Origin of the sequence: Mesorhizobium marinum, from assembly GCF_040813675.1 — a bacterium.
GTDB classification, from domain to species: Bacteria; Pseudomonadota; Alphaproteobacteria; order Rhizobiales; family Rhizobiaceae; genus Mesorhizobium_K; species Mesorhizobium_K marinum.
On sequence record NZ_JBFOCI010000002.1, the window covers coordinates 524507 to 581883 of the forward strand.

The window sequence follows — 57377 nt, forward strand, 5'->3', positions numbered from 1 at the left end:
CGTGCGAACAGGACCGCAAGATGGCCGCGCTGCTCGGCGTCGACGTCGACCGCACCATCTCCATCACCTTCATCATGGGCGCCTCGCTCGCCGCCGTCGCCGGCACGCTTTACCTCATGTACTACGGCGTCGTCGTGTTCTCGGACGGTTTCGTGCCGGGGGTGAAGGCCTTCACGGCGGCGGTCCTCGGCGGCATCGGCTCCATCCCGGGCGCGGTGCTTGGCGGGCTGCTCATCGGGCTCATCGAGGGCATGTGGTCAGCCTATTTCTCGATCGACTACAAGGACGTCGCCGCCTTCTCGATCCTCGCGATCGTGCTGATCTTCCTGCCCTCCGGCATCCTTGGCCGGCCTGAAGTCGAAAAGGTCTGACGTTCATGGCCGCTGTCACCGACACCAACCGCGCTTCCGCCAATCCCTATGCCGCCGCGCTACGCGAAGCGCTCTATGCCGGCGTAATCGCCCTCGGCCTCTTCGTGCTGTTCGTTGGCATCAAAACCGACCAGAACATCCGCAACGAGCTGATCCTCGTTCCGCGCTGGGGCCTGCTCGCCATCGTCGTCGCGCTGGTGATGGCCGGCCGCTTCGTATACGTCGCCTTCGTCCATCCGGCGCTTTCGCGAGGCGACACGAAGAAGGTACGCAACGGCGCGATTGCCGGCGCGCTCGCCGTGCTGCTCGCCTTCATCGCCTACGCCCGGCCGGACATGAGCGGCCTGGTCGACCTGCTCCTCAACTGGAAGACCTGGCTGATCGTCGCCCTCATCGCCGCGGCGCTCGTGATCGACCGTCGCCGGCCTTATCTTCGCAAGAACTTCCCGACGGTCGCCATCATCCTGCTGATGCTGTTCCCCGTCATCTCGCTGTTCACGGCGGGCCTGCAGGGTTCGCTCAAGTGGGTCGACAATTTCGGCATCCAGATCCTGATCTACGTGATGCTGGCCTGGGGCCTCAACATCGTCGTCGGCCTGGCCGGCCTGCTCGACCTCGGCTACGTCGCCTTCTACGCGGTGGGGGCCTACTCCTATGCGCTGCTGGCCACCGAATACGGCTGGTCGTTCTGGCTGCTGCTGCCGGCCGCCGGCATCATGGCCGCCTTCTGGGGCGTCATCCTCGGCTTCCCGGTGCTGCGTTTGCGCGGCGACTACCTGGCGATCGTGACGCTGGCGTTCGGCGAGATCATCCGCCTGGTGCTCATCAACTGGCGCGAGGTGACCAACGGCACGACCGGCATTTCCGGCATCCCCAAGGTGACCTTCTTCGGGTTCGCCACCTTCAACGTGTCGGACGACAACTATTTCGGCAAGGTCTTCGACCTCGGCATGTCGGGCGTCTACTACAAGATCTTCCTGTACTACCTGATCCTGGCGCTCGCCCTGCTCACCGCCTTCGTCACCATCCGGCTGCGCCGCATGCCGGTCGGGCGCGCCTGGGAAGCGCTTCGCGAGGACGAGATCGCCTGCCGCTCGCTCGGCATCAACACCACCAACACCAAGCTGACTGCCTTCGCCATCGGCGCCATGTTCGGCGGCTTCGCCGGCGCCTTCTTCGCGGCGCGGCAGGGCTTCGTCAGCCCGGAATCCTTCATCTTCCTGGAATCGGCGATCATCCTCGCTATCGTCGTCCTCGGCGGAATGGGCTCGCTGGTCGGCATCGCCGTGGCGGCCGCGGTGATGATCGGCGGCACGGAAATCCTGCGCGAACTGCAATTCCTCAAACAGGTGTTCGGCGACGGCTTCACCCCGGAGCTCTACCGAATGCTGCTGTTCGGCCTCGCCATGGTGGTGGTCATGCTGTGGAAGCCGCGCGGCTTCGTCGGCAGCCGGGAGCCGACAGCCTTCCTGCATGAGCGAAAAGCCGTCTCGAGTGCCTTCACCAAGGAGGGGCACGGCTGATGAACGCGCATTCCGCCACCACCGGCCCGATCCTGAGGGTCGAGCACCTTTCGATGAAGTTCGGCGGACTTGTCGCGATCGGCGACCTGTCCTTCGAGGCCCAGCGCGGCGAGATCACCGCGCTGATCGGACCCAACGGCGCCGGCAAGACCACGGTGTTCAACTGCATCACCGGTTTCTACAAGCCGTCCGAGGGCATGATCACGCTGACCACGCGCGCCGGCAGCCAGTTCCTGCTGGAGCGCCTGCCGGATTTCCAGATCCCGGCCAAGGCCAAGGTGGCGCGCACCTTCCAGAACATCCGGCTGTTTTCGGGCATGACGCTGCTCGAGAACCTGCTGGTGGCCCAGCACAACAGGCTGATGGAAGCGTCGGGCTATACAATCCTCGGCCTGCTCGGGCTTGGCGGCTACGGCAAGGCGTCGGCCCAATCCATCGAGTTGGCGAAGCACTGGCTGGACAAGGCCAACCTCACCGACCGCGCCGACGATCCGGCCGGCGACCTACCGTACGGCGCGCAACGGCGCCTGGAGATCGCGCGCGCCATGTGCACCGAGCCGGAACTGCTCTGCCTGGATGAGCCGGCCGCGGGCCTCAACCCGCGCGAGTCGCATGCGCTGAACCTGATGCTCAACGACATCAAGTCGACGGGCACGTCGATCCTGCTGATCGAGCACGACATGTCGGTGGTCATGGAGATATCCGACCACGTGGTGGTGCTGGAGTACGGCCGCAAGATCTCGGACGGCGACCCGACCTCGGTGAAGACCGATCCCCGCGTCATCGCCGCCTATCTCGGCGTCGACGACACCGAAGTGACCGATGCGCTGACCGAAGTCGGCGACGAGCAGGTGATCGAGAAACTGGACGCCGAGCCCGACCGCGCCCACGGCCCGTCGGATTCCGCCTCGATGATGGCCGGGCCGGTGTCGGACACCGTCAACCACAGCGACACCGAAGGCGAGATGATCAAGGTGTCGCGGGGGGCGTCCAAGGCCGAGCAGTATGAGCGGCGCGCCGCAGCGCTGTCGAACTCGCTGGACACGCCGAGGGGCGGCCAGCCGGACAAGCTCACCCTCATCAAGGGCATCGGCCCGGTCAACGAACGCAAGCTGCACGAGCACGGCATCTTCCACTTCGAGCAGATCGCGGCATGGACCGAGGCCGACGTCAGGGAAGTCGAGACCTATCTGGACTTCGACGGACGCATCGCCCGCGAGGATTGGATCGGCCAGGCCAGGTCGCTCGCGCAGAAGACCGGAGGGGCCGAGTGATGGCGCAGAAATCCCTGCTCCAGGTCGAGGGCGTCGAGACCTACTACGGCAACATCCGCGCGCTGAACGGCGTGACGATCGACGTGAACGAGGGCGAGATCGTTGCGCTGATCGGCGCCAACGGCGCCGGCAAGTCGACCCTGATGATGACGATCTTCGGTACGCCGCGCGCGCGCAGCGGCAAGATCATCTTCGCCGGAACCGACATCACCAACCTGCCGACGCATGAGATCGCCAGGCTTCGCATCGCCCAGTCGCCCGAGGGACGGCGCATCTTCCCGCGCATGACCGTGCTGGAAAACCTGCAGATGGGCGCCAGTCTCGACAAGCTGAAGTACTACGACGAGGACGTCGAGAAGGTGTTCCACCTCTTCCCGCGGCTCAAGGAACGCATCAGCCAGCGCGGCGGCACGCTCTCAGGCGGCGAGCAGCAGATGCTCTCGATCGGCCGTGCGCTGATGGCCCGCCCAAGGCTGCTGCTGCTCGACGAGCCTTCGCTCGGTCTCGCGCCGCTGATCGTCAAGCAGATCTTCGATGCGGTGCGCGAACTCAACAAGAGCCAGGGGCTGACGGTCTTCCTGGTCGAGCAGAACGCATTCGGCGCGCTGAAGCTGGCGAACCGCGGCTATGTCATGGTCAACGGCAACGTGACGATGAGCGGCACCGGTCAGCAACTGCTCGCGGATCCGGAAGTGCGCGCCGCCTATCTCGAAGGCGGCCGCCATTGAGCGTGAAGGATTAGGGGCATGCACGGCATTCTCTACGAAGAAGAATCCATCTGGCAGTTTTTCTTCATTACCTGCCTGCTCGGCGGGTGGGCCGCGTGGATGACAGGCCGCGCCTGCGCGCAGACGTGGCGGCCGCTGTCGAGCCTTGTCGTGTTCCTGCTGCTCCTGGGCATCGCAGTGCGCTTCATCCACCATGCCCTGTTCGACGGCACCATGTTCACGGCGCAGTTCTACATCGTCGACACGATCATCCTGCTGGTCATCGGCATCGTCGGGTACCGGTACACCCGGGCCGGCCAGATGGTCACCCAATACCACTGGCTCTACGAGCGAACCTCGCTGCTGAGCTGGAAGCCGAAGGCCTCCGCCTAGGGCCGAAGCTGATGCGAAACGGCGTGACAAGCGCCGGAAAATGGGCAAAGTTGCCTTTCTGCGATAGGGTGGGCATCGCATGAAAGTATCATTCACGCCCACTCGGTTTAATGGGAGTCATCAATGAAGAAAACACTGTTGTCCGCGGTTGCCCTGACCGCCGTACTCGGGTTCAGCGGCAGCGCGTGGGCGGAGATCCTGATCGGAGTGGCCGGTCCGATCACCGGCCCGAACGCCGCCTTCGGTGCGCAGCTCCAGAAGGGCGCCGAGCAGGCCGCCGCCGACATCAATGCGGCCGGCGGCATCAACGGCGAGCAGATCCGCATCGTCATCGGCGACGACGTCTCCGATCCGAAGCAGGGCATCTCGGTCGCCAACAAGTTCGTCGGCGACGGCGTCAAGTTCGTGGTCGGCCACTTCAACTCGGGCGTGTCGATCCCGGCTTCGGAAGTCTACGCCGAAAACGGCATCTTCCAGATCACGCCGGCCTCGACCAACCCGCAGTTCACCGAGCGCGGACTGTGGAACACGTTCCGTACCTGCGGTCGCGACGACCAGCAGGGCGGCGTCGCCGGCGGTTACATCGCCGAGAAGTTCAAGGACGCCAAGATCGCCGTCCTGCATGACAAGACGCCGTACGGACAGGGTCTCGCCGATGAAACCAAGAAGGCGATGAACAATGCCGGCGTGACCGAGGTCCTCTACGAAGGCGTGAACGTCGGCGACAAGGACTTCTCGGCACTGATCGCCAAGATGAAGGACGCTGGCGTCTCGGTCGTCTACTGGGGCGGCCTGCACACCGAAGCCGGCCTGATCATGCGCCAGCTGGCCGACCAGGGCATGGACGCAACGTTCATGTCGGGCGACGGCATCGTGTCGAACGAACTCGCCTCGATCGCGGGCGACGCCGTGGCCGGCACGCTGATGACGTTCTCGCCGGATCCGCGCAACGACCCGAACAACAAGGAACTCATCGAGAAGTTCCGCGCCGCCGGGTTCGAGCCTGAAGCCTATACGCTCTACTCCTACGCCGCCGTGCAGGTCATCGCCGGCGCCGCCGCCAAGGCTGGCGAGAACGACCCGCAGAAGGTCGCCGAAGCCGCCAAGGCGCAGGGTCCGTTCGCGACCGTGCTCGGCGAGATCGGCTTCGACGAGAAAGGCGATCCCAAGCTGCCCGGCTACGTGATCTACGAATGGAAGAAGGGCGACGACGGCAAGTACACCTACTTCCAGATGTAAGCCATCGTACCATTTCGTCTGAGGAGCCCGGCGGGAAACCGCCGGGCTCTTTTTTGTGCCAAGATGCGCATTTCAATCGTTTTAAATCTCGGCGATGAAACTGTTTGCACTGCAGCAATTATTCACGCTAATCATGCGGTGCGTCAGTTTGCCTTTTCGTCCGGAGCGTATACGTGCCCATCACAAAGATCCTCGTCGCCAACCGTTCAGAAATCGCCATCCGCGTGTTCCGCGCGGCCAACGAACTGGGGTTGAAAACGGTGGCGATCTGGGCAGAGGAAGACAAATACTCGCTGCACCGGTTCAAGGCTGACGAGAGCTACCAGGTCGGCCGCGGACCGCATCTCGACAAGGAGATGGGACCGATCGAGAGCTATCTTTCGATCGAGGAGGTCATCCGCGTCGCGAAGCTATCGGGCGCCGACGCCATCCACCCCGGCTATGGCCTGCTGTCGGAGAGCCCGGAATTTGCCGAGGCCTGTGCGGGGGCCGGCATTACCTTCATCGGCCCCAAGCCGGAGACGATGCGCAGGCTCGGCAACAAGGTTGCGGCGCGCAACCTCGCGATCGAGGTCGGCGTGCCGGTGATCCCGGCTACCGATCCGCTGCCCGACGACATGGAGGCGGTGAAGAGGCTTGCCGCCGAAATCGGCTATCCTGTGATGCTGAAGGCCTCCTGGGGCGGCGGCGGACGCGGCATGCGCGCGATCCGCAGCGAGGCCGACCTGATCCGCGAAGTCACCGAGGGCAAGCGCGAGGCAAAGGCGGCCTTCGGCAAGGACGAGGTCTACCTCGAGAAACTGATCGAGCGCGCCCGCCATGTGGAGGTCCAGGTGCTCGGCGACACCCACGGCAATGCCGTGCATCTCTTCGAGCGCGACTGTTCGATCCAGCGCCGCAACCAGAAGGTCGTCGAGCGGGCGCCTGCGCCCTATCTCGGCGAGGCGCTTCGCGCCGAACTGTGCGGCTACGCGCTGAAACTGGCGCGCGACACCGCCTATATCGGCGCCGGCACCGTCGAGTTCCTGCAGGACGCCGACACCGGAAAGTTCTATTTCATCGAGGTCAATCCTCGCATCCAGGTCGAGCACACGGTGACCGAGCAGGTCACCGGGATCGACATCGTCAAGGCGCAGATCCACATCCTCGACGGTTTCGCGATCGGCACGCCGGAATCGGGCGTCCCGGCGCAGGCCGATATCCGCCTCAACGGCCATGCCCTGCAGTGTCGCATCACCACGGAGGATCCCGAGCAGAACTTCATCCCGGACTACGGCCGCATCACCGCCTATCGCGGCGCCACCGGCTTCGGCATCCGGCTTGACGGTGGCACTGCCTATTCGGGCGCGGTCATCACGCGCTTCTACGATCCGCTGCTCGAGAAGGTGACCGCATGGGCGCCGACGCCCGTCGAGGCGATCGCGCGCATGAACCGCGCACTGCGCGAGTTCCGCATCCGCGGCGTGGCGACCAACCTGACCTTCCTTGAAGCGATCATCAATCACCAGGCGTTCCGCGACAGTTCCTACACGACGCGCTTCATCGACTCGACGCCGGAACTGTTTGCGCAGGTCAAGCGCCAGGACCGCGCCACCAAGCTGCTGAACTATCTGGCCGACGTCACGGTCAACGGCCATCCCGAGACCCGCGGCCGACAGACCCCCGATCCCGAAGCCGCCGAGCCGTTCGTGCCCTACCTCAACGGCGCGGTGCCGGCGGGATCCAAGCAGCGGCTCGACGAACTCGGCCCGGAAAAGTTCGCGGCCTGGATGCGCGCGCAAAAGCAGGTCCTGGTCACCGACACAACCATGCGCGACGGGCACCAGTCGCTGCTGGCCACCCGCATGCGGACCTACGACATCGCCAGGATCGCAGGCGTCTACGCGCGCTCGCTGCCGCAACTCCTGTCGCTTGAATGCTGGGGCGGCGCGACCTTCGACGTCGCCATGCGGTTCCTGACCGAAGATCCGTGGGAGCGCCTGGGCAGGGTGCGCGAAGCCGCACCGAACCTGCTGCTGCAGATGCTGCTGCGCGGCGCGAACGGCGTCGGCTACACCAACTATCCCGACAACGTGGTGCAACATTTCGTCAGGCAGGCGGCGGCTGGCGGCGTCGACCTGTTCCGTGTCTTCGACTGCCTGAACTGGGTCGAGAACATGCGCGTCGCGATGGACGCGGTGGTCGCCGAGGGCAAGCTGTGCGAAGCGGCGATGTGCTATACGGGCGACCTGCTCGATCCGGCGCGCGCCAAGTACGACCTCAAATATTATGTCGGACTGGCAAAGGACCTCGAGAAGGCCGGTGCGCATATCATCGCGGTGAAGGACATGGCCGGGCTGCTGAAGCCGGCCGCGGCGCGCATCCTCTTCAAGACGCTGCGCGAAGAAACCGACCTGCCGATCCACTTCCACACGCACGACACGTCGGGACTGTCCGCGGCGACGGTGCTGGCGGCGGTGGAGAGCGGGGTCGACGCGATCGACGCCGCGATGGACAGCTTCTCGGGCAACACCTCGCAGCCCTGCCTCGGCTCGCTGGTCGAGGCCTTGAAGGGCGGCGAGCGCGACCCCGGCCTGGATCCCGAGTGGATCCGCAAGATATCGTTCTACTGGGAGGCGGTCCGCAACCAGTACGCGGCCTTCGAAAGCGACCTCAAGGGGCCGGCGTCGGAGGTCTACCTGCACGAAATGCCGGGCGGCCAGTTCACCAACCTGAAGGAGCAGGCGCGCAGCCTGGGGCTGGAAACACGCTGGCACGAGGTGGCGCAGGCCTATCACGACGTCAACCTGATGTTCGGCGATATCGTCAAGGTGACGCCGTCCTCGAAGGTGGTCGGCGACATGGCGCTGATGATGGTCAGCCAGGACCTGGACGTCGCCGATGTCGAGAATCCGGCCAAGGACATCGCCTTCCCGGATTCCGTGGTGTCGATGCTGCGCGGCGACCTCGGCCAGTCGCCGGGCGGCTGGCCTGAGGCGTTGCAGCAGAAGGCCTTGAAGGGCGAAAAGCCGATCACGGTGCGGCCAGGCTCGCTGCTCAAGGCGGCCGACCTTTCGGCGAGCCGACGCGAGATCGAGGAAAAGCTCGGCCGCAAGCTGACGGAGTACGAGTTCGCCTCCTGGCTGATGTACCCGAAGGTGTTCACCGATTTCGCCGCGGCGCAGGAGACCTACGGTCCCGTCAGCGTTCTGCCGACCCCGACCTATTTCTACGGCATGCGGACGGAAGACGAGATCTTCGTCGACATCGAGAAGGGCAAGACCCTGGTCGTGCGCTGCCTGGCGATCGGCGACACCGACGAGAAGGGCATGGTGACCGTCTTCTTCGAGATCAACGGCCAGCCGCGCCGCGTCAAGGTGCCTGACCGCGCGCATGGAGGCGCTGCCGGTGTCGCCCGCCGCAAGGCGGACGTCGGCAATGAACTGCATGTCGGCGCGCCGATGCCGGGCGTGGTCTCCACGCTTGCCGTCGCAGCCGGCCAGCCGGTCAAGGCCGGCGACGTGCTGCTATCCATCGAGGCCATGAAGATGGAAACGGCGCTTCATGCCGAGCGCGACGGGACGGTGACGGAAGTGCTGGTGAAGGCGGGCGACCAGATCGACGCCAAGGACCTGCTGGTGGTACTGGGCTAAGCACCACCAGCTGATCGCCGCGACGATATGGGGGGACGTTGGTCCAACGCTTCCAGCACGCGCGACCCTTGACCCGAAATTGAACCGATTTAGAAGCCGCATGTATGAGCACTGACACATTGGCGGCAGCGGCAGTCCGCGGCCGTTGGGCCATCGCCGCGATCTTCTTCGTCAACGGCTTCGTCACCGGAAGCTGGGCTCCCCAGATTCCCGTGTTCCTGCACCGTCTGGAGATAACCGAAACCACGCTCGGCCTCCTGATCCTTCTCTTCGGGGCCGGCGCCGTCAGTGCGATGGTCTGGGCCGGGCATCTTATCCCGAGATACGGCTCCAGGGCCGTGACCTCGCTGTTTGCAATTTCATGCTGCTTTGGCCTGCTGCTTGTTGCGCTGGCACCCAATGTCTGGACCGCGGCGATCGCCATGTATGTGTTTGGTGGAACGATCGGCGCGACGGACGTTTCGATGAACGCCAACGCGGTGACTGTCGAGAAGAAGCTCGGACGCGCCATCATGTCGTCGTCGCACGGGTTCTGGAGCCTCGGCGGATTTGTCGGTGGGGGCCTCGGCGGCATTGCCATCCAGGCATGGGGCCATCTTGCCCATGCGGCGATCGTTTCCGTCGTCGCGACGGTGATCGTCGCCGCAGCAATCGGCAAGATCGTGACTGACCTTCCGGTGGCCGACGAGCACCGGAAGTTCGTGCTGCCGCGCACGCCGGGGGTGTACATCATCGGACTTATGGCGCTTCTGTGCATGAACTCGGAAGGCGCTGTGCTCGATTGGGGCGCGCTCTACCTTCGGCAGGAGCTCGGTACCGACATTGCCACCGCCGGCTTTGCCTTCGGCGCCTTCGCCGGCGCGATGGCGCTGATGCGGTTCCTCGGAGACGGCGTGCGCAATCGGTTCGGCGCGGTCGCCGCCTTCCGCACTTCAGCGCTTGTGGCGGCGGCCGGGATGCTGGTTGCCGGCCTGGCGCCGTGGCCGTGGCTGGTGATCGCGGCCTTCGCGGTCAGCGGTCTGGGCATCGCCAACATGGTTCCGATCCTGTTTTCGGCAGCCGGGAACCAGGCTGGCACGAGTCCGGGCGCCGGCATGAGCGTGGTCACCACGATGGGCTATTCGGGTATCCTGCTTGCCCCCTCGGTGATCGGCTTCGTCGGTGAGCGCACCGGCTTTGCGCCCATCTTTGTCGCCATTTCAGGCTTGATGCTGGCTGTGATGCTCGCCTCCGGAATGACCGGTACCGCCGACCAGCCGGCGCGCGGCGCCGCGCCGCTCCAGCCGAGCTGATCAGGCATAGCGGAGCCGAGGGTTGCAGGCCGATTGGCGGCCGGCGGCTTGGCCTAGAGCCGCCCCATCAGGGCCAGGATCAGCAGAACGATCAGGATGACGCCGACGATGCCGGATGGGCCGTAGCCCCATGACCGCGAGTAGGGCCACGCGGGAATGGCGCCCAGAAGGATCAGGATAAGAATGATGATCAGAACGGTCGTCAAGGTCATGGTGCGCCCTCGCTGGCTTTGCAATGGCACAACAATGCGCGAGTGCGCCGAGGGGTTCCCTCGGCGACTTGCTCCGGCAGGCTGACGATCTACTCGGCGGCCTTGGGGAAGGCGACGGCGGCCTCGTTCGCGGGCTTCGGCGGCGTGGTCTCCTTGGCCGCCTTGCGTCGGAACAGCCGGGTAAACCAGCGTCGGCGTTCACCGGCCTTCACCGCGTCGCGCGTGAACACCATCAGCATCGACGGCGTCACGATCAGCGTCAGGATGGTCGCGAAGGTCAGGCCGAACACGATCGCCGACGAGAGCGCGATCCACCACTGCGTCGACGGCGCATTGATCGTCGTTTCGTGGTGGAAGAGTTCCAGACCGAGGCCGAAGGCGATCGGCAGCACGCCGAGGATCGCCGACATCGCCGTCAGGACGACGGGTCGTGCGCGCTCACGGCAGGTCTGCAGCACCGCGTCGACCTTGTTCCAGCCCTCGTCGCGCAGCCGATCGTAGGTGTCGATCAGCACGATGTTGTTGTTCACCACGACGCCGGCAAGCGCGATCACCCCGATACCGGACATGACGATGACGAAAGCCTGTCCGGTCAGCATCATGCCGAGCAAGGCCCCTATCGTCGCCATGACGACGCAGGACAGCACGAGCCACACGCTGGTGAACTTGTTGAACTGCGCCAGCAGCACCAGGAAGATCAGGAAGATGGCCGCGCCGAATGCATTGGTCAGGAAGGCGCCCGCCTCCTCGCTGTCCTCGTTGGATCCCGCGAGCTTCCAGTCTACGCCCTGCTGGTCGAGGCCAAGGCCGCCGACAAGCCTGCTCACTTCGGCCTGGACGGCCGCCACCTGGTAGCCGGAAGCCACGTTGCCCTGGATGGTGATGGTGCGCTTTCCGTCAATGCGGTTGAGCGTGCCGACCGTTTTCTCCGGTTTGCGCGAGACGAAGTTCGAGATCGGCACAGAACCCTGGCTGGTCTCGATCCGCAGCTGGTCGAGGGACGCAAGCGTGCGCCTGTCCTCGGGCAGCCGAAGGCGGATGTCGACCGCGTCGTCGGCGCCGGCCGGGCGGTAGTCGGTGAGCTTCAGGCCCGTGGTAACAAGCTGCACGACCGTGCCGACCGACGCCGGGCTGATGCCGAACTGCGCCGCCATCGAACGATTGACTTCAAGAGACCAGTCGATGCCGGGCGGCGGCAGGCCGTCGGAGATGTCGATGACGCCGGGCACCTTTGCGACAGCGGCCGCCACCTCCCGTGCCTTCTCGTTCAGCCCGGCCGGATCAACGGCGGAGAGCTGGACCTGGATCGCCTTGCCGGTCGGCGGTCCGGCATCGGGCACGCGAACCTCGACATCGACGCCCGGGATGCCGGCCATGTTGACGCGCAGTTCGTCGAGGATCGTGTGCGCCGACTTGCGCTCGCGCCAGTCGACGAACTCGTACTGGATGACGCCGACGACGTCCTCGGGGATTTCGGCGCCGCCGCCGCGCGTCTTTCCGGAGCGGGTATAGACCGACTTGATGCCCGGCCAGCCGAGGATGCGGTTCTCCGCCTCACGCGTGGCCGCGTCCATCTCGGCAAGGGAAAGGTTGCCGCGCGCGTGCACGTAGAGCAGGCCGTAGTCCGGCTCGACGGTCGGGAAGAACTCGACGCCGGCGCCGTATTTCGAATAGGCGACCGGAACGGCCACGAGCAACGCCACCGTCAACAGCAGAACCGTCTTCGGGTAGGCGACGGCGCGCTTGACGAGGCCCATGTAGATCCCATCCGGCGTCTGCTCCTCGGCATGGTCGGGGCTCCTGGCGAAGATCGCGCCCAGCGTCGGCGCGAAGATCAGCGCGTAGGCCATCGAGGCCGCGAGCGTAACGATCAGGGTGATCGGCAGATACTTCATGAAATCGCCGATGATGCCGGGCCAGAACAGGAGCGGCGAGAAGGCGGCGATGCGCGTCATGGTCGCGGCGATGACCGGACCGGCCATGCGCTTGGCCGCGAGCTCGAAAGCCTGGTCCTTGGGCATGCCTTCCGACATGCGCCGCTCCGCGAACTCGGTGACGATGATCGCGTCGTCCACCAGCATGCCGACCGCCAGGATCAGGCTGAACAGCACGATCATGTTGATCGTGAAGCCCATCATCGCAAGCGCCAGGATGCCCATCAGGAAGGAGGATGGGATGGCGAGGCCGATCAGCATCGAGGCGCGCCCGGACAGCGCGTAGAGGATGACGATGAACACCAGGATGACGGCGATCAGCACGTGGTTCTGCAGGTCGTTGAGCAGCGTGTTGACGAAGACCGACTTGTCCTGGGTGTAGGTGACCTCCATGCCCTCAGGCGCGGCCTTCACGAAGGCGTCGGCGACGGCCTTCGCGCCTTCGATCGTCTCCACGATGTTGGCGCCGATGCGCTTCTTGACCTCGATAGCGATGGCCGGCTTGCCGTTCAGCCGGGTGATGGTCTCCGCGTCCTTGAAGGTCGAGCGAACCGTTGCGACGTCCTGTACCCGGACGACCGCGTTGGGCATGGCGACCACGGGAAGGTCGGCAATGTCCCTCGGCGTCTCGATCAACGCGGGAACCTTGACCGAATACTTGCCCTCGGACCCTTCGAGCGCGCCGGCGGCGACCAGGCTGTTGGATGCCCCGACGCCCTGGATCAGCTGGTCGAGCTGGAGACCGTAGGAGGAGAGCTTGACCGGATCGATGATCGCCTCGACCTGTTCGTCGCGCGCGCCCTGGATGACGCCCTCGAGAACCCCGGGCACTTCCTCGATGCGGTCGCGCAACTGCTTGGCCGCGGCCGTCAGGATCCGCTCCGGGATGCTGCCGGAGAGCGTGACCACCAGAACCGGGAATTCCGAGACGTTGACTTCGTTGACGGTCGGTTCCTCGACGCCCGAAGGCAGGTCGCGCTTGGCGTCCTGAACCTTGTTGCGCGTGTCGATGAGCGCGTCGCCCAGATCGGTCGACGGGTCGAACTCCACCAGCACGTAGCCGCCGCCCTCATAGGCGGCCGACTTCATCTCCTTCAAGCCCTTGAGGTTCTTCAACTGCGATTCGACGGGTCGCAGCAGCAGGCGCTCGGAATCCTCCGGCGATATGCCGTGGTAGACCAGGCTGACATACATGATCGGGATCGCGACGTCGGGCTCGGCCTCCTTGGGCACGGCCCGATACGCCAGCGCTCCCGCGATGATCAGGAACACCAGGACGGAAAGCGTCAGTCGCGCGTTCCTGATCGCTAGCTTGACGATATCCATGGCAGCGCTGTCCGCGGTTCTCCGGCTCAGGTTCCGTTCGCGGTCGAGCCGATCAGCTTCTGGATGGTCGCCGCATCGGCTTCGACCGGTTTCACCTCGTCGCCTTCGCTGACCAGGTCCTGTCCGGCGACGATCACCCGCGCGTCGCTCGGAATGCCGCCCAGGACAAGGCCGCGCGGCGTGTCGTCGACGAGATCGATCGGGAAGAACGCGACCTTGTTGTCCTTGTCGACGGCGCGGATCCCGAGATCGCCATTGACGCCGAGGGTGACGACGGAGCGCGGCAGGACCACCGCCTCAGCCGGTTCGGCATGCAAGGTTATCTCGGCGGTCATTCCGGCCGGTAGCGCCTTGTCCTCGTTGGGTATCGCGACCTCGATACGGAAGGTGCGCGTGGCGGAAGAGGCGTCGCGGCTGATGTAGCGCAACGTTCCCTGGACGACCTTGCCGTCGACAAGGCGGATATCCGCGGGGCCGCCGAGCCTGAGATGAGCGAGGTCGCGTTCGCTCACCTCGCCGACCGCGAGCAATGGGTCGAGATTGATCAGCGTGGCAACCTCGGCGCCGGCGAGGATCGCGCTGCCGCGCTGGACCGGGACACGATCGACCACGCCGTTGAAGGGCGCATAGATGCTGTATTGCGCGAGTTCCGCCTTTGCGCCTTCCAGTTGCGCCTTGGCCGTGGCCAGCGCGGCGCGGGCCTGGTCCGCCTGCAGCCGCGGCGCGTTGCCGCCGCCGACGAGGCGCTCAGCCGCATCGGCCTCGGCCTGCCGCTGCTCGACCACGCTCTCCGACATCCGGACAGCGGCTTCCTTGTCCTCGGCCTCGAGTTGCATCACCAGTTCGCCGCGCTCGACGCGCTCGCCCTGCTTTATCGGCAGGCTCTCGATGATGCCCATGACGCGGGTTGCGAGGGTCACCCGCTTCTCCGCTTCGGTCTGGCCTGAAATGCGGATCGCGCGCGCATGCATGATGTGCGGTGGCGTGACGACGGCGACGGTCCTGACGAGGACCTTCACCTCCTCGGGAGCCTCGGTCTTGGCCGAATCGGCTGCCTCGTTCTGTGCGCTGCCCACGGACGAGAACTCGCCGGTCGCCACCCAGGCCGCGACACCAATCAGGACCGCGATCGCGGCGACCTTGTGGAACCTGAGTTTCGCCATGCTTCACATATCCGGTTGCGAAGTCCATCCAAGGCAGCAATCGAGCCCGGGCGCGATGTTCGGATATGGGTCCGAACTGCGTAAACTTCAAACGATTCAAGTACGCCCGCGCCGGAACGCGCGGGGGGCGCGGACTCATACATCATGTTTGCACTGCAAAACAGCCACAAAAACTCACGCAGCGATCAGTCCTGACAAGGCTCCTGCCGCCCACCTGGCAGGACGCCTGCGGCCATCGATGGCCGCCCTGACCGATACGCCACTCTACCTTGCGTTGCGTAGGACCACCAGCGCCGCGTGCGTTAAATCAGATGTGGATCGGCTTGAAGAACGTCGCGAGCGCGGCTTCCTTGACTGCTTCCGACATTGTCGGGTGCGGGTGGCAGGTACGCGCCAGGTCTTCCGACGATCCGCCGAATTCCATCAGAACGGACGCCTCCTGGATCAACTCGCCGGCGCCGAAGCCGACGATATGCACGCCAAGGACCCGGTCGGACGCCTTGTCCGCAAGGATCTTGACGAAGCCGTCGGTGTGCAGCGTCGCGCGGGCGCGGGCGTTGGCGGAGAACGGGAACTTTCCGACCTTGTACTCGATGCCAACCTTCTTCAGCTCTTCCTCGGTCTTGCCGACCGAAGCGATCTCGGGGCTGGTGTAGACGACGCTCGGAATCACGTCGTAGTTCACGTGGCCTGCCTGGCCGGCAAGGATTTCGGCCAGGGCGACACCCTCGTCCTCGGCCTTGTGCGCCAGCATCGGACCGACGATGACGTCGCCGATCGCATAGATTCCCGGCACGCTGGTCCGATAGTGCCCGTCGGTCCTGACGCGACCGCGCTCGTCCAGTTCCACGCCGGCTTCGGCGAGGCCGAGCCCTTCGGTATAGGGCTTGCGGCCGGTGGCGACCAGAACGACGTCGGCGTCGACCGTTTCGGGGTCGCCGCCCTTCACCGGTTCGAAGGTGACGGAAGCGCCCTTCTTCACCTTCTTGACCGCGGTGACCTTGGATCCCAGGCGGAAGTCGAATCCCTGCTTGGCCAGCATTCGTTGGAACTGCTTCGCAACCTCGCCGTCCATGCCGCCGAGGATGTTGTCGAGGAACTCGACGACGGTGACCTTCGCTCCGAGCCTGGCCCAGACCGAGCCGAGCTCGAGGCCGATCACGCCGCCGCCGACGACGACGAGCGTACCGGGAGTCTTGGCGAGGGACAGCGCGCCGGTCGAGGAAACGATGACCTTTTCGTCGAAGGCGACGTCGACGCCCGGTATGCCCGCGACGTCCGAGCCGGTGGCGATGACGATGTTCTTCGCCTCGACCTCATCGACCTTGCCGTTCTCGCCGGTGACGGCCACCCGGCCGGCGGCCAGCACCTTGCCGGTGCCCTTCAGCCAGTCGATCTTGTTCTTCTTGAACAGGAAAGCGACGCCGCCGACGTTCGACGACACGGTGGCGTCCTTGTGGGCCATCATCTTCTTGAGGTTGAGTTTGGGCGAGACCTCGACACCAAGCGTGTCGAACGAATGGCCTGCCTCGTGGAACACTTCCGAAGCGTGCAGCAGAGCCTTCGACGGAATGCAGCCGACATTCAGGCAGGTGCCGCCGAGCGTGGCGTTCTTCTCGACCACCGCAACCTTCAGCCCAAGCTGCGCCGCCTTGATCGCGCACACATACCCGCCCGGACCCGAACCGATGACGACGACATCATATGCCATTTTTGCTTCCCATTCTGAACCAACTGTCAGGCGCTTGCCGGGCCGGCGGTCATGCCAGCCCGGTGCGCCATTCCTGCGGCCCGGTCAACCGCCGAGCAGCCTCACCAACATCATCACCAGCCCGACCGCGGAGATCAACCACAGCAGGGTCCGCACCACCGGGATGCCAAAGGCATAGGCCGGAACGTAGAGCACGCGCGCCCCGAGCCACACCAATGCTCCGGTGCCGGCAATTCCGCCGGTTTTTCCCGCCACCACCAGCGCGACGACGATCGCGATGAAGGCCGGATAGGTCTCGAGCAGGTTCTTCAGGGCGCGCTCGAGCCGTCCGGCCACCACGTGCCTAGACAACCGCTTCTCGTCGCGCGGGCCGAGCAGATAGGTCGGCCCGAGATCGTATGTCGCCGTCGCCTGCAGGATGACCTGCAGGACGAGGAGCGCAGCGCTCCAGCCAAGTACCCAGATTTCAGTCGATGCAGCAGCAGCTTCCATTGCCTTCCCCTTCCTGGCGGGCGAAGCAGGGCTTCGCTTTCGAGACAGTTACAGGCGAATGTCGTTCGACATTCCGGGATTTCGACAACAACGAGCGGTTCAGGCTACCTTTCCGGATCGACGGACACCCGTCTCAGAGGTCGAGCACCAGGCGCTCCGGATCCTCCAGGCTCTCCTTGACGCGGACCAGGAACGTCACCGCCTCCTTGCCGTCGACAATCCGGTGGTCGTAGCTGAGCGCCAGGTACATCATCGGACGGACGACGATCTGGCCGCCGACGACGACCGGACGGTCCTGGATCTTGTGCATGCCGAGGATGCCCGACTGCGGCGCATTGAGGATCGGCGTCGACATCAACGAACCGTAGACGCCGCCGTTCGAGATGGTGAAGGTGCCGCCCTGCATGTCGGCGACCGACAGCTTGCCGTCGCGCGCGGCCAGGCCAAGCCGGCCGATCTCCTTCTCGATCTCGGCGATCGACATGGCGTCGGCATCGCGCACGACCGGCACGACGAGGCCCTTGTCGGTGCCCACGGCGACGCCGATATGGGCGTAGTTCTTGTAGATGATGTCGGTCCCGTCGATCTCGGCATTGACGGCGGGGATTTCCTTCAGCGCGTGCGTGACCGCCTTGGTGAAGAAGCCCATGAAGCCGAGCTTCACGCCATGCTTCTTCTCGAAGACGTCCTTGTACCTGGCGCGCAGGTCCATGATGCCCTTCATGTCCACCTCGTTGAAGGTGGTGAGCATGGCGGCCGTGGACTGGGCTTCCTTCAGGCGGCGCGCAATGGTCTGGCGCAGCTTCGTCATGCGCACGCGCTCCTCGCGCACGGCGTCGTCGGCGGGCGATGCGGGACGCGGAACTGCAGGCGTCTCGGCGACCCTGGGCGTCTCGGTCGGCTGCGATGCCGCGCCTTTCGCGATCGCCTCCAGAACGTCGCCCTTGAGCACCTGGCCGCGCTTGCCCGAGCCGGCGACCTGATCGACCGACAGGTTTGCCTCGGCGAGCAGCTTTGCCGCCGCCGGAGCCGGCGGCATGGCGCGCTCCTTCACTTCGGTCGCGTCGCCGGCGATGGCCGCCGTCTTCTTTTCCGCTTCCCTGACGGTGTTCGCGCCCGAGGGACCGGCGGCCTGCGCCACCGCGTCGGCCTTCTTTGCCGCGCCGCCGCCTGCGCCGATCTGTCCGAGCAAAGCGCCGAGCCCGACGGTCTCGCCTTCCTGGGCCGCGATTTCCTCGAGCGTGCCGGCGGCGGGCGCGGGCACCTCGACCGTTACCTTGTCGGTCTCGAGTTCGACGATGGGTTCATCGGCGGCGATTGCGTCGCCAACCTTCTTGAACCACTTGCCGACGGTCGCCTCGGTGACGGATTCGCCGAGGGTGGGAACGCGGATTTCGGTAGCCATCGCTGTCTGGTCCTGCCTGTCCGTATCTGTTGCGGAGCGGATCTGTCGCCAGCCGCTCGAAATCTTCCAGTTGTTCGCCGATCCCGCAAGTCGGGACCGGATCATGCTATTGCCCGAGCGCGTCCTCGAGGAACGAGGCGAGCTGGGCCAGGTGCTTCGACATCAACCCGGTCGCGGGCGAGGCGGCCGCTGGACGCCCGGTGTAGCGCACGCGCTGATGCTTCGCGTCGATATGTGCGAGCACCCATTCCAGATAGGGATCGATGAACGACCAGGCCCCCATGTTCTTGGGCTCTTCCTGACACCACACCATCTCGGCGTTGCGGAAGCGTGACAGCTCCGTGATGAGCGCCTTTGCCGGGAACGGGTAGAGCTGCTCGACACGCAGCAGGTATACGTCGTTGATGCCGCGCTTCTCGCGCTCCTCGTAGAGGTCGTAGTAGACCTTGCCGGAGCAAAGCACGACGCGGCGGATCTTCGAGTCCTTGACCAGCTTGATCGGTTCGTTGCCGAGATACTGGGCGTCGTCCCAAAGCAGGCGATGGAACGAGCTTTCGCCGGACATTTCGGCGATCGTCGAAACCGCCCGCTTGTGGCGCAGCAGCGACTTCGGTGTCATCAGGATCAGCGGCTTGCGGAAGTCGCGCTTCAGCTGCCGGCGCAGGATGTGGAAGTAGTTGGACGGCGTGGTGCAGTAGGCGACCTGCATGTTGTCTTCGGCGCAAAGCTGCAGGAAGCGTTCCAGGCGAGCCGAGGAATGTTCCGGCCCCTGGCCCTCGTAGCCGTGCGGCAGCAGGCAGACCAGGCCGGACATGCGCAGCCACTTGCGCTCGCCCGACGAGATGAACTGGTCGAACACCACCTGCGCGCCGTTGGCGAAGTCACCGAACTGGGCTTCCCATAGCGTCAGCGCGTTCGGCTGGGCGAGCGAATAGCCGTATTCGAAGCCGAGCACGGCCTCTTCCGACAGCATCGAGTTGATGACTTCGTAGCCGGCCTGCGCGGGCGAAAGGTTGTTCAGCGGGATGTAGCGGGTTTCGTCGCGCTGGTCATAGAGCACGGAGTGGCGCTGCGAGAACGTGCCCCGCTCGGAATCCTGGCCGGACAGCCGGATCGGGTTGCCGTCGAGCAGGATCGAGCCGAAGGCGAGCGCTTCGGCCGTGGACCAGTCGAGGCCTTCGCCGGTCTCGATCATGCCGCGACGGGTGTCGAGGAAACGGCCGATCGTCCGGTGCACCTCGAAATCCTTCGGAACGTCGGTCAGCTTCTTGCCGATCTCCTTCAGGGTCTTGACCGGAACCGCGGTCTTGCCGCGCCGGAGTTCGTCCTGGTCGTCGGCCTTCTTGAGGCCGGACCAGGCGCCGTCCAGCCAGTCGGCCTTGTTGGGCTTGTAGGACTGGCCGATCTCCCATTCCGCCTCGAGATGCGCGCGCCAGTCGGCGCGCATCTGGTCGACGTCGGCCTGCGACACGTGGCCTTCCTGGATCAGCCGGTCGGCGTAGAGCTGGACCGTCGTCTTGTGGGCGCGGATCTTGCGGTACATGATCGGCTGCGTGAAGGCCGGCTCGTCGCCTTCGTTGTGGCCGAAGCGGCGGTAGCAGAACATGTCGACCACCACCGGCTTGTGGAACTTCATCCGGAATTCGGTTGCGATCTTGGCGGCATGGACCACGGCTTCCGGGTCGTCGCCGTTCACATGGAAGATCGGCGCCTCGATCATCTTCGCGACATCGGACGGATAGGGCGACGAACGCGAGAAGCGCGGGTTGGTCGTAAATCCGATCTGGTTGTTGATGATGAAGTGAAGGGTACCGGCGACGCGGTGGCCGCGCAGTCCCGACAGGCCGAGAATTTCGGAGATGACGCCCTGCCCGGCGAAGGCCGCGTCGCCGTGCAGCAGGAGCGGCATGACCTTGGCGCGCTCGTCGAGCGGGACGATTTCTTCCTTCATGCGGCCGAACAACTGGTCCTGCTTGGCGCGCGCCTTGCCCATGACGACCGGATCGACGATCTCCAGGTGCGAGGGGTTGGCAGTCAGCGACAGGTGCACCTTGTTGCCATCGAACTCGCGGTCCGACGAAGCGCCGAGATGGTACTTCACGTCGCCCGAGCCCTCGACGTCGTCCGGCGCGAAGGAACCGCCCTTGAACTCGTGGAAAATCGCGCGGTGCGGCTTTGCCATGACCTGCGACAGCACGTTGAGGCGGCCGCGATGGGCCATGCCCAGGACGATCTCCTTCAGCCCCAGCGAACCGCCGCGCTTGATGATCTGCTCGAGCGCCGGGATCAGCGACTCGCCGCCGTCGAGGCCGAAGCGCTTCGTGCCCTTGTACTTGACGTCGATGAACTGCTCGAAGCCTTCCGCCTCGATCAGCTTGGAGAGGATCGCCTTCTTGCCTTCGGCGGTGAAGGAAATCTCCTTGTCGGCGCCTTCGATGCGCGCCTGCAGCCAGCCCTTTTCCTCGGGATCGGAGATGTGCATGAACTCGACGCCGAGCGTCGAGCAATATGTCCTGGTCAGGATGTCGACCATCTCGGGGATGGTGGCGTATTCCAGGCCGAGCACGCCGTCGATGAATATCTGCCGGTCGTTGTCCGCCTCGGTGAAGCCGTAGGAGGACGGCGAAAGCTCGTTGAAGTCCTCGAACGGCTTGGCGATGCCGAGCGGGTCGAGGTTGGCGTGCAGATGGCCGCGCATGCGGAAGGCGCGGATCATCATGATGGCGCGCACGGAATCGCGCGTCGCCTGCAGAACGTCCGTATCGGAGACGGCCACCCCCTTGGCGGCAGCCTTGTCCTTCACCTTCTTCTCGATGTGCTTCTCGACAAGGCCCCAGTCGCCGTCGAGCGCCGAAACCAGCTCGCCGTTGGCCTGCAGAGGCCAGGAAGGCCGCGACCAGGACGCGCCCCTGGCGTTCTTCCTGACGTCGATGGCATCGTCCTTCAGTGCGCCGAAGAAGTCCTGCCACTGCGGGTCGACCGACTGCGGGTCGTCCTCGTAGGCAGCGTGCAGCTGCTCGAGATAGTCGGCGTTTCCGCCGTAGAGGAACGAGGTGAGCGAAAACTCGTCGTTGGCCTGATCTTGTCGTGCCATCTTCTGCCTGTCGGAGCGCCGCGCTCCGTCTCCTTTTCGAGGGGAGTAGGTGAGCCGGGGAGTAGGGGAAAGCGTTGGTCGCCCTACTGACCTACTCCCCTAAACCCATACTCCCTTAACCCTTGATCGCCTCGACCAGAGTCGTGCCGAGCCTGGCAGGCGATGGTGACACCTTGATGCCCGCGGCTTCCATCGCCGCGATCTTGTCTTCAGCGCCGCCCTTGCCGCCGGAAATCACCGCGCCGGCATGGCCCATGGTGCGACCGGGAGGCGCCGTGCGTCCGGCGATGAAGCCGGCCATCGGCTTCTTGCGGCCGCGCCTGGCCTCGTCGATCAGGAACTGCGCCGCGTCTTCCTCTGCCGAGCCGCCGATCTCGCCGATCATGATGATCGACTTCGTCTCGTCGTCGGCAAGGAACATTTCGAGGATGTCGATGAACTCGGTGCCCTTGACGGGGTCGCCGCCGATGCCGACAGCCGTCGACTGGCCGAGGCCCTCGTTGGTGGTCTGGAACACGGCTTCATAGGTCAGCGTTCCCGAGCGCGAGACGACGCCCACCGAACCCTTGCGGAAGATGTTGCCCGGCATGATGCCGATCTTGCACTCGTCCGGCGTCACGATGCCCGGGCAGTTGGGGCCGACCAGCCGCGACTTCGACTTGTCGAGCTTGGCCTTGACCCTGACCATGTCCATCACCGGGATGCCCTCGGTGATGCAGACGATGAGCGGGATCTCCGCCTCGATCGCCTCGATGATGGCGGCGGCGGCGCCCGCCGGCGGCACGTAGACCACCGATGCGTTGGCGCCTGTCGCAGCCTTGCCTTCAGCGACCGTCGCGAAGATCGGCAGCGGGACCGAGCCGTCCCACGTCGTGCCGCCCTTCTTCGGGTGGATGCCGCCGACCATCTTGGTGCCGTGATAGGCGAGCGCCTGCTCGGTGTGGAAGGATCCGGTGTTCCCGGTCAGGCCCTGCACGAGAACCTTGGTGTTCCTGTCGATGAGAATGGACATGCAGGTTACCCCTTCACCGCCGCGACGATCTTCTTCGCCGCGTCGTCGAGATCGTCGGCGGACACGACGTTCAGCCCGCTCTCGTTGATGATCTTCTTGCCGAGTTCGACGTTGGTGCCTTCGAGGCGCACGACGAGCGGCACCTTGAGGCCGACTTCCTTGACAGCCGCGACCACGCCCTCGGCGATGATGTCGCATTTCATGATGCCGCCGAAGATGTTGACGAGGATGCCCTCGACCGCCGGATCGGCGGTGATGATCTTGAACGCCGCCGTGACCTTTTCCTTGCTCGCGCCGCCGCCGACGTCGAGGAAGTTTGCCGGCTCGGCGCCGTAGAGCTTGATGATGTCCATCGTCGCCATGGCGAGACCCGCGCCGTTCACCATGCAGCCGATATTGCCGTCGAGCGCGACATAGGCGAGGTCGTATTTCGACGCCTCGATCTCCTTCTCGTCCTCTTCGGTCTTGTCGCGCAGTTCGACGATCTCGGGATGGCGGAAGAGCGCGTTGTTGTCGAACGACACCTTCGCGTCGAGCACGCGCAGCCGGCCGTTCGTCATGACGATCAGCGGGTTGACCTCGAGCAGGCTCATGTCCTTCTCGACGAAGGCCTTGTAGAGCAGCGGGAACAGCGTTTCGCCGTCCTTTGCCGCATCGCCGTCGAGTTTCAGCGCCGCGTTCAGCGCCGTCACGTCGGCCGTGGTCACGCCATTCTCGGGGTCGATCGCCACGGTGACGATCTTCTCCGGCGTGTCATGCGCCACCGCCTCGATGTCCATGCCGCCCTCGGTCGAGACGACGAAGGCGATGCGGCCGACGGTGCGGTCGACCAGGATCGACAGGTAGAGTTCGCGGTCGATGTCGGCGCCGTCCTCGACATAGAGGCGGTTGACCTGCTTGCCGGCCGGGCCGGTCTGCTTGGTGACCAGCGTGTTGCCGAGCATCTCCTTGACGTTGGCGACGACCTCGTCGACGGACTTGGCCAGGCGCACGCCGCCCTTGGCGTCGGCCGGCAGTTCCTTGAACTTGCCCTTGCCGCGGCCGCCGGCATGAATCTGGCTCTTCACCACATAGAGCGGGCCAGGCAGCTTTTTCGCCGCGGCTTCGGCTTCCGACGCCGCGAAAACGGGGACGCCTTCGGCGACCGGCGCACCGTAGGACTTCAGGAGCTGCTTGCCCTGGTACTCGTGGATGTTCATCCGTACCGCTCCTACTTCTTGGCCAGGTTCGGCGCGATCTTCACGCAGGCTTCGCAGAGCGTCTGGACGGCCTCGACCGACTTCTCGAACATCTTCTGCTCGGCCTTGTTCAGGTCGATCTCGATGACACGCTCGACGCCGCCGGCGCCGATCACGGTCGGCACGCCGACATAGAGGTTCGACACGCCGTACTGGCCGGACAGATGCGCAGCGCAGGGCAGCACGCGCTTCTTGTCCAGGAGATAGGCTTCGGCCATCTGGATGGCGGAAGAGGCCGGGGCATAGTAGGCCGATCCGGTCTTCAGGAGTCCGACGATCTCGGCGCCGCCGTCACGGGTGCGCTGCACGATCTGGTCGAGCTTTTCCTTCGACGTCCAGCCCATCTTGACGAGATCGGGCAGCGGAATGCCGGCAACCGTGGAGTAGCGCGTCAGCGGAACCATCGAGTCGCCGTGGCCGCCGAGCACGAAGGCTGTGACGTCCTCGACCGAGACCTTGAACTCCTCGGCTAGGAAGTAGCGGAAGCGGCCCGAATCGAGCACGCCGGCCATGCCGACCACATGGGTCTTCGGCAGGCCCGAGAACTTCTGCAGCGCCCAGACCATGGCGTCGAGCGGGTTGGTGATGCAGATCACGAATGCCTTGGGCGCATACTTGCGGATGCCGGCGCCGACCTGCTCCATGACCTTGAGGTTGATGCCGATCAGATCGTCGCGGCTCATGCCGGGCTTGCGCGGCACGCCGGCGGTGACGATGCAGACGTCGGCTCCCTCAATGCCCGCATAGTCGTTGACGCCGACGTAGCGCGCGTCGAACCCTTCGACCGGCGAGGACTGGGCGATGTCGAGGCCCTTGCCCTGCGGAATGCCCTCGGCGATGTCGAATAGGACTACGTCGCCGAGCCCCTTGAGCCCGATGAGATGGGCGAGCGTGCCGCCGATCATGCCTGACCCGATGAGGGCGATCTTGTTGCGTGCCATGTGAGGAGTTTTCCCTTAATCCGTCGCTGGGCGGCAAGGCCCGGCTGTCGCGTGAGGCCAGAGAGAAGCGGGCATAGTGCCAGACAATTTCCGCCCTGAAATAACGCCACGCCCAAATAAGTTCAACGGATTAATTTTGGGCAAATATTTTCAATCGGTTAGATATAAAGGGAGTTACGTAAACGTCAAAATAGTATGACATTTTGTTCACGAACAGCCACTGCGGACCAGACAGGATCCGGCATCGTTGCGCTTCGGATCAGGTGGTCAGGCCTGCCTCGACATGGCCCGTCGGCGGCGGCGCGCTCGGGCAGGCGTCCAGCCAGTCGCGGCTCTGCATCTCGATCAGGCGGGAGACGGTGCGGTCGAACTCGAAAGCCTCGGTGCCGCGCTTGCCCTGGTAGAGGTCCTGCGGAGGCGCCTCGGCGCTGACGAACAGCCGGACATGCCTGTCGTAGAGCGTATCGATCAACAGGATGAAACGCTTGGCCTCGTTGCGCCTGGATTCAGCCAGCACCGGCACATGGTCGATGAAGATCGTCGCGTATCGCTCGGCGATGGCGAGATAGTCACGCGCGCCGAGCGGCTTCTCGCACAGCCCCGCGAAACTGAACCGGGCGGCGTCTCCCGCCGCCTGTGGTACCGGCACCTGCCTTCCCTTCACGGCCACCGTATCGGGGGCGACGGGCAGGCCGCGCGCCACCGCTTGCCACGCCTCGTCCATCCTGCGGTCGGTCGCAGCCGAGATCGGCGTCAGGTAGACCGGCATGCCATTGAGCTTCTCCATTCGATAGTCGGTCGGAGAATCCAGGGTCAGAACCTTCGCGTGCTTCTTCAGGAGGCCGATAAACGGCAGGAAGAGCTGACGGTTCAGCCCGTCGCGATAGAGATCGTCCGGGGCGACGTTGGAGGTGGCGACCAGAACCACGCCACTGGCGAACAACGCCGAAAACAGCCTGGAAAGAATCATCGCATCGGCGATGTCGGTGACGGAAAATTCGTCGAAGCAGAGCACCCAGGCCTCGTCAGCCAGGGCCCTCGCGACCGGCGGAATCGGATCGTCCTCGCGCACCGTTCCCTCCTTGCGGGCCTGGCGGTGCTTCTGGATGCGGTCGTGCGCATCCGCCATGAAATCGTTGAAATGCACGCGCCGCTTGCGGCGCACCGGGACGGTTTCGAAAAACAGGTCCATCAGCATGGTCTTGCCGCGCCCCACGCCGCCATGGACGTAGAGGCCGGTAACATGCTCCTGCGCCGCCCGGTTCTTGGCGAACAGCCAGCCGAGCGCGCTCGACTTGCGGGCAAGGCGCTTGGCCCTGATGTCGTTGATCAGGTGGTCGAGTGCGGCGACGACCGTGCGTTGGGCCTGGTCCTCGGCGATCTCGCCGGTCTCGACGAGATGCGCATAGCGCTGCGCGACGGTCGAATGCGGCTCCAGGCCGTCACGCAGGTGCTTGGTCATAATGCGGGAAGCAAGAGGGACTATCTGGAAAGCGAGATAGGCATCCCGGTCGATGTCTGTCCATCGAATTTTTCCGGCCCGGACGAGTAGAGCGTCGCGACCACCGAGCCGCTCTCGTCGTAGAGCGAGAGTTGCTTGCCGGCAACGTTCCAGGCCTTGACCCCGTTCACCGGGGCGGCGCATGCCCGCGAGGCCGCGCGGTTGTTCGAGCCGAGCTTGGTCAGCGACGTGATCAGCTGGCAGCTCTGGCCGGCGACCGACGCATTCCATGCGCCGACGACGTTGCCCGTCGTGATGTCGGGCGCACCTTCTGCCGGCGCGGCGGCGACCTGCGTGGAGGCGCCGGGCGCTTCCGGGAAGCTCGAGGGATCGGCTGTGCCGGGGGACACCGGCGGCGGCAGCGCGGTCGACGAGGTGACAGAGCCCGACGGCGCGGCCTGCAGGGGCTCCGGCTGCTGGTTCATCGAGGAGAAGCGGGTGCTCGAGCAGCCCGCGGCGAACAGCGCCGCCAGCGACACCACGACAAGACCAGTTTTAGACAATGCCATCATTCCCTCCGTCGGGCGGTCACCAGGAGCCGCCGCAGGACCGTTCCTCACCACCCCAACAAGACGGCGAACGTGGCCGAATTTCAGCCTGATATGGTTAAAATTGGGTGTGCAGCCGGATTTGTCGAAAAATTGGTCAACAATTGTAACGGTGTGACTCGCACCGTTCGGTAGCGGGCAGCGGTTCTGCGTTCAGAGGCGACGCGCCTCAACCGGAACGCCCAATTGCTTGCGCGACGGCACAGAGAGCCCGAAATATGTCGGGAAACTGGAAGGCGAACCAATGTCGACGCGTCGCACCGGGAACAACCGCTATTATCGAGGGGCCGAAAGCGACCATTTTCGCGCGGGTCGCTTCTTCAATCCTGAAGGCGAGGCGCCGCGCGGGCTGGCCGACCTGCTGCGCTGGCGCATGTCGCGTGGGCGCAAGGCGTGGCCGGCGTCCTGGCCGAGCCCGTTCCAACCGGCAAAACCGGCCGACCGGCTCGACGGGCCGGCGCTGCGCGTGACCATGGTCGGGCATGCGTCCCTGCTCGTACAGACTTGCGGCATCAACGTGCTGACCGACCCGGTCTGGTCGGACCGGGTTTCGCCGCTATCGTTTGCAGGCCCCAAAAGGGTCAACGCGCCGGGCATCTCGTTCGATGACCTGCCTCCGATCGATCTCGTGCTGGTCAGCCACAACCACTACGACCATCTCGACTGCGCGACACTGGCGCGGATCGACCGCGCCTGCCGTCCGGCCATGATCACCCTGCTCGGCAACGACGGGATCGTCGCAGCAGCGGCGCCGGGCTCGACGGTCACGGCGCATGACTGGGGCGAACGGATCGACATCACGGACAGCATCGCCGTTCATGTCGAGCCCGCGCATCACTGGTCGGCGCGCGGAACGCGCGACCGCCGCATGGCGCTATGGGGCGGGTTCGTGATCGAGACGCCGGCCGGGCGTATCCTGTTTGCGGGAGACACCGGCTTTCACGGCGGCCGGCACTATCGCGCGCTCGCCGACAAGCATGGCGGCTTCCGCCTCGCCATCCTGCCGATCGGCGCATACGAACCGCGCTGGTTCATGGAGGCGCAGCACCAGAACCCGGAGGAAGCGGTCGACGGCATGCTGCTTGCCAACGCCAGCTTCGCCGCGGGTTGCCACTGGGGGACGTTTCCGCTCACCGACGAGGCGATCGACGAGCCTTCCCGGCGCCTCGATGCCGCCCTTGCGGAGAGGGGAATCGACAGCCATCGTTTCCGCGCCATGCGGCCCGGCGAAGTCTGGGACGTGCCACCGGCCTAGCAGACTTGCCGGCACGACACCCAAGGCCGGCCGCACTGGTAATTTGCGGTCGGTTCGGCCATATAGCCCCGGACAGACAGCGGAATACCTTTGCTCATGGCCAGCGCGGCCCCCTTCGCCAAGATGAACGGGCTCGGCAACGACATCATCGTCGCCGACATGCGCGGTCGCGCGGACCGTGTCGCGCCGGCGGCGGCGGTGACGCTCGCGGCCGACCCCGCGACAAAGTTCGACCAGATCATGGCGATCCACGACAGCAGGACGCCCGGCACCGCGAATTTCATCGAGATCATCAATTCCGACGGCTCGATGGCGCAGGCCTGCGGCAACGGCATGCGCTGCGTGGTTCAGGCGCTGGCCGCCGAGACCGGACAGCAGCTTTTCACTTTCGAGACGGTCGCCGGCATTCTCACCGCGCGCGAGCATGAAGACGGGACGATCTCGGTCGACATGGGCGTACCGCGCTTCGGCTGGCAGGACATACCGCTGGAGGAAGAGTTCCGCGACACGCGCATGATCGAGTTGCAGGTCGGGCCGATCGACGCGCCGGTCCTGCATTCGCCCTCGGTCGCCAGCATGGGCAACCCGCATGCCGTGTTCTGGGTCGACAATGACGTCTGGACCTATGAGTTGGACCGGTTCGGCCCGCTCCTCGAGAATCATCCAGTTTTCCCGGAGCGCGCGAACATCTCGATCGCGCAGGTCGCCGCCCCCGATGCGATCACCATTCGCACCTGGGAGCGCGGCGCGGGGCTGACCCGCGCGTGCGGCTCCGCGGCCTGCGCGGTCGCGGTCAGCGCGGCGCGCACCCGCCGCACCGGCCGCGTCGTCACCGTCACCGTGCCGGGAGGACCGCTGCATATCGAATGGCGCGACGACGACCATGTCATCATGACCGGCCCGGCCGAGTGGGAATTCTCCGGCACCTTCGACCCGGCCACCGGCGCCTGGGTGCGCGATACCGAGAGCGCCGCCTGATGGGCATCGACGTCGTCACGTTCGGCTGCCGCCTCAACACCTACGAGTCGGAAGTCATGCGCCGCGAGGCGACGGCCGCGGGCCTCGGCGAGCTCAAGGATGGCGCGGTGATCTTCAATACCTGCGCCGTGACGGCGGAAGCCGTGCGCCAGGCAAAGCAGTCGATCCGCAAGGCGCGCCGCGAAAACCCGAATGCCAGGATCATCGTCACCGGCTGCGCCGCGCAGACCGACCCGGCCGCCTTCTCCGCCATGGGCGAGGTCGACCTCGTGCTCGGCAACGAGGAGAAGCTGAAGGCCCACAACTATCGCGCGCTGCCGGACTTCGGCGTCAACGATCTCGAGAAGGCGCGCGTCAACGACATCTTCTCGGTGCGCGAGACGGCGGGACATCTGGTCGACGCCATCGAGGGAAGGGCGCGGGCCTTCGTGCAGGTGCAGAACGGCTGCGACCACCGCTGCACCTTCTGCATCATCCCTTATGGCCGCGGCAATTCGCGCTCGGTGCCCATGGGAGCGGTGGTCGAGCAGGTGAAGCGGCTGGCCGGCAACGGCTATGCGGAGGTCGTTCTCTCCGGCGTCGACCTGACCAGCTACGGCGCCGACCTTCCAGGCAGCCCGAAGCTCGGCCGGCTGGTGAAGACGATCCTGCGCCAGGTTCCCGACGTCAGGCGGCTCAGGCTCTCCTCCATCGATTCCATCGAGGCCGACGCCGAGCTGATGGAGGCGATTGCGAACGAGAAGCGCCTGATGCCGCATCTGCACCTCTCGCTGCAGTCGGGAGACGACATGATCCTGAAGCGCATGAAGCGCCGTCATCTGCGCGACGATTCGATCCGCTTCTGCCGGGAGGTGCGGGCGCTGCGCCCCGACATCGTGTTCGGCGCGGACATCATCGCCGGCTTCCCGACCGAGACGGAGGGGATGTTCGAGAATTCGCTCAGGGTCGTCGAGGAATGCGGGCTGACGCATCTGCATGTCTTCCCGTTCTCGCCACGCGAAGGCACGCCGGCCGCGCGCATGCCGCAGGTCCGGCGAGAAACGGTCAAGGAACGCGCGACACGGCTGCGTGCCGCCGGGGAGCGGGCCTATGCGAGGCATCTCGCCTCGCTGGCCGGCACGCCGCAGTCGATCCTGGTCGAGCGCGAAGGGCTCGGCCGCACGGAAGGTTTTACCCTGGCGGCGCTCGCCGCCGGCAAGCCGGGCGAGATCGTCAATGCCGTCATCACCGGCCACGACGGCGAACGGCTGACGGCCGTTCCGGCCGCCGACCGGCACAATCGGGTCGCCTGACGCGGATGGCGCTGGGGTTCATCAGGAAGGTGTTTTCGTTCGGTGGGCCGGACGCGCCGCCGGCTCAACCGCCGACGCCACCGGAAACGCCACCAGAGATGCCGCCGGCGCCGCAGCCGGAAACACCTCAGTCGCCGCCTGACTTCCCGCCGCAGCCGGAGCCTGTGCAACCGCGGGAAGTGCCGACCTTTCCGCCTTTGCCGGATGCGCCGGCGCCTACCGAAATGCCCCCCGCCGCGCCGCCTGGGATACCCTCGGCAGGCGACGCTGACCGGGCCGAGGCAGTCGCCGATGTTCCCAACGCTGCGCGACCGGCGGACGATACGCCAGGCGCGGGAGAAGGAACTGCTCCTGGCAGAATCACCGTCGGGAAGGCCGTAGGCGTGGCCGCCCGGGCGGTCGAACCAGCGCCGCCCGAGGCACCGCGACCCGGCTGGTTCCAGCGGCTGAGCCAGGGGCTGGCGCGATCGTCACGCGAACTCACCGGCAATATCGCTGGCGTCTTCACCAAGAAGAAGCTGGACGAGGACACGCTGCAGGACCTCGAGGACGTGCTGATCCGCGCCGACCTCGGCATGGAGACGGCGCTGCGCGTCACCGACGCGCTGTCGGCCAGCCGCTACGGCCGCGACGTGTCGGACGCCGATGTCCGCGCGATCATGGCTGCCGAGATCGAGAAGGTGCTGGCGCCGGTGGCGATGCCCCTGGAACTCGATCTCCGGGTGAAGCCGCATGTCGTTCTGGTGGTCGGCGTCAACGGCACCGGCAAGACCACGACCATCGGCAAGCTGGCCGCCAAGCTGACGGCCGGCGGGCTGAAGGTGACGCTCGCCGCCGGCGACACGTTCCGCGCCGCGGCGATCGAGCAGCTGAAGATCTGGGGTGAGCGCACAGGCTCGCAGGTGGTGTCGTCCAGGCTCGGGGCCGACGCCGCCGGCCTCGCCTTCGAGGCCTACGAGAAGGCGAGGGACGCCGGGTCGGACGTGCTGATCATCGACACGGCGGGCCGGCTCCAGAACAAGGTCGAACTGATGGCCGAGCTCGAAAAGATCGTTCGCGTGCTCGGCAAGCACGATCCGGACGCGCCGCACACGGTGCTGCAGACCGTCGATGCCACCACCGGCCAGAACGCGCTGAGCCAGGTCGAGATCTTCCGCAATGTTGCGGGCGTCAGCGGACTTGTGATGACCAAGCTTGACGGCACCGCGCGCGGAGGCATCCTTGTGGCGATCGCGGCGAAGCACAAGCTGCCCGTCTATTTCATCGGCGTCGGCGAGCAGGTAGACGATCTGGAGCCGTTTTCGGCGGGCGATTTTGCCAGGGCGATCGCGGGAGTCTGACAGCCACACATGAATTCGCCAATCCTCGAACGCGACCCCGCCGACCCGAAGAAGAAAGAGATAAACCCGCTGCTGAAGCTGGCGCTGGAACTCGGGCCTCTGCTGGTCTTCTTTTTTGCCAATGCGCGCGGCGAATGGCTGGTCGGGAAGTTTCCGGCGCTGGCGTCCTTCGGCGGGCCGATCTTCATCGCCACCGGCCTGTTCATGATCGCCACGGCGATCGCGCTTGCCGTATCCTGGTCGCTGACCCGCACCCTGCCGATGATGCCGCTGGTGTCCGGCGTCGTCGTCTTCGTATTCGGCGGGCTGACGCTCTGGCTGCAGGACGACGTCTTCATCAAGATGAAGCCGACCATCATCAACACGCTGTTCGGCGTGGTCCTGCTCGGGGGACTCGCCTTCGGGAAGTCGCTGCTGGGCTACGTCTTCGATTCGGCCTTCAGCCTGGACGCCGAGGGCTGGCGCAAGCTCACGCTGCGCTGGGGCATCTTCTTCTTCGTCCTCGCCATTCTGAACGAGGTGGTCTGGCGTTCCTTTTCGACCGACTTCTGGGTCGCCTTCAAGGTCTGGGCCATCATGCCCATCACGCTGGTCTTCACTTTCAGCCAGATGCCGTTGATCATGCGCCATTCGCTCGACGAGAAATTCAAGAAGAAGTAGCGGGGGGACGATGGACTATATCGGCACGCACGAGGAACTGCGCAGGGTCTACAAGACGCCGGAGCCGACCGCTGGATCGATCCGCAAGGAACTGACGCGGCTCGACGGTCACTGCCGTTCCTTCATTGCCAGAAGCCCGTTCGTGCTGATCGGCTCGTCCGATGGCAAGGGCAATGCCGACGTGACGCCGAAGGGCGACCGACCGGGCTTCGCCGCCGTTGTCGACGACAACACGATCGCCATCCCCGACCGGCCCGGCAACAACCGCCTCGACACGCTGGAGAACATCGTCGTCAATCCGGCGGTAGGCCTGCTCTTCCTCATTCCCGGCATGAACGAGACGCTGCGCGTCAACGGCGAGGCGCGCATCACGGCGGACGCGGCGCTGCGCGAGCGCTTCGCCGTCGAAGGCAAGCCGGCGCTCAGCGTGATCTTGGTGACGGTGAAGGCCGCCTACATGCATTGCGCCAAGGCCTTCATGCGTTCGGAGCTGTGGAAGCCCGAAAGCTGGCCCGATCGCAGCAAGCTTCCGACGCTCGGCCAGATCCTGCGCGACCAGATGGCCATCGACGAACCGGCCGAACAGGCCGACCGACGCCTGGACGCCGATTACAAGGCGACGCTCTGGTAGTCGTCACGGCCGGTAACGCTTTGTAAACCCGCCATGCACGGGCTGCATTGCTGCAATGCGACATCTAATGTTGCACCGCAGCAGCACGCGCCTATCTTGAAGGTGTCAGGGAGGAACAACCGATTCAGCCGCCATCGGGGAGCGGCGAAGAAGGAGCCTCACCATGATCCGCAACCTGATCACCTACGCCCAGCATCGCATCGAGAAGCGCCGCGAGTACAATCGTCTCGCCGCCGAGATTGCCAGCCTGTCGCAGCGCGACCTGGCCGACCTTCGCGCCGACAGGGGCGAAATGCTTCGCCATGTCTACAACAAGGTCTACGGCTGAGCCGACGCGCAGGTCGGCGCGGGCTGGCTTTGCGAACTAACTAGGGCGCTGGTGGCTCGTTTGCCGCCAGCGCCTTTTCAATTGCCGGAAGCAGCGTGGCGGTCACCGCCTTTTGGTCGAGCGGGCCGACATGCTTGAGCAGGATCCGGCCGTCCTTGCCGACAAGGAAGGTTTCGGGCACGCCGTAGACGCCCCAGTCGATCGCCGCACGGCCGGCACCGTCGACGCCGATCGCCGAATACGGATTGCCGAGGCTCCCGAGGAACCGGCGGGCATTCTCAGGCTTATCCTTGTAGTTCAGTCCGGCCACTGCGAATCTCTTGTCTGCCGAGAGGGCGACAAGCAGCGGATGTTCCTCCCGGCAGGGCGCGCACCACGATGCCCAAACGTTCACCAGAGTCACTTTGCCGGCAAATGCCTTGCTGTCGAGGCCGGGTAAATCGATGCCCTCGAGGGGCGCAAGGTTCGTCTCGGGGGCCGGATGGCCGATCAGGGCCGACGGAATCTCGGCGACATCGCGGCCCGAAAGCAGTTGCACAAGGAAGAGCGCGGCCAGTCCCAGGAAGAGGGCAAGCGGCAGCAGCACGACCAGGCGTCGCGGCTTTTGCGATGCGGTCTCGGCGGTCATCGGGCCGCATCCTTGCGGTCGGAGCGCCGGCGCATGCCGCTGGCCTCCAGGTCGCCCATCTCGCGCCGACGCGCCCGGCTGTCGAGCAACACCCATGCAACCAGCCCGACAATCGCCAGGGTCGAGATGCCGTAGGCGGCGGTCACATAAAGCGCGTGCGCGGACATCGTCGTCATCCTTGTCTGCACGGGGGAATACAGGTCGCGTGGCTGCGCGGCAATCTTGCCCGATGCCGCACCGCTAATCGGTCGAGTAGCGCAGCGCCAGCGCGGCGGCCGCCGGGCCGATGACGGCGAGGAACATGGTCAGTGCGGCGAGAATGAGGAAGGGTGGCAGGAACGGGTCCGGCTCGTTGACCGCCGCATAGCTCGCGGAAACGCCGAAAATCAGGACCGGGATGGCGAGCGGCAGCACCAGAACGGACACAAGCAGGCCGCCGCGTGGCAAGGAAACCGCCACCGAGGCGCCCGTGGCCCCGATGAAGGCGATCGCGGGCGTCCCGACCAGCAGCGTCAGCGCCGTCGCGCCGATCGCGACCGGCTCCATGTTGAGCACGAGCCCCAGCACCGGGGCTGCGAGGACCAGCGGCAGCACGCTCGCCGTCCAGTGCGCGAGGCATTTGACGAACACCGTCAGCGCCAGCATGTGGCGATCGGAAGACAACACCAGCACGTCGAGGGAACCGTCCTCGCGGTCGGCCTGGAACAGCCGGTCGAGCCCCAGCAGCGATGCCAGCAGCGCGCCGATCCACAGCACCGCCGGCCCGATCCGGGCGAGCATGTTGAGGTCCGGGCCGAGCGCGAAGGGGATCGTGGCGACGACGGCGAGGAAGAACAGTACGCCGGTGAGCGCCCCGCCTCCGGCGCGGGCAGCGAGGCGGAGTTCGCGGAGGAAGAGCGCGCGCATCGCTACCTTCCCCCCGTTGCAGGGTTGGTCGCCCTACGCATCCTCGCCACCCATCGTCAGTTCCAGCGCCCGCTCCAGTCCGAGCGGCAGGTGGGTTGCGGCGATGATCATGCCGCCCTCCTCGCGGTGGCGGACCATCAGGGACGACAGCTGCCGGGCCGATTCCGCGTCGAGCCCGGCGGTAGGCTCGTCGAGCAGCCATGCGGGCCGGCGGCTGACGAGAAGCCTGGCAATGGCGGCGCGACGTTTCTGGCCGGTGGAAAGGTAGCCGTAGGGCAGGTGAGCGATGCCGCAGAGCCCGACCGCTTCGAGCGCAGTCTCGATCGGTGCGTCCGCGCCCGAAAAGCTGCGCCAGAATGCCAGGTTCTCGGCCACGGACAGGACGGGCTTCATGGCGTTGAGGTGGCCGAGGTAGTGTGCGGCCGACGCGACGGTCGGGAAGTCCTCGCCGCCGCCTTCGACGATGGCGCGGCCGGACGCCGCCGGCAGCAGACCGGCCAGCACGCGCAGCAGCGTCGACTTGCCGGCGCCGTTCGCGCCGGTGACCACCAGCGCTTCGCCCGCGCCGAGCGAAAAGCCGATGTCGGAGAAGACGCGTCGGCCGCCGCGTTCGCCGCACAGATTCTCGGCGATCAGCCGCATCGTCCTCCCCGTTTGACGGTCCCGCGCGCCCGCTGTGCGGCGCAACAAAATTGGCGATTCCGTGTCTAGAACTATTCCAGGAATTTCTCTATATGCGGGATACCAACCCCAGCGGTCGGGGAAGGCAACGATTGTAGCGTCGGGCTGGCGTTTGCGCCGATATTCGGTTCGAACGTTGGGAGCGGACAGCGGAAATGGCCGTACCCGCACCTTTGCGCGTGATTGCATGCCCATCGGAGTCCGTTCCCGTCAGGCCGAACAGACCAGGATGGGATCGCACGTGTCCAAGTCACTCGACAGTTTCAATTGCCGCCGCACCCTCAAGGTGGGAAGCGCGGAGTATGTCTACTACAACCTCATCGAGGCGGAGAAGAACGGCCTGACGGGCGTCTCCCAGCTTCCCTATTCGATGAAGGTGCTGCTGGAGAACCTGCTGCGCAACGAGGACGGGCGCAGCGTCACCAAGGAATCCATCCAGGCGGTCGCCGGCTGGCTGACCGATCGCGGTAAGGCCGGCGTCGAGATTGCCTACCGCCCGGCGCGCGTGCTGATGCAGGACTTCACCGGCGTTCCGGCAGTCGTCGACCTTGCGGCAATGCGCGACGCCATGGCCGCGCTCGGCGGCGATCCCCAGAAGATCAACCCGCTGGTCCCGGTCGACCTCGTCATCGACCATTCGGTCATCGTCGACGAGTTCGGCACGCCGCTCGCGTTCGCCCGCAACGTCGAGCTCGAATACGAGCGCAACCAGGAGCGCTACAACTTCCTCAAGTGGGGCCAGCAGGCGTTCCGCAACTTCCGCGTCGTGCCGCCCGGCACCGGCATCTGCCACCAGGTCAATCTTGAATACCTGGCGCAGACGGTTTGGACGATGACCGGCGAGGATGGCGACGTGGTCGCCTATCCGGACACCTGCGTGGGCACCGATTCGCACACCACCATGGTCAACGGCCTCGGCGTGCTCGGCTGGGGCGTCGGCGGCATCGAGGCCGAGGCCGCGATGCTCGGCCAGCCCGTCTCGATGCTGCTGCCCGAGGTCATCGGCTTCCGCCTGACCGGCAAGCTGAAGGAGGGCGTCACCGCCACCGACCTGGTGCTGACCGTGACCCAGATGCTGCGCAAGAAGGGCGTCGTCGGCAAGTTCGTGGAGTTCTTCGGCCCCGGCCTCTCCAACATGACGCTCGCCGACCGCGCGACGATCGGCAACATGGCGCCGGAATACGGCGCGACCTGCGGCTTCTTCCCGGTCGATTCCGAGACCATCCGCTATCTCACCATGTCCGGCCGCGCCGAAAACCGCATCGAACTGGTGGAAGCCTATTCGAAGGCGCAGGGGATGTGGCGCGACAAGGATTCGGCCGATCCTGTCTTCACCGACCTGCTCGACCTCGACCTCGCAACCGTGGTTCCGTCGATGGCCGGCCCGAAGCGGCCGGAGGGACGCGCGGCGCTGGAGGACATCGCTTCGAACTTCGCCAAGGCGCTCGAGGCGGAATACAAGAAGACCGCCAACGTCGACCGCCGCTATGCCGTCGAAGGCGAGAACTTCGACCTCGGCCATGGCGACGTGGTGATCGCCGCGATCACGTCCTGCACCAACACGTCCAACCCGAGCGTCCTGATGGGTGCCGGCCTGCTCGCCCGCAACGCCAACCGTGTCGGGCTGAAGCAGAAGCCCTGGGTCAAGACGTCGCTGGCGCCGGGAAGCCAGGTCGTTGCCGAGTATCTCGAAAAGTCGGGCCTGCAGAAGGAACTCGACCAGATCGGGTTCAACCTGGTCGGCTTCGGCTGCACGACCTGCATCGGCAATTCCGGCCCGCTGCCGGGGCCGATCTCCAGGACAATCAACGAGAAGGGCCTGATCGGGGCTGCCGTGCTTTCGGGCAACCGCAACTTCGAGGGCCGCGTCTCACCGGACGTCCAGGCCAACTACCTGGCGTCGCCGCCGCTGGTCGTCGCCTATGCGCTGGCCGGAACGGTGACGAAGGACCTGACCACCGAACCGCTCGGCGAGGACCGCGACGGCAAGCCGGTCTACCTCAAGGACATCTGGCCGACGACGCAGGAGATCGAGGCGTTCATCGCCGAGAACGTCACCCGCGAACTGTTCGCACGCAAATATGCCGACGTCTTCAAGGGCGACGAGAACTGGCGCGCGGTGCAGGCGCCGGAAGGCCAGACCTACACCTGGAACGACGACTCGACCTACGTGCAGAACCCGCCATACTTCGTCGGCATGGGCGCGAAGCCGGGCGCGATCGGCGAGATCAAGGGCGCCCGGGTGCTCGGCCTGTTCGGCGACAAGATCACCACCGACCACATCTCGCCGGCCGGTTCGATCAAGGCGGCCTCGCCGGCCGGCAAGTACCTGACGGATCATGGCGTCGGCGTCGCCGACTTCAACCAGTACGGCACGCGGCGCGGCAATCACGAGGTGATGATGCGCGGCACCTTCGCGAACATCCGCATCCGCAACCACATGCTCGGCGAGAACGGCAAGGAAGGCGGCTTCACGATCCACTATCCCTCCAAGGAGGAGATGTCGATCTACGACGCCGCGATGCTCTACAAGCAGGAAGGGGTTCCGCTCGTCATCTTCGCCGGCGTCGAGTACGGCAACGGCTCGTCGCGCGACTGGGCAGCCAAGGGCACCAACCTGCTCGGCGTGAGGGCGGTCATCGCACAGTCATTCGAGCGTATCCACCGCTCCAACCTCGTCGGCATGGGCGTCGTGCCCTTCGTCTTCGAGGAAGGAACGTCGTGGGCGTCGCTCGGGCTCAAGGGCGACGAGACCGTCACCATCGACGGGCTGGAGCAGATCCGTCCGCGCCAGAAGATGACCGCCACGGTGACCTATGGCGACGGCACGGTGAAGAACGTGCCGATCCTTTGCCGCATCGATACCGTCGACGAACTGGAGTACTTCAGGAACGGCGGCATCCTGCAGTATGTGCTGCGCGATCTCGCAGCGTAAGCCGGCTAGTGCGGCCTCGCCTGGATATACGGGCGAGGCCGTCTCGGCCTTGCGCCGGTGTTTCACTGCAACGTGACTTCCTCTCGCAGTAGCTGTCTGGCAAGCATTCCGGCAAAAGAAAACAAAAAGGCTGGTCCCGCCGCCGGGGCCGGAACGCTCATGAGACGATGGGTTCTGCTTTGGATCGCGGCTGCGGCGACGATTTTCGGCGCGCCGCCGTCGTTCGCCGGCGAAGTCCAGAAGCCAAAGGGCGTGGTCGAGCTGTTCACCAGCCAGGGTTGCAACTCCTGCCCGCCAGCCGACGCCGTGCTCGCCAGGCTTGCGGCGCGCGGCGAAGTGGTCGCGCTCGGCTATCACGTCGACTACTGGGACTATCTCGGCTGGAAGGATACGCTGGCCCAGCCCGAGAATACCGAGCGCCAGAAGCTGTACGGCAAGGCATTCGGAAAACGCGAGGTCTATACGCCGCAGGCCGTCATCAACGGGCGTACCCATGTGAAGGGCGGCAAGCGGGGTGCGGTGGAAGCCGCCCTTGTCGAGTTGGAGCGAACGGGCAAGGGGCTGTCGGTGGAGATCACCGTTACCCGCGTCGGCGACAGCGTGCTGATCGATGCCGCCGGTTCGCCAGGCGGCATCGGGAACGCGCATCTGGTGCTGGTCCAGTTCGATCCCGTGAAACCCATCGTGATCGAGCGCGGCGAGAACAAGGGCCGAACGATCAGCTACGCCAATCCTGTGACGAGCATCCAGACAGCCGGGATGTGGCATGGCAAGGCCGCGCGTTTCGAACTGCCGCGCAGCGAGATCAACAAGAAGGGCGGGTGCGCCATCCTGCTTCAGGCCATGGGCGAGGACGGGCTTCCGGGCCCGATCCTCGGCGCGGCGATCGTCGCACCGGAAACCCAGGCCCCATAGCGGGCATCGAGACAACAAAAAACCGGCGTCAGGCGATCCCGACACCGGTCTGTGATCCGTGATTGTGACCCCGGCTGTTCTCCGGAGAAGGCCGAGGTTGGTTCGATCCGACGCAGACCCGTGGGCGGGGGGCTTGGGGTTTACGAGCCGGTGCCGGACCGAACCGTCTCAGGCAACACGCGTAAGGTCGTCGGACATCGTGGCTTCAGCGCGGATAAAAAGCGGCAGGATTGTGGCGCAACATCACCAATCACTACAATGTGTATCAGCTTGTTATCGACCTGTGAGATAAGGTCCGAGCCTGCCCGAAGCGGTCCCGTCGGGGTTGCAATTCCAGCCTGAAAACGTCACGCTCGCACCGTCACGGAAACGTTGCGAAAGGTGATCGAATCATGGATCGCGCAGGCGGGACGGAGGGCGGGGACGATTCCTCAGTACTGATACCGCTGCACGAGGCTCGGCGCGAGCGACAAGGCATGCCGGTCACGTTTCAGCGGCGCGAACTCGACCAGATCCTAAGACTCTACGGGCGGATGGTCGCTGCAAACGAATGGCGCGACTACGCCATCGATCACCTGTCCGACCGGGCTGTGTTCTCGGTATTCCGGCGCACCAGCGAGACGCCGCTCTACAGCATCGCGAAGACACCGGCGCTGGCGCGCCGGCAGGGCATGTGGTCGGTGGTTTCGGTGACCGGCCAAATCCTCAAGCGCGGGCACGAACTGACCAACGTGCTTTCCGTTTTCGACAGGACGTTGAGACTGGTCGAGGCCTGATTTCGAAACGCTATCCTGCTGCATGCAGGGCGCGCAGCAGATTTCGTGTGGCCGAGGGCGTCAACGGGCCGCCGTCAGGTCGCCTTCGCAAACTTCCGTTCCGGCAGCGAATCCGGATCCGGTGCAGTCGAGGCGCCGCCGTTCATCGACAGTTGCATGAAGGTGGTGTCCAGCCAGCGGCCGTGCTTGTAGCCGGACCCTTCAAGGCGGCCGCTGTGGCGAAAGCCCATGCGCTGGTGGAGCCTGACCGAAGCGCTTCCGGAGTGGCCGTCGCCGATGACCGCGATCATCTGCCGGAAGCCCAGTCGTTCGGCATCCGCGATCAGTCTTTCGAGCAGGAGCCCGCCCAGGCCCCGGCCCTTGGCTTCGGGCGCGATGTAGATCGAGTTCTCGACGACGAAGCGGTACGCGGGGCGTGGACGGAATGGACCGGCGTAGGCGTAGCCGGCCACCCGGCCGGCGCTTGTCGCGACAAGATAGGGAAAGCCGCCGGCCGCCAGGGTCTCGAAGCGCGCCGCCATCTCGGCCCGGGTGGGCGGCTCCAGCTCGTAGCTCGCCGTGCCGTTGCGGACCGCATCGGCATAGATGTCGGTGATCGCATCGAGGTCGGCTGCCGTCGCCGGGCGGATTGCAGGGTCGCTCACTCGGATCACTCCGCTTTCGGGGCCGGCAGATGAAAGCGAGCCGTTCGCCAAAAGGAAAGGGCGGCCCCTTGGGCCGCCCTTCATTCTTTGCTCCAGTCCCCGACCCGCTGCGTTACTCGCGGTTGCCGAGGAACGACAGCAGGAAGGTGAACAGGTTGATGAAGTCGAGATAGAGCGTCAGCGCGCCCATGATCGCCTTGCGGCCGGCGACCAGAACCTCGTCGCCCTCGAAATACATCTCCTTGATCTTCTGCGTGTCGTAGGCGGTCAGGCCGGCGAAGATCAGCACGCCGATCGCCGAGATGGCGAACTGCATGGCCGGCGAGGCCAGGAAGATGTTGACCACCATCGCGATGATGAGACCGATCAGGCCCATGAACAGGAAGGTGCCCATTCCGGTCAGGTCGCGCTTGGTCGTGTAGCCCCACAGCGACAGCGCGCCGAAGGCGGCCGCCGTGATGAAGAAGGTCTGCACGATGCTCTGCGCCGTGTAGACCAGGAAGATCGACGACAGCGACAGGCCCATCAGCGCGGCGAAGACCCAGAATGCGGTCTGCGCGCCCGAGACGCTCATCGTGTGGACGCGGGCGCTCAGGAAGAACACCATGCCGAGCGGCGCGAGCATGACGACCCAGCGCAGCGGCGAGCCGTAGAGGGCGGCGCCGAGGCCGGTCAGCATCTTGCCGTTGCCGAGCGTGGCGACGGCGGCCGACGGATCGTTGGTCGTGGCCATCATCATCGTTGCCAGCGCGGCGACGCCCGTGATGGCGAGGCCCAGCGCCATCAGGTTGTAGACCTTGAGCATGTAGGCGCGCAGGCCCTCGTCTATCGAGGTATCGACGCGACTGCCGGCGTTCGGCACCGCTCGCGTCTGATAGTTGCGGAGTTCAGCCATTGGATTCCTCTATTGCTTCTGCCCCGTCGGGTGTCGGGCAGCTTTTCCAAGCGCCCAGGCGCCGCTGGCGGGACTCCAGCATGCCTGCCGGAAATATGATGTGTCTCGCGCCAAAGGACAAGAGCGGCAAAGGTTGGCAACCGACTGTGATGGATGAATTTTTCGTCATCACGAGTGCGTTATCGGCAGCGATGGTCAGAGGTTCCTGAGGACCGGCGCCGCCTTGTGTCCGAGCACGCGCCACGTCCCCGCAAGCCCGAATCCGACCGTCAGCACCAGCGCGGCGACCACCGTTGCGAGCGCAACCTCCGGCAGAAACGCCGAGGGCAGCCGCATCACCTGCGCGACCACATACCAGCCGGCCAGACCGCCGGCGAACAGGGCGAAGATCGCCGTGGCGAGGCCGATCAGCGCATACTCCAGGGAGAAGGCGGCGATCAGCGTCCTTCTGGTAGCGCCGAGCGTCTTCAGCACCACCGCATCGTGGACACGGGCGCGGTTGCCTGCCGCAAGCGCTCCCGAAAGGACCAGCACCGAGGCGACAAGGGCCACGCTCGCCACCGCACGGATCGCCGTGCCGAGCTGCTCGACGATACGGTTCACAACGTCGAGCGCGTCCTTGACCCTGACGGTGGTCACAGCCGGAAAGCTACGCGTCACAGCGTTCAGCAGGCGCGCCTCCTCCGCGATGGTGGCGTCCGGCGTGGTCAGAGTCGCCAGCCAGCTGTGCGGCGCGCCGGCAAAGGTGTTGGGCGAGAACACCATGACGAAGTTGATCGACATGGACTCCCATTCGACGTTGCGCAGGCTGGCGATCCTGGCGGTGATGTCGCGGCCGAGCACGTTGACGGTGACCGTGTCGCCGATATTCAGTCCGATCTCGCCGGCCTCCTGCGCGGAGAAGGAGACGAGCGGCTCACCCGAATAGTCCTCCGGCCACCACTCGCCCGCCGCCAGTGTCGAGCTCTCCGGCAGTTTCCTGGCGTAGGTGATGCCGCGATCCCCGCGCAGGACCCATGCGCCTTCCGGCGGCACCTGAACCTTCTGGACGTCGATGCCGTTCAACTGGACGATGCGTCCGCGCAGCATTGGAACACGTACCAGCTTGCCGCCGGGCGCCTGCTCGGCGACGAAGGAGGCGAAGCCGTCGACCTCGGTGCTCTGCACGTCGACGAAGAAGAAGTTCGGCGCGCGTTCCGGCAGGGTGCCGGCGATCTGCCGCCTGAGATTGCCGTCGATAAGCGCAAGCGTGACGAGCAGCGTCAGTCCAAGTCCCAGAGAGAGCACCACCGACGGCGTCAGCGCGCCGGGACGATGGATGTTGCCGATAGCGAGCCTGAGCGCCACCGAACGCACGCGCGGGCTCCTCCGGGCCAGCCATTGCACCGCCTGCCCCACCGCGCGCAGTACAAGGAAGGCGAACACCACGGCGCCGACGAAGATGGTGGCGATGCGGCGATCGCCGGAAAACCAGATCGCCAGCAGCGCCAGAGCAACCGCTATGCCTGCGGCGGCGATCACATAGGGGCCGCGCGGCAGCTCGCCGGCCTCGAAGCCCAACTCGCGAAACAGCGCGGTCGCCGGCACGTCCCTGGCGCGGCCGAGGGGCAGCAGCGCGAATGCCAGCGTCACGAGCACGCCGAACAACGCCGCCATCGCCAGGGCGGCCGGGTAGATGCCGGTTTCCGCCGGCACGGGTATGAACGACGCGAGCGCGGCCTGCGCCGCGAACGGCATCAATGCGCCGAGCATGAGCCCGGCCAGGATGCCAAGACCGGCGATCAGAAGGATCTGGATGAGGTAGACGACAAAGACGAAACCGCCGGAGGCGCCGAGGCTCTTGAAGGTGGCGATCACGCCGCGTTTCCCGTCGAGATAGGCGCGCACAGCATTGGCGACGCCGACCCCGCCGACGACCAGCGCAGTCAGGCCGACCAGCGTCAGGAACTGCGAGAAACGATCGATGTTGGCCGACAGCGCCGGCGCCGCATTGAGGCGCGTCCGGATCGACCAGCCTGCCTCGGGGAACGCGGCCGCCGCCTGCTCCCGGATGCGAGCCAGGTCGGCCTCGCTCGTCCGGCTTTCCAACCGCACCTTGTAAGCGTGCTCGACTAGGCTGCCGGGCTGCACCAGCCCGGAAGCGTTCAGGCCTTCGAGCGAAAGCAGGAGGCGTGGCGCGAAGCCAAAACCCTCCGAAGCCGCGTCCGGCTCGGTGACCAACCTGGCGCGCAACTCGAAAGTCCGGGTGCCGAGCTTGATCCGTGCGCCCGGCTGGATACCAAGCCTCTCGAACAGCAGATCCGGCGCCGCCGCCCCGAAAGCCCCGTTCTTCTCGCCGAATAGTTCGGCCCGCGGCAGGGCCGGCTCGGTAACGAGTTCGCCGTAGAGCGGATAGGCGGCGTCGACGGCCTTGGCTTCGACGAGCGCCTGGTCGGAGCCGTCCTCGAGCCTGGCCATCGAGCGCATGTCCGCGCTCTCCGCCACGGTGCCCAGGCCCACAAGGAAGTCTCGCTCGGCCTGCGTGACCTGCCGCTGGTTGAGTTCGAAGCGGATGTCGCCGCCGAGCAGCGACTGCCCCTCCTCGGCGACGCCCGCGGTGACTGAACGCGCGACAGAGTTGACGCCGCCGATCGCCGCGACGCCGAGCGCGATGCACGCGATGAAGATCAGGAAACCCGACAGCCCGCCGCGCATCTCGCGAAGCGCAAAACGCAAAGCGAGGGCGAATGTGCGAGGGTTGGAGGAAGGCGTCGCGCGGCCGGTCACGCCGGTACCGCCGCTAGCGCCGGCGCCGCCTCGATACGGCCGGATCGCATCGCGACCTGGCGCGCGCAGCGGTGCGCGAGCGCAGGGTCGTGCGTGACCAGCACGAGCGTCATGCCGCGCTCGCGGGCCTTGGCGAAAAGCAGGTCGGCGATCTGCCGGCCTGTCGCCTGGTCGAGATTGCCGGTCGGCTCGTCGGCGATCAGGATGCGCGGATCGGGGGCAAGCGCCCGGGCGATCGCCACCCGCTGCTGCTCGCCTCCCGACAGTTCGCCTGGATAGTGCGTCGTGCGTTCCGACAGCCCGACGGCGGCCAGTTCCCGTTCCGCCGCGGCGAAGGGATCGGGGTGGCCGGCAAGCTCCAGCGGCACCGCGACGTTCTCGAGCGCCGTCATGTTCGGGATCAGGTGGAACGACTGGAAGACGATGCCCACGTTCCTGCCGCGAAAGGCGGCGATCTGGTCCTCGCTCCTGCCGTTGAGCAGTTCGCCGGCGATACGCACCGTGCCGGCGTCGACGCGCTCCAGCCCTGCCAGGACCATGAGCAGTGTCGACTTGCCGGAACCCGAGGGTCCAACGATGCCGGTCGCCTCGCCCTGCTCGACCTCCAGGCTGACGCCCTTGAGCACGTGCACCGATGAGGCGCCGTGACCGAGCGTCAGCGACACGTCCTTGAGCTGGATGACGGGTTCTGTCACGGACAAACTATCCTATATGGAAGGAGTATGAGGCGGGCGTCGTCTTCGTCATATGGGTTCTGCGGCATGGCTTTCAAATCGGCACTTCGTCCCGCTCTCCTCGCCTGCTTCGCGCTTGTGGCGCTGGCGGCGTCGGCGCGCGCGGAGCCCTACAGGATCGTCGGCTTCGGCGACAGCCTGATGGCCGGCTATGGACTGGATGCCGGCCAGAGCTTTCCGGAAAAGCTTGAAAAAGCGCTTCGCGCCAAGGGTCACGATGTCGTGATAGAGCAGGCGGGAGTGTCCGGCGATACGACAAGCGGCGGCCTCGCCCGGCTGGAGTGGTCGGTTCCTGGCGGTACCCGCCTTGTCATCCTCGAACTCGGCGCCAACGACATGTTGCGCGGCATCGGGCCGGAAATCACGGAAAGCAACCTCGACGCGATGCTCGCGCGCCTGGAGGAACGCGACATCGCGGTGCTGCTCGCCGGCATGCGCGCGGCGCCGAACCTCGGGCCGGACTACCAAGCCGCCTTCGATCCGATCTATCCGAGACTTGCCGAAAAGCACGGCGTCGCGCTCTATCCCTTCTTCCTCGAAGGCGTCGCCGCGGATCGAGCCTATCTGCTCGAAGACGGCATGCATCCCAATGCGGCCGGGATCGACCGCATCGTCGAAGGGATGTTGCCCGAGGTCGAAAAATTCGTGGTCGCTGCGCAACCGGCGGCTGGGCAGATCCCCTGACGCAGCGTCGGCAAGGCCCGCAGGGTCGTTGCCAAAAACCGCTTGCCCGCCGGGTTGATCGATGATTCGCTGACGGTCGAGAGTACGATTCGAGGAAGGGAGCCTGGCCATGCCGCGACTTTTCACCGCCCTCGAAATTCCGCGTGATGCCGCGCTTTCGCTCTCCCTGCTGCGTGGCGGCCTGCCTGGGGCGCGCTGGATCGACGTCGAAAACTATCACATGACGCTGCGGTTCATCGGCGATGTGGAGGGCCATGTCGCCGACGAGATCGCCAATGCGCTCGACCGGGTCCGTCGGCCTTCGTTTTCCCTGACGCTGTCCGGTGTCGGCGCTTTCGGCTCCAGAAAGCCGCATGCGATCTATGCCGGGGCGAAGGCCTCGCCGGATCTCAACGCGCTGCAGGGCGAGATCGACCGCATCTGCCAGCGGCTAGGGGTGCCGGCCGACCCGCGTCGCTTCACGCCGCATGTCACACTTGCCAGGCTTCGCAATTCGAGCCCGGCGGAAGTCGCCAAGTACCTCTCGGCGCGCGGCAACTTCGCCGCTGCGCCTTTCCGCGTCGGCCGCTTCGTTCTGATGTCGTCGCGCGATTCGGTCGGCGGCGGGCCCTATGTCATCGAGGAAGCATGGCCGCTCGCGGCAACCGAGGCGCGGGTATCCAGCATTCCGGCGCCAAGCGCCCAGCAAAACTGGATCATGCGATAGGCGGCTCATCGGACACCGGCTGAAAGTCGCCGTGCGGAGCAACGGGAGTTCGCGATGCCGCGGGAAAAGCTCGACAAGCCGTCCGTCGAGGAGGCCCTGACCAGGCTGGAGGGCTGGGCGCTCGCCTTAGACGGACTTTCGATCCGCCGGACATTCACCTTCAAGAATTTCAGCGAAGCGTTTGCCTTCATGACCCGGTCGGCGCTTGCCGCCGAGAAGCTGGACCATCATCCGGACTGGTCCAACGTCTACAGGACTGTCGAGGTCGCGCTCAGCACGCACGACGCCGGCGGTCTCACCGAGCTGGATTTCGAACTCGCCAGACGCATGAACGTCTACGCGCGGGGCTGACCGATTATATCTTGCGGCGCGGCGCGGGATTTCCCACATGCCGGTCAGAGGAGAAGATCGCCGATGGCCCAAAATTACGACGCCGGCCGTTCCGCCCATCCCGACGAGGGCGAAGTGCGCAGCAAGTTCTGGCGTACCGCCAAGCGGGCTGCCCGGCAGGTTCCCTTCATGGATGAGGTGGTCGCCGCCTATTTTTGCGCGCTGGACAAGCGGACGCCGCTGCGCGCCAAGGCGATCCTGCTGGCCGCGCTCGGCTATTTCGTGCTGCCCGCCGACAGCATCCCCGACGTCATATTCGGCCTGGGCTTTACCGACGATGTCGCGGTCCTGACTGCGGCGATCGCAGCGGTTCGCGCGCACATCACCCCGGCGCACCGGCTTGCCGCCAGCGAGGCGCTTGCCTCGGACTGACTGGCGTATCCGCGAGCGCGCGGGCGGAAAAGTCAAACTGTTGCCGTTTTCCTCCTCTTCAAAACGGGCTAGGGATGAAGCGGGCGCCATGTGTCTCGACGCCGCCTGCGGCACGGTCAAATGTTGAAATCGATCCTTTGCGAAGGATTCATCATTTGGTAACTCAGATTAAATCAAAATGAACCCAACGGGCTTGGGTCGCATCCGGCCATCAATCCAATCAGCACCGGCAGCCGGCAAAAACACAGGAAGACGAAAAGCAATGCGGGGTTTGATATCCATATTCGCGGCTCTGGCGATGACCGTGTGCGCCGGGCAGGCCTTTGCCCAGTCGGCCCGCAAGATGGCCGAGCACGGCGACTGGGCGACCTACAGCTACCAGGCGCAGAACGGCAAGGTCTGCTACGTGCTGACGGTGCCGAAGCCGAAGTCCATGCAGCCGGCCACCGTCGATCACGGCTCGATGTTCTTCTTCGTCAGCCAGCGGCCGGGCCAGGCGGTGTCGTTCGAGCCCCAGTTCATCGCCGGCTACGCGCTGCGCGAAGGCTCCAAGGTGTCCGTGTCGATCGGCAACAAGAAGTTCACGATGTTCACCAAGGGCAAGTCCGCGTGGGTCGAGAACGCCGCCGAGGAGCCGATGCTGATCGCGGCCATGAAGGGTGGCGACACGATGCAGGTTCAGGCGCAGTCCGGCCGCGGCACCAAGACCAGCTACTCGTTCTCGCTGAAAGGCATAACCGCAGCGCTGGATTCGATCGCCGGCTGCAAGTAGCCCGGCAAGACAGAGTTCCCCGGCGAGCGACCGGGACGAGAACCCCGCCTCCTCCGGCGGGTTTTTTGTTTATTTTGACGGACTGAAGGAACGAAAAAGGCCGCGCACGAGGCGCGGCCTTTGACCGTGTCTGGCGGAGAGGCTGGATCAGGCCGCCTCTTCCTGCTCGGCTTCCTCGTTGTCGGCCTTGGCGCCGCGCTTCGGTCCCTTGGCCAGATTGACCTCGATGAGGCGGATGGCCTCGGTCTCCGACAGGCGGTTGACGGCGGCTAGTTCACGCGCCATGCGATCGAGCGCGGCTTCGTAGAGCTGGCGTTCGGAATAGGACTGCTCCGGCTGGTTGTCGGCGCGGTAGAGGTCGCGCACCACCTCGGCAATCGAAATCAGGTCGCCGGAATTGATCTTCGCATCGTATTCCTGGGCACGGCGCGACCACATGGTGCGCTTCACGCGGGCGCGTCCCTGCACCACCTTCAGCGCACGATCGACATAGTCGGTCTCGGAGAGCTTGCGCATGCCGATCGATGTCGCCTTGGCGACCGGCACCTTCAGCCGCATCTTGTCCTTCTGGAAATCGATGACGAAGAGTTCAAGCTTGTGCCCAGCAACTTCCTGTTCGTCGATGGCGACGATCTGGCCAACGCCATGCGCCGGATAGACGATGTACTCGTTGGTCTTGAACCCGTGACGCTGCGCTGACTTCTTCTGCTGGGTGGTGGTTGCCATTACGCCCTGAACTCCTTCGTTGCGGCAGCCGGTCGAGCCGGCAAGCCTGGATGCGTCAGCCTCACCAAGGCCGAACCCTTGCGGTGACAACGGCGCAAAAAAACGGAACAGCCCCAAACCGGCGATGACGCAGTAAAACGCCCGCCTGGCCCAGATTACCCTGGTCCGTCGTCAGATTGCGCCTTTCAATGATTACGGCGTTCGCGCCATGATTGACGTTTTGCCACCTGCATATTTTGCATACCTAGCACAAAAAGGCGCAAGAATCAACAATTTGCTGCATACGCGAAGGTTTCCGCCGCCCTGCCGGGCGCGGACTGGTTAATGCCGGATTGGGAAACGCGCTGCGACGCGCGCCTCTTACGCAACGTCAGTCAGTCGCCTTCGCCGGGCTCCGCTGAGAAGTACTTCTCGAACTTGCCCGCGACGCCGTCGAACTCCTTGGCGTCCGCCGGAGGCTCCTTCTTGGCCGTGATGTTGGGCCATTTGACGGCGTATTCCGTGTTGATCTCGAGCCATTTCTCGAGGCCCGGTTCGGTATCCGGCTTGATCGCGTCGGCCGGGCATTCCGGTTCGCAGACGCCGCAGTCGATGCACTCGTCCGGATGGATGACGAGCATGTTCTCGCCTTCATAGAAGCAGTCGACCGGACACACCTCGATGCAGTCCATGTACTTGCACTTGATGCAATTGTCGGTGACGACATAGGTCATAGGCGCTCCGGGACTCTTCCCGCATTTCAAGCAATTTTCGTGAGTTAGCCCGTTTGCAGGGGGCTTGCAAGGCTGGCGGTTCCGGTTCGGGGCCGCGGCGTGGAATGCCATTCCAGGCGAGGGCGCCGTGCCGCCGCTACTGCCTGTCGCGAAGGCGGTCAGTGTCGCGCCGCTCGCGCTTGGTGGGCCGGCCGCTGCCGGCGTCGCGCAGGGGCACGAGGGCGTCCGCCGGCGCGGCCTTCGCGGGCGCCGGCGGCGACAGATCCTCGTAGAGCTTTCGAGCCTCTTCGGCCGGACCCCTGCGTACGCCCGCGCCAACAACCTTGTAGACGAGAATGCGTCGGTCGAGCGTAATGGTCAGGACGTCACCCGGCTTGATCAGATCCGATGCCTGCGACACCTTGTCACGATTGATGCGGACGCGGCCGGCGACGGCAAGCCGGGCGGCCAGCGTGCGCGACTTGACCACCCGCGCAAAGAACAGCCATTTGTCGATGCGCTGGCGGGTGCCCTCCATCGACGCCGAAGGCTATTTCTTCAGCTGGTCGCGCAATGCCGCGAGCTTGGCGAAGGGCGACAATGGATCGATCCGGGCCGGGCGTTCCTCGCGACGAGCCTGGAAGGCGGGCTTGGATCCGCGCTCGGCGCCGTCCTGCGACCTGCCCTTGCGGGTATCCTGACGGCTGTCGCGCTCCGGCCGGCCCTTGTTGCGGTCCCGGCCCGGCTTGGCCTGGCCTTCGCCGTCCTTGCCGTCGCGGCGGCCACGCCCCTGCCGGTGACCTGCCTTTTCGCCGTCGGCCCGACCGCCGGAATGGCGCTGGCGCTGGTCGTGCCGGCGGCCGCCCGCCGGACGCTCGAAGCGGCCCGGGCGCCACAGCAGGATAGGCTTGCTCTCCTCTGCCGGCGTTTCCGGCTGCGACACGGCTTCCGGCTCGGCCTCGGCCGCGCCGGCAATCGAGCCGGAGTCTGCCGTGCCATCGGGCGTCTCGCCGGCATTCCGGGCAGGCTCAGCGGCTGCGGGATCGATAGTGTTCGACACATCTTCGGACGCGGCGACGGCGGCTTCGTCCGGCGACGACGGTTCGACCACCGCAGCTTCCGAAACGGCAGGTTCGCCCGGAGCGTCTTCGGGCGCCGCCGCTGCGTCGGCCTGGTCGGCTGCCCCTTCGGCGCTCTGCCCGGCCGCTTCTGTTGTCGCGTTCGCCTCTGCTTCGACCGCGGCTTTCTGGGCAGCTTCAGCCTTGGCGGCTGCGGCCTGTTCGGCCGCCTCGCGGGCGGCCAGGTCGAACGCATCGAGCTTCGCCTTCACATCTTCGGCGGGCTTCGGCTCGGCGCGGTAGCCGAGGCCCTTGAGGATCTCTTCCATGTCTTCGGCATTGGCGCCGAGGATCGACATCATCGCCGGCGTCACGATAAAGGCCTGGCCATCATAGGCCCCGTCGGGGCGAGGACCGAGCCCCGCCTTCCAGCCCAGCGCGGGACGGATGAGATCGGCAAGCCGCTCCAGGATGTCGACGCGGACCGCGCGTCGGCCGAGCGGCCGGAAGCCGGCAAGCTTGTAGAAGGTGCGGTCGAATTCGGGGTCCACCACCACAGAGGTGCGGCCGGAGGCAAGCGCGTTGACGATGTCGCCGAAGCCGGGCTTTTCCTTGCCGTCGTTCTTCAGCGCCCAGAGCAGGGTGATCAGGCCTGCCGGGGCCGGCTTCACGAGAGCCGGCACGAACACGTGGTACGCGCCGAAGCGCACGCCGAGCCGGCGCAGAGCGGCGCGGCCGGTCTGGTCGAGCGACTTTACGTCATCAGCGATCTCGCGACGGTTGATCAGGCCGAATTCCTCGGCCAGACGGAACGCGATGCCGCGGCCGATGCCGGCGATCTGGTCAGCGGACCGGAGCTCGATCAGCGGCTTCAGCAACGACTCGATCTGGTAGTTGACGAACCGTTCGGCTCGCGCCGCGACCTTGTCGCGCGCCGGCCCCGTGAGCTGTTCGTCCGCGAGCAGGATGACGCGCGGCTTGAGGGCATCCTCGCCGGCGGCAAGCGCCCCGATCGGCGCGCCGATCCAGCGCAGGACGCCATCGGAACCAAGCGCGATGTCGCCGTTGGCGCACGCGGCGAACCGTTCGGCCCGCGTCTCGAACTCGGTGGCGAGCACCTTCTGCGCGGCCGTCCTGATGGCCTTGCCGTCTTCGCCGTTGGCGCTCTGGTCCGCGGTGAAGCGGAAGCCCTGCAACTCGCCGACGTGGTGACCTTCGACCATCACCGTGCCGGATGGGCTGATTTCGGCTTCAAGCATTGTATTTTCCCGGAGGCGCCGCACAAGGACGGAAGTCCTGCGGTCTACGAACCGTTTCGTCAACCGCTCATGCAGGGCATCCGACAGTCTGTCCTCTATTTCGCGCGTCTTTTCCTGCCAGTGTGTCGGATCGGCAAGCCAGCCGGGCCGGTTTGACACGAAGGTCCAGGTCCTGATCTGGGCGATGCGTTGCGAGAGGGCGTCGATATCGCCATCGGTGGAATCCGCCCGGCGAACCTGTTCGGCCATGTAGTTCTCGTCGACATGGCCCTTGCGGGCGAGATCGTCATACATGGAAGCGATCAGGTCGGCGTGCTGGGCCGGCGCGATCCTGCGATAGTCGGGGAGCGCACAGGCCTCCCACAACAGCTGCACACGCTCGCGGCCGGTGGCGAGGCTGCGGATCGTCGCGTCACGCGACAGCTGGTCCAGCGCCTGCTGGTCGACGGCCGGAAGGGCGCGCGTCAATCCCTCGACCGGCGCCGGCGTCTCGATCGACCGCTGCAACGCCTCGAGGCTGGCGAAGTCGAAGCCGGCGGTTCGCCATTGCAGGACCTTCACCGGATCGAAGTCGTGCGCCTCGATCTTGTGCACCAGTTCGTCGTCGAACGGATCGACCTGGCCGGTGACGCCGAAGGTGCCGTCGCGAAGATGGCGTCCTGCGCGACCGGCGATCTGGCCGAGCTCGGCGGCCGACAGGTCGCGGTACTGATAGCCGTCGAACTTGCGGTTCTGCGCGAAGGCGACGTGATCGAGGTCGAGGTTCAGCCCCATGCCGATGGCGTCGGTGGCGACAAGGTAGTCGACGTCGCCCGACTGGTAGAGCGCGACCTGGGCATTGCGCGTGCGCGGCGAGAGCGCGCCGAGCACGACCGCCGCGCCGCCGCGCTGGCGGCGCACGAGTTCGGCGATGGCGTACACCTCGTCCGCCGAGAAGGCGACGATGGCCGAGCGGGAAGGCAGCCGCGTCAGCTTCTTCTGGCCGGCGTAGGCGAGATGGGACAGGCGCGGGCGCGTCACCACCGAAACGCCTCTCAGGAGCTTCTCCAGGATGCCGCGCATGGTGGCGGCGCCGAGCAGCAGCGTCTCCTGGCGTCCGCGCAGGTGCAGCAACCGGTCGGTGAAGATGTGTCCGCGCTCGAAATCGCCGGCGAGTTGCACTTCGTCGATGGCGACGAAGGCGGCATCCGTCTCGCGGGGCAGCGCCTCGACCGTGCAGACGGAGTATCGCGCGCCTGGCGGCACGATCTTCTCCTCGCCGGTGACCAGCGCCACCTTGTGCGCCCCGACCTTTTCGCACACGCGTCCGTAGACCTCGCGCGCCAGAAGCCGCAGCGGCAGGCCGATCAGACCGCTCTCATGCGCAACCATGCGTTCGATGGCGAGATGCGTCTTGCCGGTGTTGGTCGGTCCGAGCACGGCGGTGACGTCGCGGCCGGACAGAACCAGCGGCTCATTCGACTTTGCATGGATCGTCATGGGATCGGAACGGGGCCTTCCTGGCTGCTCGTTGCAGTCGGCATCGCTGGCGGCGGCATGGCCGCATCGTCCGCAAGGGGACCGGCAACACATAGGGTTTCGCCGCACCGAACGAAAGGAAAAAACGCGTGGTCCCGGCGCGCCGGAATTAAGCAATGGAACGAGTCTGGAACGAATCAGCGACGAATCACTGACTCGACGCGATTCCCTTTTTGTTCATGCCTACATCTAGCCGACAGGCCTTCCAGGCGCACCAGATGCTGAATCGCCGGCGTTCTCCGGACTGAAGCAATTGGGCGAAGCCGGGCAAAAGAGTTAACGGCGGGGCGCCGATACCGGCGTGACCGACGCAATGCAACCCAAGTCGATGATTTCGTTAATGATTCCCTCTAGTTGCCCGAGCCTCCAGATGCAGGGTTCCGCCATTTCCGTTAACCTTTGGAGCAAAGGCGGAACGAATCGGCGACGAATCACTGCGGGCGACGGTTTCCCCTTTCGTTCTCCGCAACATGTTGTGGCGAGACGCTGTGAGGCGACTAAAGAACTTCAGCCTTGCGCACGTTGGCGCTCTTGCGGTGCGGCAGCCGTTAACCAATGCGTGCCGATGCGGCACACCTGCAGGCTGGGCCTCGGGGTGGAAAATAGCTGTGACTTGTCCGCCTGGCGGCGATGCGCCTTGCCATTGCCGATTGAAAGAAGACGCCGACGGGTGTCCATTTCCGTTGGGGGAACCGTAGGAGGAACCATTGTCCAAGAGACTTCTGGCCGAGTTTCTCGGCACGTTCTGGCTGGTGTTCGGGGGATGCGGCGCCGCGGTGCTTGCCGCGGCCTTTCCCGATCTCGGCATCGGATTTGTCGGCGTTGCGCTTGCCTTCGGGCTGACGGTGCTGACGATGGCCTTCGCCGTCGGCGGCATATCGGGCGGGCACTTCAATCCTGCCGTTTCCGTTGGTATGGCCGTCGCCGGCCGCTTCGATGCCAAGGACCTCGTTCCCTATGTCGTGGTACAACTGATCGGCGCAGTGGTCGCGTCCACGCTGCTCTACCTGATCGTCAGCGGGAAGGCGGACTTCGCCGACATCGGCAGCTTCGCAACCAACGGCTACGGCGGGGCGTCTCCGGGCCAGTATGGGCTCGGGTCGGCCCTGATCATCGAGTTCGTCCTGACCTTCATGTTCCTGATGATCATCCTCGGCTCCACCCACGGCCGCGTTCCGGCGGGCTTCGCGCCGATCGCCATCGGCCTCGGGCTGACGCTGATCCACCTGATTTCGATCCCGGTGACCAACACGTCCGTCAATCCGGCCCGCTCGACGGGGCCCGCGCTCTTCGTCGGCGGGGTGGCGCTCCAGCAGCTCTGGCTCTTCTGGGTCGCACCGATCGCCGGCGCGGCGGTTGCCGGTCTCGTGCACAAGGCGTTGCTGGAAAAGGACTGATTGGCTGCGCTTTCGAACGGAAACGGCGCCCAACTGGGCGCCGTTTCAATTCCCGGGGCGAAGTTTCCGGCCAGCCAGGCCTGGCCGTCAGGCGAAATACTGGCCGCCGTTGGCGGAGATCGTCGAGCCGGTGATAAAACCGGCGTCGTCGGAGGCGAGGAACACGACGCAGCGGCCGATTTCCTCGGGCTCCCCGAGCCGGCCGACGGGGATCTGCGGGATGATGCGTTCGTTGAGCACCTTCTCATCGATCGCCTTGACCATCTCGGTGGCGATGTAGCCGGGGCAGATCACGTTGACGGTGATCCCGGCGCGCGCGCCTTCCTGCGCCAGCGCCTTGGTGAAGCCGATGTCGCCGGCCTTCGACGCCGAATAGTTGGCCTGCCCGGCCTGGCCCTTCTGGCCGTTGATCGAGGAGATGGTGATGACGCGGCCGAACTTGCGGTCGCGCATGCCGCTCCAAAGCGGGTGCGTCATGTTGAAGACGCCGGTCAGGTTGGTGTCGATCACCTCTTTCCACTGCTGCGGCGTCATCTTGTGGAACATCGCGTCGCGCGTGATGCCGGCGTTGTTGACCAGAACGTCGACCGGGCCGAGGTCGGCTTCCACCCGGGCGATGCCGGCGACGCAGGCGTCGTAGTCGGCGACCGACCATTTGTAGACCGGAATGCCCGTCTCGGCCTTGAACCGCTCGGCAGCCTCGTCATTGCCCGCGTAGTTGGCCGCCACCTTGTAGCCGGCGGCCTTCAGCGCAAGCGAGATCGACGCCCCGATGCCACGCGAACCTCCGGTGACGAGTGCAACTCTGGCCATTCAGTGTTCCTCCCTGACTTCTCTTGAGCGCAGCGGGCCGATCGCTGCCGACCGTGCCCGCCGCATTGTTGCCTGGCAGATTTCACATCGCTTCGACGCACATGGCAACGCCCATGCCGCCGCCGATGCAGAGCGTGGCGAGACCCTTCTTCGCCCCGCGCCGCTTCATTTCGTAGATCAGCGTGTTGAAGACGCGGGCGCCCGACGCTCCGACCGGGTGGCCGATCGCGATCGCGCCGCCGTTGACGTTGACGATGTCGGGGTTCCAGCCCATGTCCTTGTTCACCGCGCAGGCCTGCGCCGCGAAGGCTTCGTTGGCCTCGACCAGGTCGAGATCGCCGACCGACCACCCTGCCCTTTCCAGCGCCTTGCGCGAGGCCGGGATCGGGCCCGTGCCCATGATCGCCGGGTCGACGCCGGCGGTCGCCCAGGAAACGATGCGGACCAGCGGGGTCGCGCCGCGCCGCACAGCCTCCTGCTCGCTCATCAGAACGACGGCCGCGGCGCCGTCGTTGATGCCCGACGCATTCGCGGCCGTCACGGTGCCGTCCTTGTCGAAGGCGGGCTTCAGCTTACCGACCGTCTCGAGCGTCGTACCCGCGCGGATGTACTCGTCGTCGGCGACGACGACGTCGCCCTTGCGGCCCTTGACGGTGAACGGAACGATCTCGTCCTTGAAGCGGCCGGCCTTCTGCGCGGCTTCCGCCTTGTTCTGCGAGGCGACGGCGAACCTGTCCTGCTCGTCGCGGGTGAGCTGCCACTGGCGGGCGACGTTCTCCGCCGTAATGCCCATGTGATAGCCGTGGAATGCGTCGGTCAGCCCGTCCTTGATCATCGTGTCGACGAGCTTGAGGTCGCCCATCTTCACGCCTGCACGCAGATACTGGGCATGCGGCGCCATGGACATCGATTCCTGGCCGCCGGCGACGATGATCTTGGCATCGCCCGACGTGATCTGCTGCATGCCGACCGCGATCGCCCTCAGGCCCGACCCGCAAAGCTGGTTGAGGCCCCAGGCCGTCGTCTCCTGCGGGATGCCGGCCGCCATGGCGGCCTGTCGCGCCGGGTTCTGGCCCTGCGCGGCGGTCAGGATCTGCCCGAGGATCACCTCGTCCACCTCCTTGCCGTCAACGCCCGCGCGAGCCAGCGCTTCCTTGACCGCGACGGCGCCCAGATCATGGGCGGGCACGTTGGCGAAGGCCCCGTTGAAAGAGCCGACAGGGGTGCGGGCGGCGCCGGCGACGACGATGGAAGAGGACATGGCTTACTCCAAATGGGTGCAGCTGGACGTACGATTTCCGGACTTTTCTGGGCGTTTCCCTCTGTCGAGTCAAACCGGAAATCGGTGAACGCCGCCGCGCTGGCGGGGATGCCGGGTAATGCTGCGCAGCATAATTTGCCGGCAGCGCAGCATAGCACTTATCCCGCAGTGCACAAAGCACTTGGAAATACGATACTTTTAGGCATATCCTGCCGGCAAAGGCGCAATCGCTGCCGGGGCTCACGGGGGCTGCCGGTCTTCTGGGAGGATGACGATGCCCGCCAAAGACGACCCGGTCGTGATCAAGAAATACGCCAACCGCCGTCTCTACAACACCGGAACAAGCACCTATGTGAC

General features: G+C 65.5%; 50 protein-coding genes and 1 pseudogene (2 of these 51 running past the window's edge). 25 read left to right on the forward strand and 26 right to left on the reverse strand.

The window, feature by feature from the left end:
* The 8 genes and pseudogenes from ABUE31_RS08135 to ABUE31_RS08170 all read left to right on the forward strand — a co-directional run.
* Positions 1 to 371, forward strand: partial view of a branched-chain amino acid ABC transporter permease gene (locus ABUE31_RS08135; RefSeq protein ID WP_367723025.1) — the end only. The gene continues 532 nt to the left of window position 1, outside the view; only the last 371 of its 903 coding nucleotides appear in the window; the start codon falls outside the window, past its left edge; the stop codon is at positions 369 to 371.
* Positions 372 to 376: 5 nt separating this feature from the next.
* The gene (gene livM / locus ABUE31_RS08140) at positions 377 to 1894 is read left to right on the forward strand and encodes a high-affinity branched-chain amino acid ABC transporter permease LivM (protein ID WP_367723026.1); all 1518 of its coding nucleotides are present in this window, start codon (positions 377 to 379) and stop codon (positions 1892 to 1894) included.
* Positions 1894 to 3144: pseudogene (locus tag ABUE31_RS08145) on the forward strand (ATP-binding cassette domain-containing protein); the annotation flags it as partial. The gene livM and the pseudogene ABUE31_RS08145, both read left to right, overlap by 1 nt.
* A 23-nt stretch (positions 3145 to 3167) precedes the next feature.
* Entirely contained in the window at positions 3168 to 3896 is a 729-nt protein-coding gene (locus tag ABUE31_RS08150; RefSeq protein ID WP_367723028.1) for an ABC transporter ATP-binding protein, read from the forward strand.
* 18 nt (positions 3897 to 3914) lie between these two features.
* Positions 3915 to 4268 carry a DUF6867 family protein gene (locus ABUE31_RS08155; RefSeq protein ID WP_367723029.1) on the forward strand — a complete coding sequence of 118 codons (354 nt, stop codon included), beginning with the start codon at positions 3915 to 3917 and terminating at the stop codon, positions 4266 to 4268.
* A gap of 123 nt (positions 4269 to 4391) precedes the next feature.
* Entirely contained in the window at positions 4392 to 5507 is a 1116-nt protein-coding gene (locus tag ABUE31_RS08160; protein ID WP_367723030.1) for a branched-chain amino acid ABC transporter substrate-binding protein, read from the forward strand.
* 173 nt (positions 5508 to 5680) lie between these two features.
* On the forward strand, positions 5681 to 9139 hold the full coding sequence (gene pyc / locus ABUE31_RS08165; RefSeq protein ID WP_367723031.1) for a pyruvate carboxylase: 3459 nt from the start codon (positions 5681 to 5683) through the stop codon (positions 9137 to 9139).
* 104 nt (positions 9140 to 9243) lie between these two features.
* On the forward strand, positions 9244 to 10431 hold the full coding sequence (locus ABUE31_RS08170) for an MFS transporter (protein WP_367723033.1): 1188 nt from the start codon (positions 9244 to 9246) through the stop codon (positions 10429 to 10431).
* 53 nt (positions 10432 to 10484) lie between these two features.
* Here ABUE31_RS08170 and ABUE31_RS08175 read toward each other — a convergent pair whose 3' ends face one another.
* From ABUE31_RS08175 to ABUE31_RS08230, 12 genes are all read right to left on the reverse strand, one after another.
* Positions 10485 to 10643, reverse strand: a complete 159-nt coding sequence (locus tag ABUE31_RS08175) for a DUF3309 family protein (RefSeq protein WP_367723035.1) — start codon at positions 10641 to 10643, stop codon at positions 10485 to 10487.
* An 89-nt stretch (positions 10644 to 10732) separates the two neighbouring features.
* On the reverse strand, positions 10733 to 13903 hold the full coding sequence (locus ABUE31_RS08180) for an efflux RND transporter permease subunit (RefSeq protein ID WP_367723036.1): 3171 nt from the start codon (positions 13901 to 13903) through the stop codon (positions 10733 to 10735).
* Between the two features lie 26 nt (positions 13904 to 13929).
* The gene (locus tag ABUE31_RS08185) at positions 13930 to 15066 is read right to left on the reverse strand and encodes an efflux RND transporter periplasmic adaptor subunit (RefSeq protein ID WP_367723037.1); all 1137 of its coding nucleotides are present in this window, start codon (positions 15064 to 15066) and stop codon (positions 13930 to 13932) included.
* Positions 15067 to 15373: 307 nt separating this feature from the next.
* Entirely contained in the window at positions 15374 to 16807 is a 1434-nt protein-coding gene (lpdA, locus tag ABUE31_RS08190) for a dihydrolipoyl dehydrogenase (protein WP_367723593.1), read from the reverse strand.
* A 54-nt stretch (positions 16808 to 16861) separates the two neighbouring features.
* The gene (locus tag ABUE31_RS08195; RefSeq protein ID WP_367723038.1) at positions 16862 to 17269 is read right to left on the reverse strand and encodes an MAPEG family protein; all 408 of its coding nucleotides are present in this window, start codon (positions 17267 to 17269) and stop codon (positions 16862 to 16864) included.
* 133 nt (positions 17270 to 17402) lie between these two features.
* Positions 17403 to 18674 carry a 2-oxoglutarate dehydrogenase complex dihydrolipoyllysine-residue succinyltransferase gene (gene odhB / locus ABUE31_RS08200; RefSeq protein WP_367723039.1) on the reverse strand — a complete coding sequence of 424 codons (1272 nt, stop codon included), beginning with the start codon at positions 18672 to 18674 and terminating at the stop codon, positions 17403 to 17405.
* Positions 18675 to 18780: 106 nt separating this feature from the next.
* Positions 18781 to 21768, reverse strand: a complete 2988-nt coding sequence (locus ABUE31_RS08205) for a 2-oxoglutarate dehydrogenase E1 component (RefSeq protein WP_367723040.1) — start codon at positions 21766 to 21768, stop codon at positions 18781 to 18783.
* Between the two features lie 115 nt (positions 21769 to 21883).
* Positions 21884 to 22780, reverse strand: a complete 897-nt coding sequence (sucD, locus tag ABUE31_RS08210; protein ID WP_367723041.1) for a succinate--CoA ligase subunit alpha — start codon at positions 22778 to 22780, stop codon at positions 21884 to 21886.
* A gap of 5 nt (positions 22781 to 22785) precedes the next feature.
* Entirely contained in the window at positions 22786 to 23979 is a 1194-nt protein-coding gene (gene sucC, locus ABUE31_RS08215; RefSeq protein ID WP_367723042.1) for an ADP-forming succinate--CoA ligase subunit beta, read from the reverse strand.
* 11 nt (positions 23980 to 23990) lie between these two features.
* Positions 23991 to 24959, reverse strand: coding sequence for a malate dehydrogenase (gene mdh / locus ABUE31_RS08220; RefSeq protein WP_367723043.1), 969 nt, complete (start codon positions 24957 to 24959; stop codon positions 23991 to 23993).
* A gap of 259 nt (positions 24960 to 25218) precedes the next feature.
* The gene (gene zapE, locus ABUE31_RS08225) at positions 25219 to 26421 is read right to left on the reverse strand and encodes a cell division protein ZapE (RefSeq protein ID WP_367723044.1); all 1203 of its coding nucleotides are present in this window, start codon (positions 26419 to 26421) and stop codon (positions 25219 to 25221) included.
* A 20-nt stretch (positions 26422 to 26441) separates the two neighbouring features.
* Positions 26442 to 26969: an AprI/Inh family metalloprotease inhibitor gene (locus ABUE31_RS08230; RefSeq protein ID WP_367723045.1), complete on the reverse strand. Its 528-nt coding sequence runs from the start codon at positions 26967 to 26969 to the stop codon at positions 26442 to 26444.
* A gap of 283 nt (positions 26970 to 27252) precedes the next feature.
* On the opposite strand from ABUE31_RS08230, the gene ABUE31_RS08235 reads away from it, so the two are divergent.
* From ABUE31_RS08235 to ABUE31_RS08265, 7 genes are all read left to right on the forward strand, one after another.
* Positions 27253 to 28263, forward strand: coding sequence for an MBL fold metallo-hydrolase (locus ABUE31_RS08235; protein ID WP_367723046.1), 1011 nt, complete (start codon positions 27253 to 27255; stop codon positions 28261 to 28263).
* A 96-nt stretch (positions 28264 to 28359) separates the two neighbouring features.
* A complete protein-coding gene (gene dapF / locus ABUE31_RS08240; RefSeq protein WP_367723047.1) occupies positions 28360 to 29241 on the forward strand; it encodes a diaminopimelate epimerase in 882 nt (293 codons plus the stop codon).
* Positions 29241 to 30533 (forward strand): tRNA (N(6)-L-threonylcarbamoyladenosine(37)-C(2))-methylthiotransferase MtaB, encoded by a 1293-nt coding sequence (gene mtaB / locus ABUE31_RS08245; protein WP_367723048.1) that lies wholly within the window; start codon positions 29241 to 29243, stop codon positions 30531 to 30533. Before dapF ends, mtaB begins: the two co-directional genes overlap by 1 nt.
* A 5-nt stretch (positions 30534 to 30538) precedes the next feature.
* Positions 30539 to 31873, forward strand: a complete 1335-nt coding sequence (ftsY, locus tag ABUE31_RS08250; RefSeq protein WP_367723049.1) for a signal recognition particle-docking protein FtsY — start codon at positions 30539 to 30541, stop codon at positions 31871 to 31873.
* Between the two features lie 9 nt (positions 31874 to 31882).
* A complete protein-coding gene (locus tag ABUE31_RS08255) occupies positions 31883 to 32533 on the forward strand; it encodes a septation protein A (RefSeq protein WP_367723050.1) in 651 nt (216 codons plus the stop codon).
* Positions 32534 to 32543: 10 nt separating this feature from the next.
* Positions 32544 to 33164 carry a pyridoxamine 5'-phosphate oxidase family protein gene (locus tag ABUE31_RS08260; protein ID WP_367723051.1) on the forward strand — a complete coding sequence of 207 codons (621 nt, stop codon included), beginning with the start codon at positions 32544 to 32546 and terminating at the stop codon, positions 33162 to 33164.
* Positions 33165 to 33327: 163 nt separating this feature from the next.
* Complete coding sequence (locus ABUE31_RS08265) at positions 33328 to 33492, forward strand: hypothetical protein (protein WP_367723052.1); 165 nt, start codon at positions 33328 to 33330, stop codon at positions 33490 to 33492.
* A gap of 40 nt (positions 33493 to 33532) precedes the next feature.
* Here ABUE31_RS08265 and ABUE31_RS08270 read toward each other — a convergent pair whose 3' ends face one another.
* The 4 genes from ABUE31_RS08270 to ccmA all read right to left on the reverse strand — a co-directional run bounded on the left by ABUE31_RS08270 (position 33533) and on the right by ccmA (position 35902).
* Complete coding sequence (locus ABUE31_RS08270) at positions 33533 to 34120, reverse strand: DsbE family thiol:disulfide interchange protein (protein WP_367723053.1); 588 nt, start codon at positions 34118 to 34120, stop codon at positions 33533 to 33535.
* Complete coding sequence (ccmD, locus tag ABUE31_RS08275) at positions 34117 to 34287, reverse strand: heme exporter protein CcmD (RefSeq protein WP_367723054.1); 171 nt, start codon at positions 34285 to 34287, stop codon at positions 34117 to 34119. The genes ABUE31_RS08270 and ccmD overlap by 4 nt, the downstream gene beginning before the upstream one ends.
* Before the next feature lie 73 nt (positions 34288 to 34360).
* Positions 34361 to 35026, reverse strand: coding sequence for a heme exporter protein CcmB (gene ccmB, locus ABUE31_RS08280; protein ID WP_367723055.1), 666 nt, complete (start codon positions 35024 to 35026; stop codon positions 34361 to 34363).
* A 33-nt stretch (positions 35027 to 35059) separates the two neighbouring features.
* Positions 35060 to 35902, reverse strand: coding sequence for a heme ABC exporter ATP-binding protein CcmA (gene ccmA / locus ABUE31_RS08285; RefSeq protein WP_437344090.1), 843 nt, complete (start codon positions 35900 to 35902; stop codon positions 35060 to 35062).
* A gap of 34 nt (positions 35903 to 35936) precedes the next feature.
* Here ccmA and acnA point away from each other — a divergent pair, with 34 nt between their 5' ends.
* From acnA to ABUE31_RS08300, 3 genes are all read left to right on the forward strand, one after another.
* Positions 35937 to 38642, forward strand: coding sequence for an aconitate hydratase AcnA (gene acnA / locus ABUE31_RS08290; protein WP_367723057.1), 2706 nt, complete (start codon positions 35937 to 35939; stop codon positions 38640 to 38642).
* Positions 38643 to 38801: 159 nt separating this feature from the next.
* A complete protein-coding gene (locus tag ABUE31_RS08295) occupies positions 38802 to 39557 on the forward strand; it encodes a DUF1223 domain-containing protein (protein WP_367723058.1) in 756 nt (251 codons plus the stop codon).
* 389 nt (positions 39558 to 39946) lie between these two features.
* The gene (locus tag ABUE31_RS08300) at positions 39947 to 40333 is read left to right on the forward strand and encodes a DUF2794 domain-containing protein (RefSeq protein ID WP_367723594.1); all 387 of its coding nucleotides are present in this window, start codon (positions 39947 to 39949) and stop codon (positions 40331 to 40333) included.
* A gap of 74 nt (positions 40334 to 40407) precedes the next feature.
* On the opposite strand, the gene ABUE31_RS08305 is transcribed toward ABUE31_RS08300, so the two are convergent.
* The 4 genes from ABUE31_RS08305 to ABUE31_RS08320 all read right to left on the reverse strand — a co-directional run bounded on the left by ABUE31_RS08305 (position 40408) and on the right by ABUE31_RS08320 (position 45333).
* Positions 40408 to 40977, reverse strand: a complete 570-nt coding sequence (locus tag ABUE31_RS08305) for a GNAT family N-acetyltransferase (RefSeq protein ID WP_367723059.1) — start codon at positions 40975 to 40977, stop codon at positions 40408 to 40410.
* A gap of 112 nt (positions 40978 to 41089) precedes the next feature.
* A complete protein-coding gene (locus ABUE31_RS08310) occupies positions 41090 to 41872 on the reverse strand; it encodes a Bax inhibitor-1/YccA family protein (protein ID WP_367723060.1) in 783 nt (260 codons plus the stop codon).
* Positions 41873 to 42067: 195 nt separating this feature from the next.
* Complete coding sequence (locus tag ABUE31_RS08315; protein ID WP_367723596.1) at positions 42068 to 44566, reverse strand: ABC transporter permease; 2499 nt, start codon at positions 44564 to 44566, stop codon at positions 42068 to 42070.
* Positions 44567 to 44634: 68 nt separating this feature from the next.
* Positions 44635 to 45333, reverse strand: coding sequence for an ABC transporter ATP-binding protein (locus ABUE31_RS08320; RefSeq protein WP_367723061.1), 699 nt, complete (start codon positions 45331 to 45333; stop codon positions 44635 to 44637).
* 66 nt (positions 45334 to 45399) lie between these two features.
* Between ABUE31_RS08320 and ABUE31_RS08325 the strand changes: the two genes are divergently transcribed.
* From ABUE31_RS08325 to ABUE31_RS08345, 5 genes are all read left to right on the forward strand, one after another.
* Entirely contained in the window at positions 45400 to 46056 is a 657-nt protein-coding gene (locus tag ABUE31_RS08325) for an arylesterase (RefSeq protein WP_367723062.1), read from the forward strand.
* Positions 46057 to 46165: 109 nt separating this feature from the next.
* Positions 46166 to 46762 carry an RNA 2',3'-cyclic phosphodiesterase gene (gene thpR / locus ABUE31_RS08330; RefSeq protein WP_367723063.1) on the forward strand — a complete coding sequence of 199 codons (597 nt, stop codon included), beginning with the start codon at positions 46166 to 46168 and terminating at the stop codon, positions 46760 to 46762.
* Positions 46763 to 46816: 54 nt separating this feature from the next.
* On the forward strand, positions 46817 to 47113 hold the full coding sequence (locus ABUE31_RS08335; RefSeq protein ID WP_367723064.1) for a 4a-hydroxytetrahydrobiopterin dehydratase: 297 nt from the start codon (positions 46817 to 46819) through the stop codon (positions 47111 to 47113).
* Positions 47114 to 47176: 63 nt separating this feature from the next.
* Positions 47177 to 47524 (forward strand): YkvA family protein, encoded by a 348-nt coding sequence (locus ABUE31_RS08340; protein WP_367723065.1) that lies wholly within the window; start codon positions 47177 to 47179, stop codon positions 47522 to 47524.
* A gap of 262 nt (positions 47525 to 47786) precedes the next feature.
* Positions 47787 to 48296, forward strand: a complete 510-nt coding sequence (locus ABUE31_RS08345; protein WP_367723066.1) for an invasion associated locus B family protein — start codon at positions 47787 to 47789, stop codon at positions 48294 to 48296.
* A 147-nt stretch (positions 48297 to 48443) separates the two neighbouring features.
* Here ABUE31_RS08345 and ABUE31_RS08350 read toward each other — a convergent pair whose 3' ends face one another.
* The 4 genes from ABUE31_RS08350 to ABUE31_RS08365 all read right to left on the reverse strand — a co-directional run bounded on the left by ABUE31_RS08350 (position 48444) and on the right by ABUE31_RS08365 (position 53510).
* On the reverse strand, positions 48444 to 49022 hold the full coding sequence (locus tag ABUE31_RS08350) for a CarD family transcriptional regulator (protein ID WP_367723067.1): 579 nt from the start codon (positions 49020 to 49022) through the stop codon (positions 48444 to 48446).
* Positions 49023 to 49396: 374 nt separating this feature from the next.
* Positions 49397 to 49735 (reverse strand): ferredoxin FdxA, encoded by a 339-nt coding sequence (fdxA, locus tag ABUE31_RS08355; protein WP_367723068.1) that lies wholly within the window; start codon positions 49733 to 49735, stop codon positions 49397 to 49399.
* A 136-nt stretch (positions 49736 to 49871) separates the two neighbouring features.
* Positions 49872 to 50252, reverse strand: coding sequence for an RNA-binding S4 domain-containing protein (locus ABUE31_RS08360; RefSeq protein WP_367723069.1), 381 nt, complete (start codon positions 50250 to 50252; stop codon positions 49872 to 49874).
* Between the two features lie 12 nt (positions 50253 to 50264).
* Positions 50265 to 53510: a helicase-related protein gene (locus tag ABUE31_RS08365; protein ID WP_367723070.1), complete on the reverse strand. Its 3246-nt coding sequence runs from the start codon at positions 53508 to 53510 to the stop codon at positions 50265 to 50267.
* A gap of 746 nt (positions 53511 to 54256) precedes the next feature.
* On the opposite strand from ABUE31_RS08365, the gene aqpZ reads away from it, so the two are divergent.
* Complete coding sequence (gene aqpZ / locus ABUE31_RS08370) at positions 54257 to 54946, forward strand: aquaporin Z (RefSeq protein ID WP_367723071.1); 690 nt, start codon at positions 54257 to 54259, stop codon at positions 54944 to 54946.
* A gap of 87 nt (positions 54947 to 55033) precedes the next feature.
* On the opposite strand, the gene ABUE31_RS08375 is transcribed toward aqpZ, so the two are convergent.
* Positions 55034 to 55759 carry a beta-ketoacyl-ACP reductase gene (locus ABUE31_RS08375; protein WP_367723072.1) on the reverse strand — a complete coding sequence of 242 codons (726 nt, stop codon included), beginning with the start codon at positions 55757 to 55759 and terminating at the stop codon, positions 55034 to 55036.
* A gap of 82 nt (positions 55760 to 55841) precedes the next feature.
* The gene (locus ABUE31_RS08380) at positions 55842 to 57020 is read right to left on the reverse strand and encodes an acetyl-CoA C-acetyltransferase (RefSeq protein ID WP_367723073.1); all 1179 of its coding nucleotides are present in this window, start codon (positions 57018 to 57020) and stop codon (positions 55842 to 55844) included.
* 274 nt (positions 57021 to 57294) lie between these two features.
* Between ABUE31_RS08380 and phaR the strand changes: the two genes are divergently transcribed.
* Positions 57295 to 57377 carry the 5' end (the start) of a polyhydroxyalkanoate synthesis repressor PhaR gene (gene phaR / locus ABUE31_RS08385; protein WP_367723074.1) on the forward strand. The gene runs 523 nt beyond the window's last position, so only the first 83 of its 606 coding nucleotides appear in the window; it begins with the start codon at positions 57295 to 57297; its stop codon lies beyond the right edge, outside the window.

Excerpts from the sequence above, each read along its gene's own strand:
- livM (WP_367723026.1), top strand. The coding sequence starts at position 377 with ATGGCCGCTGTCACCGACACCAACCGCGCTTCCGCCAATCCCTATGCC.
- ABUE31_RS08150 (WP_367723028.1), top strand. The coding sequence starts at position 3,168 with ATGGCGCAGAAATCCCTGCTCCAGGTCGAGGGCGTCGAGACCTACTAC.
- ABUE31_RS08155 (WP_367723029.1), top strand. The coding sequence starts at position 3,915 with ATGCACGGCATTCTCTACGAAGAAGAATCCATCTGGCAGTTTTTCTTC.
- ABUE31_RS08160 (WP_367723030.1), top strand. The coding sequence starts at position 4,392 with ATGAAGAAAACACTGTTGTCCGCGGTTGCCCTGACCGCCGTACTCGGG.
- ABUE31_RS08170 (WP_367723033.1), top strand. The coding sequence starts at position 9,244 with ATGAGCACTGACACATTGGCGGCAGCGGCAGTCCGCGGCCGTTGGGCC.
- ABUE31_RS08175 (WP_367723035.1), bottom strand. The coding sequence starts at position 10,643 with ATGACCTTGACGACCGTTCTGATCATCATTCTTATCCTGATCCTTCTG.
- ABUE31_RS08180 (WP_367723036.1), bottom strand. The coding sequence starts at position 13,903 with ATGGATATCGTCAAGCTAGCGATCAGGAACGCGCGACTGACGCTTTCC.
- ABUE31_RS08185 (WP_367723037.1), bottom strand. The coding sequence starts at position 15,066 with ATGGCGAAACTCAGGTTCCACAAGGTCGCCGCGATCGCGGTCCTGATT.
- ABUE31_RS08195 (WP_367723038.1), bottom strand. The coding sequence starts at position 17,269 with ATGGAAGCTGCTGCTGCATCGACTGAAATCTGGGTACTTGGCTGGAGC.
- odhB (WP_367723039.1), bottom strand. The coding sequence starts at position 18,674 with ATGGCTACCGAAATCCGCGTTCCCACCCTCGGCGAATCCGTCACCGAG.
- ABUE31_RS08205 (WP_367723040.1), bottom strand. The coding sequence starts at position 21,768 with ATGGCACGACAAGATCAGGCCAACGACGAGTTTTCGCTCACCTCGTTC.
- sucD (WP_367723041.1), bottom strand. The coding sequence starts at position 22,780 with ATGTCCATTCTCATCGACAGGAACACCAAGGTTCTCGTGCAGGGCCTG.
- sucC (WP_367723042.1), bottom strand. The coding sequence starts at position 23,979 with ATGAACATCCACGAGTACCAGGGCAAGCAGCTCCTGAAGTCCTACGGT.
- mdh (WP_367723043.1), bottom strand. The coding sequence starts at position 24,959 with ATGGCACGCAACAAGATCGCCCTCATCGGGTCAGGCATGATCGGCGGC.
- zapE (WP_367723044.1), bottom strand. The coding sequence starts at position 26,421 with ATGACCAAGCACCTGCGTGACGGCCTGGAGCCGCATTCGACCGTCGCG.
- ABUE31_RS08230 (WP_367723045.1), bottom strand. The coding sequence starts at position 26,969 with ATGGCATTGTCTAAAACTGGTCTTGTCGTGGTGTCGCTGGCGGCGCTG.
- ABUE31_RS08235 (WP_367723046.1), top strand. The coding sequence starts at position 27,253 with ATGTCGACGCGTCGCACCGGGAACAACCGCTATTATCGAGGGGCCGAA.
- dapF (WP_367723047.1), top strand. The coding sequence starts at position 28,360 with ATGGCCAGCGCGGCCCCCTTCGCCAAGATGAACGGGCTCGGCAACGAC.
- mtaB (WP_367723048.1), top strand. The coding sequence starts at position 29,241 with ATGGGCATCGACGTCGTCACGTTCGGCTGCCGCCTCAACACCTACGAG.
- ftsY (WP_367723049.1), top strand. The coding sequence starts at position 30,539 with ATGGCGCTGGGGTTCATCAGGAAGGTGTTTTCGTTCGGTGGGCCGGAC.
- ABUE31_RS08255 (WP_367723050.1), top strand. The coding sequence starts at position 31,883 with ATGAATTCGCCAATCCTCGAACGCGACCCCGCCGACCCGAAGAAGAAA.
- ABUE31_RS08260 (WP_367723051.1), top strand. The coding sequence starts at position 32,544 with ATGGACTATATCGGCACGCACGAGGAACTGCGCAGGGTCTACAAGACG.
- ABUE31_RS08265 (WP_367723052.1), top strand. The coding sequence starts at position 33,328 with ATGATCCGCAACCTGATCACCTACGCCCAGCATCGCATCGAGAAGCGC.
- ABUE31_RS08270 (WP_367723053.1), bottom strand. The coding sequence starts at position 34,120 with ATGACCGCCGAGACCGCATCGCAAAAGCCGCGACGCCTGGTCGTGCTG.
- ccmD (WP_367723054.1), bottom strand. The coding sequence starts at position 34,287 with ATGTCCGCGCACGCGCTTTATGTGACCGCCGCCTACGGCATCTCGACC.
- ccmB (WP_367723055.1), bottom strand. The coding sequence starts at position 35,026 with ATGCGCGCGCTCTTCCTCCGCGAACTCCGCCTCGCTGCCCGCGCCGGA.
- ccmA (WP_437344090.1), bottom strand. The coding sequence starts at position 35,902 with ATGGGCATGCAATCACGCGCAAAGGTGCGGGTACGGCCATTTCCGCTG.
- acnA (WP_367723057.1), top strand. The coding sequence starts at position 35,937 with ATGGGATCGCACGTGTCCAAGTCACTCGACAGTTTCAATTGCCGCCGC.
- ABUE31_RS08295 (WP_367723058.1), top strand. The coding sequence starts at position 38,802 with ATGAGACGATGGGTTCTGCTTTGGATCGCGGCTGCGGCGACGATTTTC.
- ABUE31_RS08310 (WP_367723060.1), bottom strand. The coding sequence starts at position 41,872 with ATGGCTGAACTCCGCAACTATCAGACGCGAGCGGTGCCGAACGCCGGC.
- ABUE31_RS08315 (WP_367723596.1), bottom strand. The coding sequence starts at position 44,566 with ATGCGCGGCGGGCTGTCGGGTTTCCTGATCTTCATCGCGTGCATCGCG.
- ABUE31_RS08325 (WP_367723062.1), top strand. The coding sequence starts at position 45,400 with ATGGCTTTCAAATCGGCACTTCGTCCCGCTCTCCTCGCCTGCTTCGCG.
- thpR (WP_367723063.1), top strand. The coding sequence starts at position 46,166 with ATGCCGCGACTTTTCACCGCCCTCGAAATTCCGCGTGATGCCGCGCTT.
- ABUE31_RS08335 (WP_367723064.1), top strand. The coding sequence starts at position 46,817 with ATGCCGCGGGAAAAGCTCGACAAGCCGTCCGTCGAGGAGGCCCTGACC.
- ABUE31_RS08340 (WP_367723065.1), top strand. The coding sequence starts at position 47,177 with ATGGCCCAAAATTACGACGCCGGCCGTTCCGCCCATCCCGACGAGGGC.
- ABUE31_RS08345 (WP_367723066.1), top strand. The coding sequence starts at position 47,787 with ATGCGGGGTTTGATATCCATATTCGCGGCTCTGGCGATGACCGTGTGC.
- ABUE31_RS08350 (WP_367723067.1), bottom strand. The coding sequence starts at position 49,022 with ATGGCAACCACCACCCAGCAGAAGAAGTCAGCGCAGCGTCACGGGTTC.
- fdxA (WP_367723068.1), bottom strand. The coding sequence starts at position 49,735 with ATGACCTATGTCGTCACCGACAATTGCATCAAGTGCAAGTACATGGAC.
- ABUE31_RS08360 (WP_367723069.1), bottom strand. The coding sequence starts at position 50,252 with ATGGAGGGCACCCGCCAGCGCATCGACAAATGGCTGTTCTTTGCGCGG.
- ABUE31_RS08365 (WP_367723070.1), bottom strand. The coding sequence starts at position 53,510 with ATGACGATCCATGCAAAGTCGAATGAGCCGCTGGTTCTGTCCGGCCGC.
- ABUE31_RS08375 (WP_367723072.1), bottom strand. The coding sequence starts at position 55,759 with ATGGCCAGAGTTGCACTCGTCACCGGAGGTTCGCGTGGCATCGGGGCG.
- ABUE31_RS08380 (WP_367723073.1), bottom strand. The coding sequence starts at position 57,020 with ATGTCCTCTTCCATCGTCGTCGCCGGCGCCGCCCGCACCCCTGTCGGC.